Source organism: Lysinibacillus sp. A4, assembly GCF_024919535.1.
Taxonomy (GTDB): Bacteria; Bacillota; Bacilli; order Bacillales_A; family Planococcaceae; genus Lysinibacillus; species Lysinibacillus capsici.
This window is the reverse complement of the sequence record NZ_JANWTB010000011.1, coordinates 115,343-167,082: the sequence shown is the minus strand read 5'-3', so window position 1 is coordinate 167,082 and position 51,740 is coordinate 115,343. Positions and strand designations below refer to the sequence as shown.

Here is a 51,740-nt window from a genome sequence, read left to right as displayed (position 1 = left end):
TTGCCGATGCAAAAGAAAAGCATGGTATGCGATGGACAACCTTAAGAGGTCTGAAAAAATTGTCCATGCAGGCGATGCTTACTTTTGCTGCCATGAATTTAAAGAAACTGGCTACTTGGACGTGGCAAGTAGCTTAAGAGAGCAACTATGCTCGAAGCGTATGTTGGATTTGGTAATGTATGACCAAATATCAAGACGACATAGGAAGAAAAATGATAAAAGCCCTTGAGAGTGAACTTCTCGAGGGCTTTTGTCTACAGTCTGAGAGGAATAGTGATAACTATTCCTCCAACGTTCATCTACTTATTTTTTCTTTCTTACACCGACTAAATAGCCGACAAAAGCAATACCTACTAGGACAATCCAGAATGTTAACTCCCATGCCGTGGAATGTGGAAATTCTTTAGGCAATATTCCCACCTTCTCATGTGCCAATGTTAAGACAACTAACTTCACACCTACCCAGCCAACGATTAGAAATGCCGCTGTTTCAAGTGAAGGGTAATCATTTAATATTTTTACAAACCATTGGGCCGCAAACCGCATCATAATGACACCAATAAATCCGCCAAGGAGCATCACAATGAACTGACCGCCATTGATGCCACCAATATCAAATTCACCTAAGTGTGGCAAAGTGACGGCAATTGCAACGGCTGCTAGCATCGAATCAATAGCAAATGCTATATCGGCCGCCTCTACCTTTAGTACTGTTAACCAGAAACCAGAACCCTTTTTTCCACCATTTTCGGTTGCTGCTTCTTCTTCATCTTTATGTTTTCGTAAATCATATATATTTTTCGCAGACATAAATAATAGATAAGCTGCACCGACCGCTTGTATTTGCCAATAATTTACTAAAACTGTAATAACAAATAATGCGGAGAATCGGAATATCAATGCTCCAAATAGTCCATAAAATAATGCCTTTTTTTGCTGCTCTTGTGGTAAATGCTTCACCATAACAGCCATTACTACCGCGTTATCAGCTGCTAGTAATCCCTCTAATACAACAAGGACAATTAACACCCAGCCATATTGTAATAAAATCGCTTCCATTCTAGTGCCTCCTCTAAGCTCTCTATACCCTCAATGACCCTGTCATTCAAGTATAAAAGAAAAAAACCCCTGCCCTAATTCAGGCAAAGGTCTCGCTAAGTAAATTCGTACCCTTTCTATTTATGGTACTTCAATCTACACGTCATACGTATAGAGCCATTCACTATCACACCCGATGGTTGTACCATGTCTTGACGAATGTGAAACCAGGGAAAGTTAATTACCTGTTAGCTACTCCCCTTTGACAAATTGTCGAAGGTATCTTCTTTCAAATATTATAGCACTATCATTTACAACTGACAAAAATATCTATATGTTTTTTTCGTTACTTAATCTGAATTTGATAGCTCTTCTCTTCCTTATGTGCTAAATAAAACTCAATCATTTTTGGCATCGTCTGTAAAAAATCAGGGCATGTAATACCACCTTTTTGTAAGATATGATGTGCTTCAGTCGTATCAAATGAGGCATTCCATGTTAAATAATCTAATGTTTCTTGTTCGACACCTAATTTTTTTCGAATAAATGGAATCTGCAATGAAAGCTTAGCCAATGTAAATGGTAAACGTCCTTTTGGATAAGAATTTGTAACTAGTTTCACCATTGTACGGTATACCTCCTGTACAGGGTGAGGATTAGGATCAGTTAAATGAAGTGTCTTCCCTTCTGCACTCTGTTCACTAACCAAAAAAGTAGAAGCATTTATAATATAATCAACCGGCACTACATTAATAGTTGATGTAGTTTGACCAATATACGGAATAAAAGGTAAACCCTTTAAACGTTCAACTAAGTTTAAGAAGAAATAAGGACCATCAAATTTAATGGTTTCACCAGTTTGGGAATGACCACGAACAATTCCAGGTCTAATTATTGTCAACGGTATTTCCGATTTTAAATCTTCTACTCTGTGCTCAGCCTCATATTTTGTTTCCTCATAGTGGTTTTTAAATGCTCTTGGTCGAATTAATTCATTTTCACGCAGTACGCCCTCACGTGTACCAGCCACATAGGCAGTGCTGAAATACATATAGCGCTGTAAATTTGGTAAGGTGCGAACAAAATCATTTACCATTGTTGTACCATGAACATTTACCTTCCAGGCAATATCACGTGGTACAGCTAAATCATAGATTGCAGCTAAATGCCAAAACACTTCAATTTGCGGTACAATTTCTTTAAGGATTTGATTTTCTAATCCAAGGTTTGGTAGTGTAATATCGCCTTCCACAATGCGAATCGAACAGTCAGGAAAATCCTCTAATATTTTATTTTTTTCTTTATATGCCTTTATGGTTTCACCTGCCAATACGATTGCAATGACTTGTTGTGCTTGTTTCTTTTGAAGTAATGCTCGTATTAGTTGACTTGAAATGAAACCAGGAAAACCTGTAAAAAAATGAACCTTCATCTCCCATTCCCCCTTGAACCTAGTGCAACTTTCTTGTTTCTTTATCCATTAAACTGTAAATGATCGGTACAATATACAGCGTCAGTAAAGTAGAGGTCACAAGCCCTCCGATAACAGCAATCCCCATTGGCTGATTCATCTCGGTACCTTCTCCAATACCCAGTGCAAGTGGTAATAGCCCTAAAATAGTTGTTAAGGCTGTCATTAAAATTGGACGAAGTCGATCTTGGGTAGCAAGTAAAATTGCCTCATAAGCTGGCATGCCCATTGCCTTTTGCTGATTAATATAATCTACCAACACAATACCATTATTTACGACTATTCCTACTAGCACTAAGATACCGATAACTGAGGTTACACCAATTAAAGTATTTGTTAGGAACATAGCTATCGCTACACCAATGATCATTAATGGGACAGTAAACATGATAACAAACGGAAATTTAAATGACTCAAATTGAGCTGCCATCACAATATATACAAGCACGATTGCTAGCATCACAGCTAGTAACATATCATCAATTGCACTATCATAGAGCTCTCTGTCCCCGCTGAATACAACTTGAGTAGTAGTTGGTAAACTAACTTGTTCTAATGCTTGATCTACTTTTGCAGAGATTCCTCCCAACGATTCCTTTGTTTCATAATCTACAAAAAAGGCCACTGCTGCTGCTTGATCAGAACGACGAATGGATACTGGCCCCTCTTGTATAGAAACAGTAGCCACTTCCTCTAATTTTACAAATAATCCTGCTGGCGAACGCAGCTGCATGGCTTTTAAAGCATCTATACTCGTATTAAATGACTGCCCAAAACCTGTATAAACGGGTAATACTGCGCCGTCATCAGTAATCAATTGGGACGTTAATTGACCTTTTGTCATTTGATTTACAGTTTGAGCGATTTGTGCTGGAGCAAAACCATAGTCTTTTGCTTTTTCACGATTAACCTCAATTTGAATCTCTTGAACAGTATTATCTAAATCCGTAGAGACATTTGTCACTTGCTGAATCGCTAGTAGTTCCTGCTGCACTTTCTTAACAGTTTGCTGTAGCCTCTGTTCATCGGAATCTGTTAAACGGAATGTTAAAGTGTGTGGTGACGATCCTGTAGCTGTCGATACATTAAATGTAATTTCAGCTTGCTCTTCAAGCTCTCCCTGTATATCTTGTTCTAGCTCTTCTACAAATTTGAAAATGGAACGTTGCCTTTCTGCTAATGGGACAAGCTTTACATATATCTCAGCTTGGTTGGCGCTAGTTTGTCCACGTGCTTGGGATTGTTGTGTACCGCCAATTAAACTAACATACACATCTACATCCTTTTCCTGCTTTAAACGTTCCTCAATTTGCTTAACAATCTTTTCTGTTTCTGATACAGCGACACCTTTTTCAAGATTGACACTTATAGAGGTGAACCCCTCATCTGTAGGCGGTAAAAATTCAGTACCTATTCTAGTCAGTCCAAACAAAGAAAGACTAAAGCAAACCACTGTAAAAAGTATTATTAGTATTCGATGCTTTAGTACCCATACAATAGACGCCTTGTAGTGCCTATAAAATCGGGATTTACTGCGTTGTACATAAAAATTACTGTTTTTCATTTTTAAAAGTCGACTTGCTAGCATCGGAACGACTGTAAGCGCAACTACTAAAGATGCAATTAAGCTGAATGAGATTGTTAAGGCAAACTCTGTAAATATTTGACCAATCAATCCTTCGATGAACATAACAGGAATGAATACTGCTATTGTGGTTAAAGTGGAAGCTGTAATGGCAAGGGCTACTTCCTTTGTTCCTTCCTTTGCTGCAGTTATCGGGTCTTTTTCTAGTCCTAGATGTCTTTCTATATTCTCAATAACGACTATGGCATTATCCACAAGCATACCAATTCCAAGTGCCAGAGCACCTAATGTCATAATATTGAGGGAAAAATCCGCAAAAAACATCAAAACAAATGTGACAATAACGGAGTAAGGAATCGCAATACCAATGATGATCGGACTCTTTACACTACGTAAAAAAACAAATAGGATGAACATCGCAAATAATCCACCTAAAAGTAAGGAAGAGCCAATATTACTAATCGCTAAATCCACATAATTACCTTGATCAATTAAAATATCTGCTGTGATACCTTTATACTGATCTTTCTTTAGTAATGTCTCTAAGGCCTTCTGGAAATCCTGAGAAACCTCTGCCGTATTTGCACCAGATTCCTGTAATACAGACATAAGAACTGCTGGAAGCTCATTTGCTCGTGTTGTGGTAATAGATTGTTGTTCTGTCCTCTTAACGGTTGCAAGATCACCAATGGTTAATGATTTGCCCGTTAAAGGGTCCACCGAAACAATTAAATTGGCAATGCTCTCCGGAGAAGATAATGTGCTAACTATACGTGTTGTTAGCATTTTGCCAGCATCTGTTGAAACAGGCTCACCAGGAAGAGACACATTATTCGCTTGAACTATTTGCATCACGTCTGTCTGAGTCAAGCCTTTTTCAACTAGCTTTGCTTCATCCAATTCTATTTGGATTTCATCAATCAATTTGCCAGAAACATTCACACTGGCAACACCCTCTGTCCGTAGCAGTTCCTTCTCTAAGTGCTCTGCTAATACACGTACATCTACTTGATTATTTTCCGCACGTAAAGACAGCTGAATAATAGGAAATTGAGACGGATCAAATTTTAGGAAACTAGGCTTGCCAGCATCATTAGGCAATGGGGTCATATCAATTCGCTGTAAAATATCAAGTTGGACAAAATCCATATTTGTGGACCAGTTGAACTCAAGCACAATTAAATTGGAGCCTTCCTGGGAGGTTGACTGGATTTTTTTGATACCAGGTAAGGTGGCAAGTGTAGCCTCTAATGGCTTCGTTATCTTTTCATTTACCTCTGTCGGGCTTGCCCCAGGATAAGAGGTGACAACCACTCCAATAGGAGGATTTAACTCTGGAATTAACGTAATCGGTATTTTTAATAAAGATACACCGCCTAGTATAATGACTAAAAGCATAGTAACAATCGTAAAGACAGGTCTTTTAATGGAAAAATGACTAATATTCATATAAACAAACTCCTTTTCTACCTCTTCCTTTCTATGATAGCCGAAAAGGAGATTATTTTATAAATAAGCTCCCGTTATTTGAGATACTACCTCTAAGGAAACTTATATTCCCTAATAATGTATATATTCTACAAACAGTGTCATTTTTCCTTGCAAAAAAACACGAATCGCAAAATTGTCGATTCGTGTTTTATAATTATAAAAGGCTATAAAGTTTAATGCTTTCGTTTTTATCTGCGAACCAACGCATAGCGAACTCATTTTCAAATAGGAAAACAAGATTGTCAAAACGGTCTTTTACAAGCATTGATCGACCTGATGACATTGATTCTTTGACTTCCTCTTCATTTTCAATCCAGCGTGCAATTTTCGAACCAATTGGCTCCATTTTTACTTCCACATTGTATTCATTTTTCATACGATGTTCAAATACTTCAAATTGTAATTGACCAACTGCTCCAAGTATAACTTCCTCTGTATGCAGCGTTTTATAGTATTGAATAGCACCCTCTTGCACTAATTGTAAAATCCCTTTATGGAATTGCTTTGATTTCATAACGTTCTTCGCCGTGACACGGACGAATAATTCTGGTGTAAACTGTGGTAATTTTTCAAATTGGAATGTTTTCTTGCCACCTACAACAGTGTCTCCAATTTGGTATGTTCCTGTATCGTACAAACCAATAATATCACCAGCAACTGCTTCATCTACTGTCTCACGATCGTCTGCAAGGAACTGTGTAGATTGTGTGACTTTAAATGACTTCCCTGTACGAGATAACGTCATATTCATTCCACGTTCAAATTTACCAGAAACAATACGTACAAAGGCAATACGATCACGGTGTGCTGGATTCATATTGGCCTGAATCTTGAAAATAAAACCTGAAAACTCATCATGCTCCACAGGATCAATAAACTGCTCATCTTCAGTAATTCTTGGCTGTGGCGTCGGTGCGAATTGTAAATAGGTTTCCAGGAAAGTTTGAACACCAAAGTTCGTTAATGCTGAACCAAAGAATACAGGTGTTAATTCCCCACGACGAATTTTTTCCTCAGAATATGCATTTCCCGCTTCATCTAAAAGTAAAATATCGTCCATTGCCTGTGAATAATAAGAAGTCACCTTCATTGGATGCTCTACAGCAAGCTCCCCATTGTCGTCTATTGGTAAGAAACGCTCCGCTTCATCTGTACGGAATTGTTCAATGCGTTTATTGTAACGATCATAAATACCAAGGAATTCTTTACCCATCCCGATTGGCCAGTTCATAGGATATGCATTGATACCTAATACCTCTTCAAGCTCTTCGATCAATTCAAGCGGCTCTTTCCCTTGACGGTCTAACTTATTAATAAATGTAAAAATAGGTATACCACGCATTTTACAAACCTTAAATAGCTTTAAAGTCTGTGCCTCGATCCCTTTCGCAGCATCCACTACCATGACGGCACTATCTACAGCCATCAATGTACGATATGTGTCTTCCGAGAAATCTTGGTGACCAGGGGTATCCAAAATATTCACACGAGAGCCGTTATAATCGAATTGCATGACAGATGAAGTAACCGAAATCCCACGTTGTTTTTCGATCTCCATCCAGTCTGATGTTGCAAATTTACCTGTTTTTTTCCCTTTTACTGTACCTGCATCTCGAATGGCACCACCAAAAAGTAAAAGCTTTTCTGTAATCGTCGTTTTCCCAGCATCAGGGTGACTGATAATGGCAAAAGTACGACGCGATAGTATATCTTGTTCTAAATTTGAATTCATCTCGTCATTCTCCTTTTTTCATACTTAATAATAATAAAAGAAGACTTGCCTTTCGTACAACCTTTTTACATGAAATCTCAAAAAAGAAAACCCTTTAGTTACAACTAAAAGGGTTTCCTAAGAATTTAGCTTTCATCATACGAATTTTAATCGGCCTGCTTCTATCGCAATTTCTGCATCACTATGTGGAAATTTGGTATTTTCGATAATTTGATAATCCTCATGGCCTTTACCAGCAAAAATAATCATGTCACCCGGTTCAGCAATTTCAATCGCATGGCGCACTGCCTCTGCACGATCTCCAATACAAGCATAATTATCATGAAGCATACCTTTAGCAAGATCGCCTGTAATACTATCGTAGTCTTCATAGCGTGGATCATCTGTCGTTAAAATGACATATTCCGCAGCAGACGCTTTTTCAGCCATGGCAGGACGCTTCGATTTATCACGATTGCCACCTGTTCCAACTAAGAAAATCAACTTGCCCTTTTTATAAGGTTGCGCTGCTTCAATTGCCTTTTCAATTGCATCTGGAGTATGGGCATAATCAATAAAAATTTGCACAGGTAGATCTGAACATACTTTCTCCATACGACCCTTGACTGGCGGTAGTTGCTCAATTTGTTCAATAATGGACTCCATTGAATAGCCCCTACCATAAAACGCAATCATGGCTGCCAATACATTATAAATATTAAATTCCCCAAGCAGATTCATTTTTACACGATAAATTCCTTCAGGCATTTCCACATCAAATGATGTCATATAGTCGTGATATTCACAGTTAATGGCGCGGAAATCAGCATTTTCATTTTTTAAACCATATGTCCACACTGGAAATGGTGTCATTGCAGCATATCGCTCTGCCCAAGCATCGTCAGCATTCAATACAACAAATTTATTTTTTTCTAAATCTTGTCCAAGTTGGGAAAATAATAAACCTTTTGCATGCCCATATTCCTCCATCGTACCATGGAAATCAAGATGATCGTGCGTTAGATTCGTAAAAATAGCGATATCATAATCAACACCTGCTAAACGTCCAAGTGCTAACCCGTGTGATGAAACTTCCATTGTCATTAATCGACAGCCTTCCATTTTTGCACGGAAAATCATTTGTTGTGTCGATAACGCATCACTCGTTGTATTAGCTGATTCATATAAAATTCCATTTAAATTAAAGCCAATTGTGCCGGTTAAAGCTGATTTCTCGCCCATACCATGCATGATATTTTGAATAATTCCTGTTACGGATGTTTTACCATTCGTTCCTGTTACACCAATCATTGTTATGTCCTTAGAAGGATAATCAAAGAACTTCGCAGCTAGTAAACCTACTGCACGATCTGTATCTTTCACAATGACTTGTGCAATCGTCTCTCCTAGCGGTAATTCTCGCTCCGTCACAACAATTGTTGCGCCACCATCTACAGCCTTTTGTGCATAATCATGCCCATCTACTGTATAACCTTTGATACAAACAAACATGCTATTTGGTTGCACACTTCTTGAATCTACTACGATATCGCTAACCTGATCAGGCAGCACGCCAATTATTTTTTTCAAAGGTAATGCGCTTAACAATTCCTCTGCATACATTTCATAGTCCTCCAATCAATCTCTACACTCATGTCATCATTTTAATAATCGACAAAAAACGACAATATGAAATCCCCCACGTTCTATTGAACTTATTTTACTACTTATTTCATAATAAATAAAATGCCTCTCTTGTATTTTTTCAACGAAAACGCTTTCATTTGAAGAAAAAATCATGTTTTCTTTAAATTTTTAATTATAATCACCAATCGGCATTTTTCGACATAACGAGAAAGGGTTATTTAGAGAACAATTGTCTATGCATCTTAAGCTTATAGTTACAATGGAGGTATCTTCTGATACCTCCATTGCTAAGCTATTTCATAATTGAGCGCACAATTTTCACTTTCTGTTTATATGGCGGGAATAGCACATTTGTCTCCAGCTTGGAAGATTTTTTCAAGATAGATTTCGGATGAGTAAAGTTTTCAAAGCTCGCTTTGCCATGGTATGCTTTCACACCTGATGGACCTACACCACCAAATGGTAAATGTAAATTCCCAACATGTGTGATAGTGTCGTTAATACATCCCCCACCAAATGGTAATTCTTCTAAAAAGTATTGCATGGCTTTTTCATGTTCTGAGAAGAAGTATGCCGCTAAAGGCTTCGGTAATTGCCGGATTTGATGAATAGCAAGTGGCAAATCATTATACATCATAACAGGTAAGATAGGACCAAATAGTTCTTCCTGCATGGATGGACTTGTCCATTTTACATATTCAACGATTGTAGGTTCAATATATAAATCATCCCGATCTATTCGTCCACCATATGTAATGGCATCACGTTCTTCCACAATTATTTGCTGTAAACGATCAAATTGTTTTAAATTGACGATACGTCCATAATCAGGGCTTTTTAAAGGATTTTTGCCATAAAATGAACGGATTGTTTCTTTTAATATTTTCATAAAACGATCATAAACATCTTTGTGTACAAGCAGATAATCAGGGGCCACACATGTCTGTCCAGTATTAGTAAATTTACCCCATACAATCCGCTTTGCCGCTACCTCTAGATTTGCTGTTTGATCGACAATTGCTGGACTTTTGCCACCAAGCTCTAAAGCAACTGGTGTCAAACGTTCTGCAGCAGCTTTTGCTACTACTTTACCAACGGCTACACTACCTGTAAAAAAGATATAATCGAAAGAAGCATGAATAAGAGCCGTAACCTCTTCCTTTTCACCTTCCACAACACGTACATATGAAGACGGGAATGTTTCCTCAATGATTTTTTTCACAATGGCTGCTGTGTGTACAGAGGTTTCTGATGGTTTGACGATTGCTGTGTTTCCTCCAACTATAGCACCAATTAGTGGCTCCATTACAAGTTGGAATGGATAATTAAATGGCCCGATAATTAATGTTACGCCATAGGGCTCACGAACAATAAAGCTCTTGCCCATTTGATATTGTATCGGTGTTTTGACTGCTTCTGGTTCCATCCATTCTTCTACATGTTTTACCATATATGAAATACTATCTAATACAATGCCAATTTCTGTTGCATACGCTTCAAATTCACTTTTACGAAGGTCTACGTAAAGCGCATTCAATATTTCCTTCTCATATTTTAAAATTGATGTTTTTAATTTCTTTAATTGCTCTTTTCTAAATTTCACACTTTTTGTAGCACGGGAAAAATAAAATTGACGTTGCTCTGTAATCATATTTTCCACATCTTGTGACGTAAAATTCATCAATAAAGCACCCCTTTTTTAAAATGGCATACATAGTTTTTTCATTTTGAAACAAACTATCTTTGTCTATACGATACAACATCGAGAGGCAAAAATCCTCTTTCTACATCGAGGGGGTGAAATAGCAATATTTGAAATGAAATGTTTTAGTTTTTTCATCTCGGGAAATATACAACTACATATTAAAACCGAAACGGGGGCGTAGATGAATGACAACAACAACAGGAACATGGTGGGAGTCCATTTTTTCTGGACCATTATCGCATGGAATTTGTGAAGAAAAAATATTGCTATTGCAAGATGAGGCTTTCTTATATCTCTCTACAATACCTGTGGAGAATGAAGAAATTCCAGAAGGAAATTAAAAAATAACGCATTATAGGATGCCCCTATAATGCGTTTTCATTTATTCTAATTAACAATGCATACTTGTTGCAACTGATCTAATTGTGCTTTAAGTCTACTGATGGCCTCTTCTTCAATCGCAAAGCCGCCCTCTTCCAAACGTATAATTTGTTTATCTACAATGTAAACAGAATTGGTAATGGAAGTGGCTCCTAGTACAGCTAATACTGGCTTTAATGCATATTCCAATGCTAACAAATGACTGATCGAACCGCCTACAGCAATGGGGAGTATAGCCTTTTCGAGCAAGGCTTTTTGCGGCAGTAGATCCAAGTAAGTCTTCAAAATCCCTGTATAGGATGCTTTATAAATTGGTGTAAGGATAACTATAAAATCTGCTTCCTTAACATGCTCATTTTCAGACTGTATTTGCTTACTAGAAAAATTCGCTGTTACTAAATCTGTAGCTGGGAGCTCATGTATATAATTTGAGTGAGCCTCTACTCCTTGTGCAATGAAATGATTCTCCACCTTTTCATGAATGGCGGTAACTCTAGAATTTTTCGAATTACTTCCATTAATAATGACTGCTTTTGTCATCTTGCCCACTCCTTTTATCAATATTATAAAAAAGGCCCCTACTCTACAAATTGATGAAACATCATTTTGTAAAATAGAAGCCTCTAGATGTCTAGTTAACTTAAAATTCCTAGTATTCTTATAAAATTAATTTATCATGAATTTCTAGAATGTCAACAGCTTTTTATTGGTGTATTGCTTTCCCAAACACAGCTTTAGCTACATCTCCAATATGCTCTGATACAGTAGGATGTGGAAAAATCATATGCGCAAGTGATCGAGCTGTACCACCAGCATTTTTTGTTGCTAATAGGGCATTAAGCATTTCTGTTGCACCATCAGCTACTACGCAAGCCCCTAAAATTTCCCCATTATCCTTCGATGAAATTAGCTTCACAAAGCCTTCCGTATTCCCCTCCATTAATGCCTTTGGGTTTGTTTGTAGTGGCATTTTGGTTACAATGTACGGTGCCTTGACTTGCTCTTCTAGTAAACCAAATGTAGCAATTTCAGGGTTTGTATAAACACAACGTGGAATGCTTGTTTGATCAATTGGTATTGGTTGATTTCCTACAATATAATCGACAACGTAAATTCCTTCAGCACTGGCAGAATGTGCAAGTTGATAACCACCCACTAAGTCACCTATCGCATAAATATTCGGCAGGCTTGTTTCAAAATGCTCATTAACAGCGATTAATCGACCATCAAAAGCTAATCCTAGTTGCTCAGCAATTTCTATATTGGGACGACGTCCAGTAGCAAATAAAAGGTTTTCATATGTATAAGATCCTTTAGATGTATGAATGATATTACCTTCAAATTTTTCAAATTGAAAATCTGTCACAAGTTCAATACCAAGTTTCTTCATCTTTTCTCGAATCAGCGGTCTTGCATCCGCCTCTTCCGTTTGTAAAATATCCTCGCTATGATTAAGCACTGTTACCTTTGTACCAAGTGGTGCTAAACTAAACGCCATTTCAATGGCAATTACGCCCCCGCCAATGATTGTTAGCTGGGCTGGAAGCTTGTCTATCTCAAAAAATGTGTCCGTCGTATAGTAGGTGGATGTCTCTAACCCTTCGAATCGTGGAACAAAGGGTTTACTACCTGTCGCTAAAATTATATCTGATGCCATTATCGTCTCATTCCCGATAGTTATCGTTAAGTCCTTTACGATTGAAGCTTCACCACGATATAAAGTTATATGATTATCGATAATATATTGCTCAATGTTTGTTAGTAGTTCATGAATAATTGTATCTTTCCGTTGCATTAGTCGAGGAAAATTAATTTCCACTTTAGGCACTTCTATTCCCCAGCTATTCCCTCTTTTTATTTCCTGCACAAGTTTACTATGCTCCAATAAAATCTTTGATGGAATGCAGCCAACATTATAGCAGGCTCCTCCCAATTTATCTCGTTCGATGAGTGCTACTTTTTTGCCATTCTTGGCTGCATGTATGGCAGCCACATAGCCACCTGGTCCCGCCCCAATAATAGCAATATCAAAATTTTCCATAATTTTCACCTCATGTACCACCATATCATTTGCAAATTTTGAATGCAATGACAGACATAGTAAAAGCCTTTCATTACAACGAAAGGCCTTTTGACTTATTTGTTAACGTTTATGAGCATACGTTTCTCTTTCGCAGGTATGAGGCTTACTCTCCGTGGGTATTCGCTTCTCTTTCGTGAGTATTCGACGCTCATTGATTTAATAAATATTTCGCTGCCAAAATCGTTGTTGAGCAATGGCAGCTACAAACTTTTTCGGAAAATCTTTATTACCTGTAGCTAAAATGATTCCCGGCCCTACATTGGCATTCGACATATTAAAGAAGGTTGTGCCAGATGCAGCAAATCCTATAGGCTTAAAGTGACGATATGCTTCATTTATATAATTGACGATATAAGTATTGAATTTCGCCTGATTACTTGCCTTTACGCCAACAACATATAACGAGTCAAATAATACAGCATCGGTTGTAATAAATGTGTCAGTAGCCGTTAATTGCACACCATTATTCCCTATTACCACACCTAGTCGATCAGAGATTATGCTATAGCGCACACCTTGTCTTGTTAAATATTTCAATACTTCCCCGACTTCATTTGCATCAAAGCCATCACCAATTAAAACGCCTACTTTCAGCGTATAAGGCAATTTAACGGTATTGGCTTGGCTCAGTGCAGGTGAAGAGGCCGTTACCTTAGACTGCTCACCACTAGGTCGATTAACACCAACGTTGTCTGCTACTGTGGTAGCCATTACTTTATCCACATGAACAAACATATCCACTACTTGCTGTCGAACAGATTTACTTTTCACTTTTCCTACTTCGAAGCTAAAGGCATCGATAATGTGTTGTTTTTCAGGTGGAGACATGCTGTTCCAAAATAGCCTTGCTTGTGAAAAGTGATCGTCAAAGGATTTACTCCGCGCTCTCGTAATTCTTCCCTCAACCTTTTCCTCGTAATGAACATATCCGCCTTCTCTTGCAGTAGAGGTGGCTGGTGTATTATTTGCTAATGAATTTTTATGATAGCTTACCCTGCCTAAATTAATGGTCTGTCGACTAAAGCCATTACGTTGATTGTTATGCACGGGGCAAATCGGGCGATTAATAGGAATTTCAGCAAAATTCGGTCCACCTAATCGAATCAATTGTGTATCTAAATAGGAGAACAATCGACCTTGTAGTAGAGGATCATTGGTAAAATCTATGCCAGGCACAACATTACCTGGATGAAAGGCAACTTGCTCTGTTTCAGCAAAGACATTATCCACATTGCGATTTAAGGTCATCTTTCCAATTTTCTTCACAGGTACTAGTTCCTCCGGCCAAAGCTTAGTCGCATCTAAAATATCAAAATCAAATTTAAATTCATCCTCAGGCTCTAGTATCTGTATGCCTAACTCAAACTCTGGATAATCTCCAATTTCGATGGCTTCCCATAAATCTCTTCGTTGAAAATCTGGATCCTTCCCTGCAATTATTTGGGCTTCATCCCAAACAAGAGAATGCACTCCTAGCACAGGCTTCCAATGAAATTTCACAAATCTTGATCTTCCCTTATCATTGACGAAACGGAATGTATGCACACCGAAACCTTCCATCATACGAAAGCTTCGAGGAATGGCACGGTCAGACATTACCCACATTACCATATGTGCAATTTCCTGATTACTGGCTACAAAATCCCAAAAAGTATCGTGTGCGGAGGCTGCTTGTGGCATTTCATTATGAGGCTCAGGCTTTACGGCATGAATTAAATCGGGAAACTTAATGGCATCCTGAATAAAAAATACAGGGATGTTATTACCAACTAAATCATAATTCCCCTCATCCGTATAAAATTTTGTGGCAAACCCACGTACATCACGAGCTGTGTCCATTGAACCTAAGCTCCCTACCACTGTCGAAAATCTGACAAAAACAGGTGTCTTCTTTTTCGGATCCTGCAAAAATTTTGCCTTCGTATATTCCGACATGGATTCATATAATTCAAACTCGCCATGTGCTGCAAAACCTCTGGCATGTACAACACGCTCTGGAATACGCTCATGATCAAAATGGGTAATTTTTTCTCTAAGATGAAAATCCTCCATAATTGTCGGACCACGAACACCTGCCTTTAACGAATCCTCATCATTGGACACCCTTAGTCCCTGATTAGTTGTCATTTTCGTACCCTCATTCTCGACACGAAACTGCTCTAATTGATGATCCTTTGGGTTTCCTTCTACATTTTTGGATTGATTCGACTTTGAGTTATCCACGCAATCCCCTTTCATACATGTACTAATTTCGCTCCATATACACTATATGTTTTGGAAAAAGAAACATGCCTTCCTTTCGACGAAGCATTATGGAAAGATAAAAACAGGCTTCTATTTGTTAATAGAAAACCTGCTCAATCTTAAAATATGTATCGTATCATTTCATGTATGTTACAGTATGGGTTGTCACGGCTCTCTGTCTCTCGGAGTGCCATCATATCTGTGCAATTTTTAATTGCTACCTCATGTCGTAATGCAATAGGGGCTATGATGGATTCATCAGCCTTATGCCGGAAATAACGACTCACACCAAGGTGCTGTTCCATTTTGTCATTGAGGACAGCACGGGGATATTTTTCTGTACTATCAACTTCCTCAAAATGCAAGAGTAACCACAATTCAAATGCTTCATTTGTATACGCAATATGAATACTTTTTTCCTCACAAAATTGATTTACTTCCTCTAGTTGCTTTTCAGTTAGATCATCCTTATCAAATACAATCCAAACTTCATCAAAGTATTGGTAGCTGGAATCTCGATAAGCATGTTGGGCAAGCTTGATCGCTGAACGTTTAACGTTTTTTATTTTGACGCTAACCATCTTAGAGCGCTTTAAAATACGCATTTGTTCAAAATAGATGCGTTCTGTTTCACCTTCACAATAAATTAAAATAGTTTTACGCAGTGTTCGGCTCCCTTGTTGACGTACTCTCACTGCTCAGATACCTCCGCTTCTTCTAAGTATTGTTCAGATAAATACTCATTAATGACAGGCGTTGCACCAAATTCCCCTTTCATATAGCGTTTCGCATAAGAAAGATCTCCACGTTTCTTTTGTAAATCTGCAAAATCAAATAAGGAATATAGTTCCGATTCATTTTTAAAGCTTTTATTAACAAACCAAATTTGATCGGCGCGTAGTGGCTGATCAAGTAATTCTATTTCATGACTTGTCACGACAAATTGATTACTGCTATTGCGTTTGCTATTCATAATGGCCATTAAAAACTCACAAATCGATACATGGAAGGCTGTGTCGAATTCGTCTATAAAAATGGTTTTTCCTTTATTATAAGCATCCACCATCACACAGGCTAAATGTAGCATTCGCACGGTGCCCTTAGAATCCATTGTCCAATTAATTGTTTTTGTCCCTATCGGTGCACCTGCTTCATCAAATGATAAATAATGTAGATCAATATCTACTTCTTGAATCACCTCAGGCGAATCAAATTCATAGCCAATTGTATTTTTCTCTCTGCGTTCCACACGTCTAGCCGTGACATCTTGAATGGAGAGGTCTGCAATTTTTAGCAGTTTGATCACTTCCTTTTTAAAGGGCTCCTCTTCAAGTTTACGAATAAGGGGATGACTTGATAACCGATTTGCTTCATCTAGGAAAAGAATTTTATGTAAAAACCAATCGAATATCTTTAAAGCGTCTGGATCATTAAAAACATGTAATACGGATAGAAAGGCTGTATTATTACGTGTATATTTTGTCAATTCCTGTGAAGCTGTTTGAAATGTCTCATAAGAATATTCTGTACCATCCCATTGTCTGACAAATAGCTCTTCCTTCAGTGACTTGTTCGTTTTCACAAGACGTTCATAGAGAACTTGAGAAGCATTATACTGTATTTCATAATCATATAAAGCTCCGTCCAAAAAAAGCGATATCATAAACTCTGTTGGTTTGTCTTGCTGACTTCCTAACTTAAACGGTTGATAGGGTAGACGTAACTGCTTTACATTATTTAAGTTTTCAAAATTAAAAAGCAAGGAACGTAATACTTTAATAGCCGTAAACAGATTAGATTTTCCGCTTCCATTTGGACCAAAAATAAATGCGCTTTTTACAAGACGAAGTGTATCAAACTGAATTGTATGGGTATCCTTCCATTTTCGTAGGCGACTTCCAGCTACCATTGAAAACAACGTATCATCTTTATAACTTAAACAATTCTTTACTCTAAAATCTACAAGCATATGTAAGCCTCCGTCCACAACCATTTCTTTAATGAATTATTATACTATAGACATAGAAAAAGACATATTACGCAATGTAATATAAATTGAATGCAAAACATCACTTTAAATGCCCAAGATTCAGTCATATCAAGGGTTTTCATCTTATATATGCTAAAACAATTATGCACAATAAAGCATAATGAAGTATGTTTTTGGGGCTAAGTGGGGCTGGATTGGGGCTAAAAAATACGGCGAGCGTGTGTACAGGGATGTGTGAGTGAGATTGGGGCTAATATGCTTCAATCTTTTTTGTTGGTCAATTATAAGAATAAATTACTCACATAAAAATTAGCACTACTAGGAACAGTGCATTTCTAAATAAAAGCCTTCCACAAATGATGTGGAAGGTAATGAGTTTGGCTATTCGATTCCTAACAATTGTTTCGCTTGCTGAGCTGCTAAGTTTTTCAATAAATCAAAGGAAAGTTTAGCAATTTCCAATCCTTTTTCTTGAGCAACATTTTTTGTTTTATTCCATATAGTATCGTCTTCTATATTACTTAAATAATCTTGCCCAGCCCATGTTAACTGAACATTTATAATACTACATGAACCATCTAAATAATCATGAGCTTCGAAATCTAATAAGTGATTCTGTCTCATAATTTCTAAATGATATTTTAATAATTTATCTCTTTCAGCTTGCTCTACTTGACCTTGATTATCTGGAATAATTATCAAATTATATTCTGATACATTATCTGCTGTATCAATTAACAATTTACGTACTAATTCCATATCTCTTCTCATAGGATACCTACTTCCTTTCCAAAGTTATAAACTTAATTTCGACAAAAGGAAAGGATTCCCTCTTACTTATTAGACAAAAAATTAACGCTAGCTTATGCTGTGTTTATTTTAATTCCAATATTTATAATCCACAATAAAAAAACACCTGCCGTAGCAAGTGCTTTTTTTCTCACTCCCCAAAGAGGTGTCTGTTTCTAATTTCATGTTTTCAGACACACCGAGCTTCTATTTCATTGGTAGTTGTCTTGCTAGGTTGCTCTGCTGGCTCGTTAATCTGTAGATCCCTGAGCGCTTTAATATTTTTTTCTAATTCTTCGATTTTCTTTTTTATCTCGTATAAATAATCTTCTCCAATACGTGCAATTACTCCGTAACGATCATAATCCCAAGCAACGTAATAAATTTCTTCTTTTTTCTTTATTGGTTCCCATTTAGCGAAATAGCCGTCATTTAACTCGTTTTGCATAAGTTGTGCCTTTTCTAATGCAATCGAAATATCCAGTACCATGTCTGTTATAAGGTTGTAATTAGTTAAGTGTTGTGAATGCTGCTGCATGTTCTCATTCCCCTTTTTCATCTATTATTATTTTGTTGCTACTGCATTCAAAAGTAATTGTTTGTTACGATCAGACATTACACGCCATTCTTTAACCGTTACTTTCATTTGCACTCACTTCCTTTCTTATTAAAATATTTCTGTTGGTCCATTATGTTCTGATAACCAATTGTAGAAAGGTACTGGTCGTACATTTACAGGCTTTTTCTTCATATAAGATGTATTTATTGCGGAATGCTTACCTACACGCTGTATAGCTTTGCTGTAAGCTCCTACGAATACTGCACGTAATGTCTTTGTAACTGTCAGCACACCGTCTCTAATATCGTTAGCCATTTTAAAAATGATATCTTTGGCCAATATAAATTCCTGAATGTTGCATACATTGGATGCAAGTACCACTTTATGCAAATCGTCTTTCAAATTCTCTGGAAGAGGTAATGAATGCATAAAGTCATAAAGCATTTGCTGATATTCATTCATAAACTCTTTACATGCTTCATTTTCAGCATGAGCTCGGTTATAGACTTCTTGTAATGGAGCTACCTTACATTCTTCTAAAGGCTTGTTATAACTTTCACAAGCATCTAATTTATACGGCAAAATAATATATATGTTTGCTCCACGACCTCCCTTTACCTTTGTAGTTTTCTGTCTCTTAATGATTCCTAGCGATTCTAATTTTGAAATAGCACGATAAACTGTCTTTGTGCTGATCTCCAATGCTGCAGCAATTGTGGCAGCTTTCAAATGACAAGCCCCTGGATACTCCAACGCATGGCTAGCAAGTTTGAAAACGATGGCACGTTCTGATTCTGTTAAATCATAGTAATGAGCCGCAATATGTTCCTCAACTGCTGTGTCCATGTCTGCTACTGATTCAAATGTTTTATAAGTTGCTAAGTATTCAAATGCCATCGTTTTCACCTCACTTTCCTGTATCAACTGACTAGTTCATTTACTGATTAATATTTGATGATAAACATTTCCTCACTAACATTTTAACTCCACAAGGTTAATATATCACTCTGAAAAGTTAATGTAAAGTTATATTTTAACCTTTCAAGGTTACTTTTTAATACTTTGGGAAACAATTTAACTTCAAAAGTGCTATAATCAAACTAAAAAAGAGGTCTTCTAATGGTTATAAAATCAAATTTAAGAATTTTAATGGCTGAACATCGTATTGATGGAATATCAGCATTAATGGAGAAGTCGGGACTTAGTAGAAATGCTATTAATCGGTTGTATAAAGGAACTGATGAGGAAATGAAATCGACGAATTTAAAAACCTTAATAACACTATGCGAAGTCTTTGAATGTAAACTATCTGATTTATTAGAGTTCACTCCAGAGACAAAAAAGTAAAATTAACACAGCAAAAAAACAGCTACTCATTAAGAGAGCTGTTTTTCTTTTCTCCATAATAAAAAGCAACCACATTTCTGCAGCTGCTTGATTATATATTAATTATTAAGAGCATGTTTTAAAAGATTAAAGGAATAAATGATTAAGATTCAAAATATATAGGTTTATGCTTAGCCTTCCAACGGATTTCAGCATTTCAACGGTGGGACATCGCGGTGGGACATTTCATTATCTAGTAAATTATATAATAGAAAGGTTTATACCCATCTACCACTTGTTCCACAATTAGGTAAATATGATATATTAATAGATAGAATATACTTTATTTTGGAGGTAATAATAATGGTATTGAACAATAATTTTAGAAAAATAAACGAACCCGAAACTTATATGGAGATTGAAGGTTTTGATATCCGTATAGCAGTAACAAAAATAAAAAGTTATATAGAAACATTTAGTCATGCTAATATATCACTTACATATACGAATAAAAGTGAACATTCTAACGATGATTTGGAAACCAATTTTTTAAGAAAAACTCACTGTCGTCACGCGATATTAGATTTAAATAATAGTTTTGATTTATTAGTACAAATCCCTTGGTTCACATTTAGAATATGGGAATTTTTCAATGCTGGTGGTAGCCTGCGAACAAATAAACTCAATAACAACATTACAAGAAATACCGAAGATTGGGTTTCCGAAGCTGAAAAAAGCTGTAATGTCAAAAAAGTAATGAAGTATTTTGAAAATAGTAACGATCCCAACATTAAAGCACTAAAATTAAAATTCAAGGCATTTACAGACGATTATATTTTCAACGAAACAAAACCATTTACTATTAGAACGTTAGTAAATCAAATGAAACACAATCATAGTTTAAATTTTAAGGAATTCTACGTCCCAAATAATTTAAATCTCAACGTCAATGGAGAAGTTGTTAATCTTAAAGATATAAATTTAAAGTTACAAATTAATCAAAAATTTCATGAAATAAACTCACCTAGCAAAGAACTAGGAGAAATGAAAATCAGCTATGATAATGATTTAAAAATAGATATACATTATAAAAATGGGGAAGAATTTTTTGCCGAAGACTATCTAAGACTCAATAAGATGGTTAGTATTGATGATATCTATTCCGAAGCAATTCAATATGGTAACGCCCTTAGTCTATTGTATGAGGATCTTTTAAAAGCACTAGAACCCGAATTTGTTAATAATCCTGTGTTCTCTAATCAAAAAATCACTACAACTTCTAGTATAAATTTAGACAATCACTTCAAAAATATAGAGTAAATTTCACTACAGAAAAAGACTTGGTACGTGAACCAAGTCTTTTCTATACACTTAATTCTTAAAATCCTCATAAATTTGCAAAAGATAGGTGGAGATTGTCATAGTTGAGTTAACTATAAGCTCCGCTTCTCTTTTACCTACCTTTACTCGCTTACTACCTACTCCATGGGCATCACTATTGGTATTTCTCATTTCTACTATTGCTTGAATAATTTTTTCTACCCCAGATAGTAATGAATTGATACGTTTATCATATTCGTTATTTTGATTGAGATTAAGTAGTTTTTTTACTTCAGCATGAAGTTTATTTATATTTCCTTTTGCGGTTATTTCCAACTTACTATCTTCTAAGATAAAGATAAGTACTTCTTCTAATAATGTCCTACTTTTAGTAATAACACTATCAAAATTTCCATTTAATAAATCTTCTTTTGAACGCTCTTTTAATGAAATAACATAAGGTAAATCAATAATCGCAGGAATTTCTTCTTGGACTATATGTATCGAATCTTTAGTTACTAATTTAAATTGGCCATTGATTTTTCTCATTTCATGCCCACTAAAAATTAAGATATTATTTATATTTTTTATAGTTGCATCTATTATTGAACGATGTTTATCTTTGATTTCTTCTGCACTTCCACCAGTTATATGTCCTTCGAAACGTTGTAATGAAAATAAATAGATCAATAAATCAGAAACGCGGTTTTCTAATATCAAATACTCCATTAAATCGTCCATATAAACCCATCTACTTTTCCCACCACCGTTCCAACTATATGTTTCATTGAGTCCAAATCGGGTACTAATATCACATAAATTTGGACCACTCAAATAAGGTAAAGTAACTTGTTCATCATTCAAATTCATTTCTTTATCACCAATTAAAATATCAATAATGCTACGCTGCCTTAATAAGTCCAAAGATGCCATTAGGCTTTTCTCTCCCCCACAGTATTATAAATAACAAGTAATCTAATATTAACAAGGGCAATAAACAATAATCGAACCTTAGTATTTTTCGCCCCAATAGGTTTTTATTTTCTTTTCAAAAAATGTTATCGCACACTCATGTATCTCGCTTTTAGGATCTACTTTTAATAGATTTGAAATATCATTCGTTGTAATTTTTCTTTCAGGCTTCGCCTTTATTGCACTTGGTAAACGGAAACCCATTTCATTTAATTGTTTTGCTACAGTTGCAAGTTCAGCACTTTCAACATATAGCTTCAACGCCCATTCTTCCCAAGTATTAGGTTTAAAATTTTCGTAGACTATCTTCATACGTTCTAACCATTCCAAACGTTCTTTAAATTTTGCCACACTATTTGTCAACAGTTCTATTTAATGTTCTTCTTTCTTAATCATGTTCTCCAAAGAGGATATTCTGTCATAAATAACATTATCATCATTAAAACTCATAAATATTATTCTCCTTTTCGTCATTTAGTAGTGTTTTCTAATATTTTTCTCCATTATATAATAATCACATTCCACATGGAAACAAGTGTCATTAATAGAAATTTAGTCCCATGTATTATAAAATAAATCTAGGAGGTGTAATGCTGTGATTGAAAAATTTTATAATGATTTTTTCAATAAGTTTTTACTTAGACCATTAATAACGGTAGGTGTATTTTTAGGAATATATGTAGCTATTCAAATTATTTCATAAATGACTCACTCAAAACGAGTGGGCATATACATAATAAAAAACACCTACCAAAGTAAGTGTTTTACATAATTAAATTAAAGACACCTTTCTCGGAGGGTATCTTAATATGATTGGATACGTTTTTCAAGTTCTTTATAAAAAATATCAGATTTAAAACTTAAAAAGGCTGCAACTGCTCTTAAACTTTCAATTGCTAATAAATCAAGAAATCTACTATCTTTAAAATCATTTGGATGCAACATTTCATTTCTGTTTTGTCTTGTTTCATGTAGAAATTGTCTCATCTGGTCACTTATTAGTTCTTTTTCCCATGCAAGATCAATATTTTTTTCAAAATATTGCTTTGGGCTTTCATCATTTTCCCTTAACAATTTCACTAATTCACTTTCTAGTATAACTTGTGCTAATGCTATTACAGCTACATCATATTTAAGCACAAAGCAAGATTCTAATTGTGAAAATACAGTTCCATCGATTGTTTCAGTAACGCGATCTATAAATATATACGTCTGTCCTTCAAATATTTCATCAAATATTTTTACTCTTTCAATATCCTTCTCTATCGATAATTCCACATTTTTTACCCCTTTCATTCTAATAAGTTAATTATCACATCCTTAATTAATTTCAATTACTATACTATATTTTATAAAAAAATGAAATCTTTTACTGTTCTAGTCAGTTATTAAGCGGTGATAAGTGCTACCAATTAACTGTTCCTATTATAGATGAGAATTTTCTTCCGAACACGGAGCTTAAACGCTCAACCATCTTACTTATACGCACCAATAATACATCTCTTGATGTACTATCAACTGTTAATAACCTTCTGAATTGATAAATAACAAAACACCTACCCAAAGGTAAGTGTCTATTTAAACAAACTATTAAGCTGTTTCAAAACTCTCTTTTCATTCTTCCTCAGTTGTTGCACCGATGTCGGCTTAATTTTTGGCACTGGCCCTTCAATATCATTAGAGATTTTTTTTGAACGTTGCTCTGCAGCTTCTGTATCTGCATCATAGTATACCTCAATGAATTTAAGATGCTTTTTCACAACCTCACGTAATAGTTCATAATCAACCTTTTTTCGCTCTATAAAGTACTGCTGTAGCACTTCCACATCTTGTGTGGGTAAACTATCCATAATAGAGCAAAAACGCTCATATCCCCTCTCTAAGCGGTCTATTTGACGTTTCCTGTTCTCTTTCTCCGCAATAATCATTAAAGCGAGTCGTTCGGTTCCTTTAGTTATACTTACATTTTCATCATAAGAGGTAACACCGTATGAAAACTCATACAATTCCTGAAAGTATTGTTCCGCTGATCGTTTTAAATACTTGGCCAACTCATTTGACGTTGCATCCTTCCACAAGCAATACATGGTGTTACGGATCCTGGCTTCCATAACTGGAACATCGTTATCCGATACACTACTTATTTCATACCTTGTACCAGCTGTAATGGCTGCTATTTGCTCTCCAAACTCTTCGTTAATCATTGCTAGATTCACAGACCATCACCTCACTTTTCATAAAACCGTAATATTTTTAGAATTTCCGAATGCTTGTTATAAATATAATTTGCGCTATATTCTAATTCACTTGCTATTGATTCCAATGTCTTTCCTTCTACATATTTACGGTATAAAATTTTTTGTTCCAATGAATCAAACCTAGAAATCAGCTGTTCGAACTGTGCTTTACGCTCTACACAAAATTGTAATTGACTTTCTGTATCTTGCTTTCCTTGTTCATTCAGTTCTGGATCCGTCAGTTTAAACTGTAAATACTCTAGCTTTTCCAACAAACTAGCATAATCTTTCAACCAAAATGCCATATTTGAAACCACCTTATTATTTAACGACTTCCTACAACAATGCCTTATCAATTTTGGAAATTAACTCTAATCGACTATTGTTGCACCCAACTTGCACAATGGATGTTTTATAAGCCGGATTTTCTACTATACTGATTTCTACTAATTCTGCACGTTGTATTAACCTAAGCTTTTTACTCCCTCTTTTTGTCTCTTTATATTCTGCATTTTTAAATCCTACTGAGACATGATTTACTTGCCCATCTCTTACCAAATTGTAAAGTAAGCGATTTTCATTGTTATTTTCTAATTCAATACGAAATGACAAACCTCTTTCATCTTCGAATAATGTAAGTTGTCCAGCTTCTGCACTTGCAAAATCAAAAGAGGTGATGTGGGAATATCGAACAGTTTGATTACGATTTTTTATAGAGTCTACAAAGGAACCTGGTAGGAACTGTTCGTAAAATCTTCCTTGGTCATCATGGATACACGCTCGTTCATTCCAACAAAGCGCGTATCCACTAATAACTAAAGGTTTCGTCATGGCCGTTTCATAACCTCATTTGTGATTTGACCGTAAAAATCAATAATTCGTTCAATGTGGCCTTCCCTAATACGTGGATCAAATTCCAGTGTTACAGGAATGGTAAATCTTTTACTTGGTTGGTTCGGATAAGATGGTTTTTGTGAAGCTGCTACCTTCTGGTACTCTTTATCAATAGTGTTTTTAATTTCATTACTAAAATGACTGGCTGATCTCTTTATCTCGCCATATAGTTTCAAAAGGTCGAAATATTGCTTTTGAGCATTTAATACTTTCTCAGCCATTTCATCGAGCTTATTTTTTGAAGTGTTTAATACTAACTCCATTTCAGTTGAGATTTTCGATACATCATACAGTTCAATCGATTCAACTGCTTGCAAATTCTTAATTTCAGTTTCTTCATTGGAAATTTTACGTTGTAATTCTTCAATTTTCTTCGCACATTCTTCTGTAGAAAGTTTGTTAAAGAATCTTTTAGGATTAAGTAAACTATAGCTATTATTTAATAGAATTCCTTCCAATTGTATGATTTCTTCCTGAGACTCTTTAATTGCTTTCTTCTTTTTTTCTATTAAGGCTGGCTTATCATCCACTAACATTAATAACTCAGCAAATGAAGGAACCATTTTTAAAAGGTCTTTACTTTTAAATTGCGATAACAATTCAGCTTTACTTAATTTTGGTCTTTTTGGACCGACGGCTGTAAACATACCATTTTTAAGTAGTGACAGTGCTGTTGTAAAGGCATGTGTTTTCTCCATATATTCCTTTTGTGCCTGTTGGCGCATATTCTCATTCTTATGTTGCAATAATTTACTAGAGGCATAGTATTCTTCTTCAATCTTTAAAAATGCTTCTCGATCTCTTTTAGGTAATTTATCGACTAATGCTTTATATTCAATCATCCTTATTTCATCTCCTTGAAATTGGAGCGTGTACACAATCATACACGCTCATTGTTGGGTTATTTCTTCAACACTTTATTAATCTTAATAATTAATGCATGTCGCTTTTCATAAAGATCTTTTCCGCGTTTATACGTTTCAATAGCAGCTGCACGCGACTCTGTAAATGTTGAAGCATGTTCAATTCGTTTCATAACTTTCACCTCCTTTCAGATAGCACCCTTTGCCAATTTAAAATGTGATACATGGAGAGAAAGGCAAAAGTGGTTTTAGAACATCCCCGTTTTTTCATGCAATAGTTTGTCACACTTGTTTTGTCACACTACTACAATGTGACAAACACTTTAAAGATTAATTTGATGCGGTTTACAACGTTTAATTATCGTACTTTTTGTCACACTACTACTCGAAGTACTACATTTACTGAAATCATAAGAAACGTTGATATAACTACGTTTTTTTATACTTTATATATTTGTCACACTAAAAAATTTTCAAAAAAACTTTTTGAGGCGCACGTTTATATGCTCATACGGTCTACAGCAAAATGGCCAAAATTATAATTTGGTAGGGGGACTATATTCGAATGTAACCAATGTGATTTGCTAAACAATTAATAATATAATTCCGTTTACGTAGCACACGTTGGACAGACATATATAATGCATCTGCAACGTCTATCCATTCATGACAAGCTGTTGACTTATCCCAGTAACGCATATTAATAATTGTTCTTAGCTCTTCATCAAACGTTTCATACAATTGCTCAATAGCTTCCACAAGTGTTTGAAGGTTTTTGAAATATAAAGATTTCATTTCATCTTTTGATGCTTTTGATAATTCTTTCTTGAAGTCTTGATAGCAGATCCAGTAAGACTCTAACTTCTGAATATCAATTCGATTAGGTGCTATTGTATTCATTGAAACAACCTTTCTATAAACAAAAGAAGCCCAATAACATACACATCACTGTGCTGCTACTGGACTTCATGAGTCTCTATGATTATTTAACTTTGAATCGATTGATAGTCTTGCAGCCTGATCGTGTGCATTGTACTTCTAACTCACAATCATTCGTACTAACTTCATACTCTTTATTTGCTTTGAGTAATAGCTTCCTACACTTAGTGCATCGTATCTCTTTCATCACTTTGCCTCTTTCTTATCAACTTCCACTGATATCTTAATACCATACTCATTTGCTAATCTGATATTATCTAAATCATCCCAATCGATATTAATACTATAGTTATGTGGAATGACTTCATTACTTCCAACAAGGCCTTTTAATTTACACATGGTTATACGTGTACCGTTGTATTCTTCCTTACCGTGTTTATGCAATCCACCACATATACAACATTGTGGAATAAAAATCCCTATATCAGATTTCCTTTCAAATTCGTAGAAATAACCTTTATTTGTTGGCACATAAGCTAAAATTTCTTTATCACTCATTCCTTGAAACATTTCTTCTCTTTTACGTTTTGCATCCTGAATCATTGCCTTAGTTATTCGTTTATTTTCATTTAACTCCACTTAATTCACCTCATTAAACACCTATATTATTTAAAATGCGTTACCTTCTGCTACCTTCTGTTACCCTCTTAAACCCTTATATATCAGTGTTTCTTCTGATTTTTGCTCAAAAAAGGTAGCGCATTTACCCCCTATTTTTCTTTTATAAAATAAAAAAATATTCTTATATAAATATATAAAATATAAAGAAGTTGAATTTATCTGTTACCATCTGTTACTTATCTCTAAACCCTTGATATGACTGAACTTGTGAGGTAGCAGTTATCTGTTACTGGTAACGCATTTAATCTATTTTTTTAATGGAAACCATGGAAAACGGTAAATTTTCAGTCGTTTTCGTGATGGAAATTCCATCACGTTTTAAAAAAAGGTGTTGATATATCAACGTGTTTCCCTAGGGAAAATATCAAACGCATGAAAAAGGTATTTTATTCGTTAAAAGGTAGCGCATTTTATAAATTAATCACTAACAAAGATGCGTTTATTTTTACCGTCTATTTTTTGCTGCCTAGTAGCATAACCGAAAAGTTGTTTAATCTGCTTACTAAAACTAATGTTGCTCACTGGATTAAATCCATTTTCACTGCAATAAACCTTGTACTGTAAATAGACATCACCAACAACAGATCGCTCCAGCTCCACATCTTCATTTGTAACAAAGCTAATAATTGGGTTATTTTCTTCTTGATACTTTTGTAGCTCTTTTTCTACAACTTTTGATTTTGTAAATCCTTTATTTTCAAGCAACCGCTTTAATGCGTTGAGTGTTAAATTCAACATATATTGCATCGATTCATCTGAAATTAATTTCTGCCTTATTAACGGATCGTAGTCTTCATCTGAAATATCAAATTTTGCATTAAAAGGGACAATGAATAACCTTCTAACTAATCCATTGGAATAATCATTAATTCGCGGCATTTCATTAGCTGAGAAAATTAACTTAGCGTAATTTTTAAAATCAAATGGATCTTTTCCCTTACGCTCCACGTTTAACCGTTCACCTGTTGCAAGCTTTTTAAAAATAGATGATTCTTTGATATACCCTTTTGAAATATCATCACCGATATTAACTAACTTTCCAAATAACTCAGCTGTTTTAAAGCGTTGGTCCAGCTCTTTTAAATCTAATGACGAAAGATTATTCTCACCGACAAGTGCAGCTAAAATTTCTAAATATGATGATTTACCATTGGAGCCGTTACCTGTCAAAATAAATGAATAAGAATAACGACAATCCCTTAATATTGAATAACCCAATATTTCCTCTAAGATGGACCGTATTTTTTTATCATGGACCGCAATTTTATTTAGAGTACGATCAGTCACCTCATAATAAGCACCTGGTACATAAGCAATTGGAATTTTGTTACGTGTAATAATTTCAGGTGAAAAGTCTTGTAGCTGCCATGTCTCTAAATTAAACACACCATTTTTCATGACAATGTATTGGGTTGAAGCAAACTGTTTTTCCTTTGCATTGAGCTGTATATATGCCAATGTTTCTTGTCGTCTAGCCCTGGTCAATGAAGAAATATGTTTAACCATCATTCGCTCAATGTCTTCCTCACGATCCGAATACACACCGTCGTGGTAAATATGCAGTACGTTCGCTATTTTACAAATGTGATGTTCATTTATTAAGAAGTCACCGAATTTATCATGATGAAATACACCTTTGATGAAAAACGATTCTTTCATAAATGCTTCATCACGTAAAATAATATTCAGTTCATTCTTATCAACTGGTTCCTCTAAAATATAGTTGTTGATAATTGAAATGGTCTCTTTAATATCTTTCTTGGCCATGCCCTGCGACTGCATTTTTAAAATGTAAGTAAACAACTTATCGTTACGTCCGTCACCATCTGACAGCTTGGCTAAGTTAGGATTTTTCTTGTTGTAAGGATACAACCAAACTGGCAAAGGGTCATGTTCTTCACACTTACGGAGCCATTTACGTACTTGGCCATTTATTTTTAGTGGATCTGCAGTATTTTTAATTCCCAACTTATAGTCACAATGAATGCCGATATTGGAATACCATTTAATTTTATTCGCTGTTAAATCGTAGCCTTTAAAGTAAAAGTGCATGCCATTGTTCGTTTGTAATACTGAACATTTAATGTCCTTATTTTCTACTATGTCGAGTACTATTTCAGCTTCATCCATATCATCAACATCGACCATAATAAATTCATCGGCCAAAATACCAACATAGGAATCTTCTAATCTAGCTGTATTGTAAGAAAGTAGCTTGCTACCATCTTTGAATGCAGTAGCAGCATGCTTACCATTTCCCCGTAAATATCCTTTATACATCTACTCACCTACTTTCAGTACACACGCCGCCAAACTGTGTAATTTCACCACTCACTTGTAATTTCATTTATAATTTCAAAAGCTTGTCGATATGGCCACCATCGCTTGCGATTCTTTTTGATTTCAATCGCTCTCATTCGCACATCACAAGTGATTACATCCTCCAACCATCGCTTTGACATACAAGTTAACTCTGCCATTTTGTCTATATCAACTAGCCAAAGAACCTCTCTCATCTCTTCATTCAATTTTTGCTCGATATATTGTCGAATAGCTACTTTATCAAGATTTACTTCAATATGTGCTGGTAACATTTTTTCACCTTCCTTACATTCTTTTTATTATTTAACTTACATCTAATCACCAATTATCTTAAAAATCGAATCAAAGTCAGCTTGCATTGCTCTACAGATTTTTATTGCAGTCTCTGGCCTTGGTGACTGCTTACCATTAGAAATTCTGATTAATGCTGCTTCCGAAATGCCACTCGATTTAGCGAAATTACGTTTAGAGAATCCAAGTTTAATTATTTTTTCATTAAACTCGCTTTTAGATTTCAAAATAATCAATACATCTACCCCTTTCTATAATTAATAAACAAAACAAATTAACCAACATATTGGTTAAAATAACTTATATACTGATAATAATGTCGTTTTGATTCATTGTCAATCCATTTTGATTAGTATATTGGTTATTTTGATTACAATGTGGTATTATTACGTCAAATATAAAAGAGAGATAAGGTGAATTTTATGGGGTTTGTGCATTGTAATTTGCGAGTGCTAATGGCAGAAAGGGGTCTAAACATTCAAAATGTAAAAGATAAAACTACTTTATCTAGAACTACTATTTCAAACCTTTATAATAACAATGGTTCAGGAGTTCAGTATGATACATTAGTTCAATTGTGTACTTTATTAAAATGCACTCCTGGGGATATATTAACTTTCGTTGATATTTCTTTGAATTTTGAAGATATTACAACTAACACTGATGTTAATACAATGATTAGTTCTCATGTTTTAGATTCAAGTGACGATTCTGGCTACGATTTTCTTTCTCAAATTACAACTTCGTTAATTATTGAATGCAAGCTATTTCATGAGGGTAATGATTTGCATTTTAAATTTAAAGTAGACATTACAGCTAACCTAGATGAAGAACAACATATTGATTTCGATAAAGTAACATCGAAGGAATTTACGTCATCTTTAGATAGTTTAAATGCACCTTTATACGTTAAGGATTACATTAATGAAAAATTAGATTTATTTTTATTTGAATGGATCAGTGATTATGTAAATGCCTTTGAGTTTGAAAAGTAATTATTTCACTCACCTATTCCTGTACACACGCCGCCAAGCATGAAAGGAATGGACAAGGTGAAGTTATTTAAATCAACAAAAGAACCTGAATTATATCACTATTTCAATGCTAGTAAAGAAAAATTGTGGATGTACCGTCATAAGTATTATGATGCTGCTAATAAACGTAGAGAAAAAAAGAAAAGTGGCTTTAAAACAGAAAAAGCAGCGTTGAAAGCCCTTCTGGAAGTAAAGGCTGCAACGCTGCGTGGTGAAACAAAACATATAGAAAATGATAACCTAACTGTTGGCCAATGGCTAGATATATGGTATGAAACGAACCATAAAAAGTGGAAGGTCAATACCCGTCTTCAAAGAGAAGCAGCCATTCGCCTTCATTTAACACCTATTTTAGGCCATTATAAACTTCAAAAGCTTGATAAAATAACGTATGAACGCGAATTTATTAATAAACTAGATGGACAATTTAACCAAAGCTCCATTCGATTATGGCATACAATTTTCAAAATAGCTATGAATGCAGCTGTGGAGAATGAACTAATTTCTCGAAATCGCATTACTAAAGTAACTTTTCCAAACGTAGAAGAAGAGACAAAAGAATTGAATTATCTCTCTCCTGATCAACTAGTTACATTCCTAGATAACGCAAAACAAAATGAAAGCATCACCAATTACAGTTTTTTGTTGACTATCGCCTATACTGGTATTCGTAAAGGTGAAGCTATGGGTTTGCAATGGAGAAATATCGACTTTGTTAATAATACAATTAAAATTGAACGTACCCGCGATGATCGAGGAGCTCGTCCACCTAAAACGAAAAATAGCTATAGAACAATTTTAGTTGATGCTGTAGTTATGAAACAATTAAAAACATATCAAAAATGGTGTAAACAAAAATTGTTATCGTATGGGAAAAAGTTAAGTGAAAATGATGATACTTATGTATTTATTTCGGAATATACGGCTGAACCTGTTCTAGCTGGACAATCAAAAAGAATTGTCGACAGAATTACTAAAAGAACATCGCTTCCTAAAATAACTGTACATGGTTTGCGTCATACACACTGTACCATTTTGTTGAATCGAGGAGTAAATGTTAAGGTAATAGCTGAAAGATTGGGTAACACTGCTGATATGGTTTATAAGGTGTATGGCCATGTATTAAAAGAAATGGAAACTGAATCTGTATTGTTATTTAGTCAAAGTTTACAAACAATTGGGGCCAAAGGTGGGGCTAATCAATAGAAAAACAGGCTAGAAACATTGATACAAAAGGGTTTCTAGCCTATATAACATATTACGCAATGTAATATGTCTTATTACTTTATTGTCCCTTTATCCACTTTTTTGTTGAATTTCTGCTAATGATTCATTTTGTAGCGCATGCAATGTACGTTCAATGCCTTCTGCAAAAGAAATTTTAGGCTTCCAACCAATTGCATTGGCTAACTTATTATTATTTAAAAACGAATGCTCAATATCCCCTTCTCGTGCTGGAGCATATTGAATTTCAAGTGGATGGTTTAAGTGTTGGAGCAGTAAGATGACCTGGTGAATAGACCAAGCCTCATTAGTGGATACATTATACGTGCCTTGTAAACGTGCAGATACACCTGCGTATATAGCATCAGCAATATCGTCTACATAAATAAAATCTCGCGTTTGTTCACCATCACCATAAATTGTAAATGATTTACCTGCCATACTACTTTTTAACATACTTGGAATCACAGCTGCTTCACCTTGCATTTGCTGTCTTGGCCCGAAAACATTGGCAAATCTATAAATAAGAACGGGCAAACGATAATCTTTTTGCCATTTCTCACAGTAGGTTTCGCCAATGCTCTTGTTTAATCCGTACATAGATATTGGTTCACAGACATCTGATTCCTCTAATGGAGGATAGTGACTATCCCCGTAAACAGCTGCTGAGGAGGCAAAGACAAAGTGCTGTACCTTATACTTCGATGATAAAAAAAGCATTTGGCTAAGTCCAACTATATTTGTCAAAATATCCTTTACTGGCTCCTGGATAGATTGCTGCACGCTCGTTTGCGCTGCACAATGGACGACCACATCAAAGTTTATTTCCTTAAAGAGATGCTCGCAAACCTCATCCTCAACATTTAAAAGATAGGATTTATGCTCAAAGTCAACATTCCGTAGATGCCCTGTACTTAAATTATCAATAATATAAACCGTTGCACCTTCTTCAAAAAAACGCCTACCTACTGCACTGCCAATAAAACCATAGCCGCCTGTCACTAATACATTCATCCTATCGCCCCCAAAAACAATATGATGATTTATATGCAGTAATTACTAAAAATATGCAAGAAACTTATTTACTGGTAATTTTTCTCAAATTCTTTTTGCTAGATTGCTTCATTCCATAAGGATCTATTTTGAGCTACATAAAAAGCATGTTTGAAGGTTACTTCAAACATGCCCTAGCTATCTATTTTTAAGCTGGATTAATTTCTAATTCAACCGTTACTTTAATATCTTTCCCAACAAGGACTCCACCAGTTTCTAATGCTGCATTCCAAGTTAGACCAAAGTCTTCACGATTAATTGTTGTTTCAGCTTCAAAGCCGTATACTTCTTGACCCCATGGATTTGTGCCTTTCCCATTAAATTCTGTATCAAATGTTACTGATTTTGTAACGTCTTTAATTGTTAAATCACCAGTTACTGCATATTCATCGCCTGCTTTTTTAGCAATGTTTGTAGATTTAAACGTAATCGTTGGATATTTTTCGGCATCAAAGAAATCTGCTGCTTTTAAATGATTATCGCGATCTTCACTACGTGTATTTATGCTCGCTGGATCAATTGTAAAACTAATAGTAGCAGTTGTTAAATCTGCAAGATCTGCTGCTTCGATATCTGCTGAGTAATTGTCAAATACACCCTTAACTTTTGATACCATCATGTGTTTTACTTGAAAGTTAATTGCTGAGTGTCCTAAATCAATGTTCCATTTTGCCATTATAAATTCCTCCAATTGGTTGATTTTATCTCGATTTCGAGATATATTTTAAAATATGAAGCAACTACATCTTTTATGTTACCCAAAATTGGATAGGATAAACATTTGTAGTTACTTATTTGTTTACATCTTAGCTTATGAAAAGTTTTTAATTACTTTCTGTAACCTACTATATATTAATAATTTAGTTACGTCAAGTAATTAAAAATAAATTTTTAAAACATAAAAAAAGATGTCCGAGTCATCGGTACATCCCTCTCTATGTAATAAAAAGAATATCACCAATATTTGGTAATATTTAAGCGTAGCAATAAATTATTTTGCAAAAACCTCAAAAATACCAATCATGATAAGTAGCCACCCTGATATTGCTGTAGAATGCTTGCCAATAAACGTTTTTGCTAGTAAAGAGCCACATCTACTTCCCACTCCAACTGTGATAAAGGAAAATACGCCGATGGAAATGACTGTCCAAAGGGCTGAGATGCCATTTGCGCCTATTGCAATACCTCCTGCTAAACAGTTCGCTGACAAGACAAAGCCAAGTGCCATTGCTTCTCTTGTTGAGATCACTAGATTTTTATCTTCATCAAATAATTCGGGATTTCCTGCTATCCGCTGATTAGAAAAATTATTGGACATCAAAGTCCATAGACCAATCACACACAGTAGTAAACTCCCTAGTAAATTGGCAGTATGCGGTGAAATATACTCAACAACTGTGCTACCAGCTGTTACTGCGACATATGTGACAATCATCGACATAATAGCAATCACAGCATTTGATAAAATTGGAATTTTAACTTGTTTAACTCCATAGGCTAGACCAATCCCCAAGTTATCTAAATTCGCAGCAATTCCTATTAAGATAATTGTAATCCAATGCATACTATGCCTCCTCAAATTTCCGACTCCATTTTCACCTATCGTATGTCAATAATAAAAAAATTAATGGGCACAACGAAGTTTAGTTGATTATGTTCCATCTTTTTAACACGGTATGACTAAACCATCAATTTGACAAAAGTGACAACTTGTTTATAGAATTAAGTTGTTACTTGTTAATATTTATACGTTTATGTAAGAAATAATAGAAAGGAGATGTACTATGAAACTCATCAAGTTATTGAAAATAGGCATAGCATTTATATGCCTTATTGTGTTAACTGCATGTGGTTCGGAAAATGAGGACACAAAGAATACGGATAAAGGTGAAATCAATTTAGCATATGTTGAATGGGATACTGAGGTTGCATCTACACATGTAGTAGGACAAGTACTAGAAGATTTAGGATATAAGGTAACACTGACACCTTTAGACAATGGGATTATGTGGGAAGCACTTGCAAACGGAGAGGTCGATGGTATGGTATCTGCTTGGTTGCCACAAACACATGCCCCACAAGTAGAAAAATACAACAATAAGATAGAGAACTTAGGAGAAAACCTAACTGGTGCTAAGATTGGTTTGGTTGTACCAAGTTATATGGATGTCGATTCTATTGAAGATTTAACAACCCAAGCTAATCAAACCATTACAGGCATTGAACCAGGAGCTAATATGATGGCTACGACAGAAAATGCCTATAAGGAATATAAGAATCTGGAAGGTTGGAATGTATTGACCTCGTCTGCTGGTGCAATGACCGCAGCCCTCAGTCAAGCTATCTCTAATAATGAAGAAATCATCATCACGGGCTGGTCACCACACTGGATCTTTAATGCCTATGATTTAAAATACTTAGATGACCCCAAAGGTTTGTATGGAACAGAAGAATATATTGGCACTTTTACGCGGAATGGTTTCAAAGAGGATGCCCCTGAAGCCTATAGTGTCCTTGACCGTTTCAACTGGAGTGCTGAAGATATAGAAAGTGTAATGTTTGATATAATGGAAGGCATGAGTGCCACAGATGCTGCGAAAAAATGGATTGCTAACAATCAAGATAAAGTAGCCGAATGGACGAAAGATGTACAAGCATAAAAAGAGAACCCATTTACTACTCATTAGTAAATAGATTCAGATTGTAGACGGCTCATTCTATAATAGAATGAGCCGTCTACATTTTTTAACGTTCCCAAAAATGAGGGGGGTTTCAGGAGCGTAATCATGAACTAGCAAACTTCTGGAGAAAAGTAGCTAAAGTTCATCCTCTCTACACTGTATTGTAGAACAAGGAATATTCTTTATATGATAATGATAATCATTATCATATTGATTGTCAACATTCATAAAAATGATTTTTTCATTTATCAGTAGCTATCTTCCGTTTTTTGGAAAATAAAACATTCCTGGTTGGCTGCTTGCTTTCCTTTGTGAGATCGCCTTCTCCGCAACCGTGTACTGAACCTCTACAGTAGATTTTTACGACCAATATCATGCATTACATACAGAGAGACGACCTTGACCTCTCACCATGCCAAAAGCTTTTGAATAGGAAATTTAAAATAGGAAGCTGCTACCTATAAGATACTGGCAGCAGCTTCCTAGCTAAAATTAAAAGCATATAGTAAAGAATTTATAAATTATTGAACTATTTCAGGGTGAAAACCATCTTTTTGGAAGTAATCCTTATGTGACCAAATATTTAATTTTGCATTCTGAGCTTTTTGTTGAATAGCTCCAAATGCATCTTCAAATGTATTGTTTGGCTTATGAATATAACGTACAACTGCAAGCCCTTCGTTTAATAAAGATTCCTGTAATAAGACATCATCTACAAACACGTAGGCTAGAAGGCGATCATAATTGTCTGTTTCTGGTCCAACATCATAGACAGCTTCAATTTTATTAGCCCTTTCCAATAAATTGATCGTATACTCTTTTGCTTCTTCCGCATATGGCTGAGCGCCACCTTTGTTGTAATTCATTTCAGGAGTATCCACCATTAATAGACGAATTTTTCGTTTCTCACCATTAATTGTCGCCTGAATCGTATCCCCATCATATGCTTTAATATAGTCTATCTCAAAGCGTTTATTACCTGTTTTTTCTTCCACTTGTTCAATGGTAATAGTACCTTGCTGATCTGTAACTGATTTAGTATCTTGATCTTCCGCAGGTGATCTGCCAAATATCATGTACAATGCTACAGCCAAAATAATCGTACCACTTGTTATTAATGTTTTTATGTCTTGCATTTTCATGTAGTAGGCCCCTCACAACTAATCATCATTTCTTATACTTACGATTCGTATAAGTTGTGCACCTCATCATCAAGAAGATGACAAGTTACACGATGTTTCTATTGTAAAATATCAAGCTACTACATTCAAGCTATCATCTATTCACAGCTACCCAATGATTAGGAGTAACCTCTACTAGTTGACTATTTTCTACCTCATAACGTATTTTCACATCTTCTGCATGTTCAGCTTCATTATATTTCTGCTTCTCTATTGCAGGATCTGGAATAGGAATAGAACGTAATAATGCACGTGTATATGGATGTTGTGGGTTAGCGTATAGCTCTTCACTTTCTGCCAGTTCTACAATCTTTCCACCATACATGACGGCTACACGATCGCTGATATGCTTTACCATGGATAAATCATGGGCAATAAATAAATACGTCAATCCAAGCTTTTGTTGTAATTCTTTTAATAAATCAACAATCTGCCTTTGAATGGAAACATCCAGTGCCGATAAGGGTTCATCACAAACAATAAAGTTTGGCTCAACCGCCAATGCTCTCGCAATACCAATTCGTTGACGCTGACCTCCTGAAAATTCATGAGGATAACGCATGGCATGCTCTTTTTTCAAACCAACAAGTTCAAGCAATTCCTCTACCCGTTGTCGCCTCTCCTCATGTGTCTTCACCAGACCATGAATATCTAGAGCCTCGCCAATAATGTCTAAGATTTTTTTGCGAGGATTTAACGATGAATAGGGGTCTTGGAAAATAATTTGCATATGGCGACGCATTGCCTTTAGCTGTTTTTTCGATAGCCTTGTTACAGGTATCCCTTGATAGAGAACCTCTCCATTTGTAGGTTGATGAAGTTGAAGAATCGTCCTACCTGTAGTCGATTTACCTGAACCAGATTCACCAACCAAGCCCAATGTTTCACCAGGATATATATAGAACGATAAATCATTCACTGCTTTCAACGTTTGACCACGACCTAATGGAAATTCTTTGGATAGATGGGTCACTTCTATTAACGGCTTATGTCGATCGATACCTGGTTGAATAGTAGCAATCTCTTTTGGCTGCTTTTTCTCATGCAGTTTTGGTAAGGCATTCAATAATTTCTGGGTATACGGATGTTGGGCATTTGCAAAAATTTCTTCTGTTGTGCCCTGTTCAACTATTTCTCCTTCTTTCATCACTATGATGCGATCACACATACCTGCAACAACGCCTAAATCGTGTGTAATTAAAATAATAGACGTTCCCATTTTCTTTTGCATATCGCGCATCAATTTTAGGATTTGAGCTTGAATAGTAACGTCCAGTGCTGTTGTTGGCTCATCTGCAATAAGCAGTGAGGGATTACAAGCAAGCGCCATAGCAATCATTACGCGTTGACGCATACCACCTGAAAATTCATGAGGGTATTGTCGATACCGTTCTTCTGCATCTCTAATACCAACCAGTTTTAATAATTCTATTGTTTGTTGATAGGCTTCGGTTTTTGACATTGACTGATGCTTGATTAAACTTTCAGCCACTTGATCACCTATTCGAATAGTAGGGTTTGTGGATGTCATCGGATCTTGGAAAATCATACTAATATCTTGTCCACGTATCCCTTCCATTTGTTTTTCATTAAATTCAGTGAGTTCTTGCCCCTTAAACACAATTGAGCCAGATTTCAAAAATGAAGGTGGCGATGGTAATAAACGCATAATGGAGCGAGCCGTTACACTTTTCCCGCTTCCAGACTCTCCCACAATTCCTAGTGTTTCACCTTTATTTAAATGGAAGCTAACGTCCTTAACTGCTTCAAATTCTGTCTCCCCTGTGATAAAGGATACGCGAAGATTATTGATTTCTAAAAGCTTTTCACTCATTCGACCCATCCTTTTTAAAATTTGTGATTGACTTACTTTCAAGTATAATCCATACTTTACAATACTGATAGGAATTATACAATATAATGCTGAATATTTTATTTACGTTTGGAGGAAATGCATGGTTACTTCAAAAAATCATTTAAAACTCGAGAAATTTATTTTCTTTTCTACGGTTTATCAAAAACTAATGCATCAAAAGCCTTATCATCTACTTCTTTTTCTTTTTAGTATTTTAGTTCACCCTTTTACATACTTTATCTATCGGAAAAGGAAACTTTCAAACACTTATGATCAGGCTTTTGCATTGCGTAGTCAGTACTATATAGAGCATGGATTGGTTGCCCAGTGGCAAAAGGAATTTGAGCAACAAGAAATAGCAAAAGCTACATTTTTTAAAGAGGCTGTATTGGAATCACAAATTCAGCTCACAGCCAAACACTTAGCTCAAAGAAAGCTTCAGCAGCAAGTGGATCAGGATTTACAAAAAGAGGACATACAACAACTATCCTATGCCCAATTTTTTAATCAGCAACTAACTAACAAACGTTTTGTGGCTCTTACCTTTCTACCAGCTGTTTTATTTTATGTAGTACTTATCTTATTTGCGAATCCATTTCTGCAATTTATCATTGAACGTATTTTACAAAGCTTCATTGTGATTGTTGGTGTGGCTACATTAGTGTTTACCATTTTATATTTATCACCTTTTGATCCAGCAAGAAACATACTCGGAGTTGAAGCAACACCTGTGCAAATAGAAAACTTTAATCGCATTCATGGTTTGGATCAACCTTATTTATCACAGCTATGGAACGCATTATCCGGTCTATTTACATTTGATTTAGGTACATCCTTTGCAGGTAAAGAAGATATCACACATAGCATTGCTACAAAATTTCCTGTCACTCTTGAAATTGCCGTATTGTCGTTGCTAATGGCTATTGCTATTGCCATTCCAGTCGGGATTATTTCAGCTGTTCGTCCAAACTCATATTTGGATTACACATTTATGTTCATTGCTTTAATTGGCTTATCCATCCCAAGCTTTTGGCAAGGTTTAATTTTTATTTTGACATTTGCTCTAAAGCTACAATGGTTTCCAGCTACCTATAATCCTCATAATTGGCTATCGCTCATCATGCCAATTGTCGTCTTAGGAACATCCATTACGGCATCTATTGCTAGGATGACAAGGTCAAGTATGCTTGAGGTGATTCATGAGGATTACATTATTACAGCAAAAGCTAAGGGCTTAAATGAATTCAAAGTGATTTCAAAACATGCCATTCGTAATGCTATGATTCCGATTATTACGGTGATTGGACTTCTTTTTGGAGGTATGTTGGGAGGCGCATCTGTAACAGAAAAGGTATTCAACATTAGTGGGATTGGTAGCTATATCGTCGATAAACAATTTATCCCTGATATTCCGGCCATTCTTGGCGGCGTTGTTTATATCGCCATCACCATTTCGATTGTCAATTTATTCATTGATATCATGTATGCCTTTTTTGATCCACGCATTCGCTCGAAAATGAAGAAGTCTTAAAGGAGGATCACCTGTGAAAAACATCTTACATGTCAAACTACTCTTGAAGATTACACAGGAATATGTCAATTCTCATTTTACTTTTGTCTTTTCCTTACTGTTTTCTTTACTATTTCTAGCCTATAGCTATAATTTTTCCAGCAATAGCTGGCGACCAGTGGTTCTGCTTCTTTTTGTTATTTATGCCATTATTACGGCATATGTTGCCTTCGTCAATTTACGAATTAAAAGGGATTTAGCAACGCATGGTGCCATTCAAAATAATACTCGAATGTTTGGCTATCCCCTTTTAATAACGATACTGTCAGGCAATATTTTTTCGACATCCTTTGCATTTATGCTTGTGTCAAAAAGAAAGACTGCAGAATATACTTTTGCTGCCTATGCCTTTATAACACAGCTATTTATCTTAGGTATTGCAGCATTGAATTTATTTAAGCCATATGTAACAGATACGTTTTTACTAGCAATGAGCGTTTTCCTAGTACTCTCGCTTCTTTATATCGTGATGGCCATTTTATGTACAAAGTATATTACAGCAACTGAGGCACCTAAATGGATGCTTATTCCAGGTATTGTCCTCCTATTGGCGACTTTCACTGGTAATCTATTTGCGACTTTACTAGGATATAGCCTCATCCAAAAGGCTCGAAAAGCAAATCCATCTTCTATTGAGAAATGGCAAAAAATATGGGAGAAGATTTTACGCAATACAATGGCTGTTTTCGGCTTATTCTTCATTATTTTCATGTTCTCGTTATCCGTGACAAGCTCTTGGACTTTCGACTATGATTTCGCTACTGAAAATAATTATGGAGCATTGCTACAAACACCGACATTAGAATATCCACTAGGCACAGATAATTATGGTCGAGATTTATTTTCTCGTATTGTGTTTGGGGCACAAATATCATTAATCGTCGGATTTTTCTCCACGATTATCCCCGCAGTTATTGGGGGCGCATTAGGAGCATTTTCAGGCTATTATGGTAAATCCACTGATAATATCATCATGCGAAGTCTCGATATTTTATATGCCATTCCTGGGATATTGTTAGCCATTGCTATTATTGCTGCATTTGGTGCTAATACGGTAAATCTAATTATTGCACTTAGTGTTGGAGCCATTCCAACCTATGCCCGTACAATGCGGGCAAATGTTATGCAGCTTGCTAATTATGAGTTTGTAGAATCGGCTAGAGCTTTAGGTGCATCTGATGCAGCTATTATTTTCAAGCACATTGTCCCCAATTCTTTAGCACCAATGATTGTGAAAGCAACATTAACGATTGGCGGAGCTGTTATTTCAACAAGTAGCTTGAGTTTTTTAGGGCTTGGTATTGAGCCACATATTCCCGAATGGGGCAATATTTTAAAAGTTGGTAGTACGTACCTGGAAACACATTCATATGTCGCTATTTTCCCAGGTCTTTGTATTATGCTTCTTGTCCTCTCCTTTAATTTCTTAGGAGATGGTTTACGAGATGCTTTAGATCCAAAAACAAATTAATCGGAGGTAACTATGAAGAAATTACTTGTATTTTTATTCGTTGCAGTACTAGCTTTGGCTGGCTGTGTACAAACAAAAACTGACGTAGAAGGCGGTAAAGATCCAAAAGATAGTGACAAGAGCAATGACAAAATTGCCATTGAAGTATTAGGAATGGCAGCTTCTGAAGAAGACATGAACATTGTACGTGACCAATTAGTAAAAAATGGTTTTGATGTAAAGCTAAATATTCAACCAGATTACGGTTCTTTCTCTGCTCAAAAAGAAGCAGGTAACTATGACCTTGCTCTTTCAAGCTGGACGACAGTTACAGGGAACCCTGATTATGCTGTTCGTGGTTTATTTAAAACTGGCGGTGACTACAGTGTGGTGGCAGATTCAAAACTAGATGCGCTGATTGATGAAGCGAGCACATTGACTGGTGAAGAAGCAGCAGCTAAATATAAAGATTTAGAACAATTATTAGTATTCGATCAAGCTTATATTGCACCTTTATATATTTCCAATAAGTACCAAGGTATCTACTCTGAACTTGTAAACCCTAAAACAGTACTTTTACCAAAATCTCGTGCACAGGTCTGGGAAAAAATGGAATTTAATGATACATCTAAAAATGCAACAGAACCTTTAATTTTACACCAAACAATCAATTCTCTTACTTCACTAGACCCGATCAAAGGGAATGATGGTTCAATCAACACATTAAACACAAATATGTATGTTCGTCTTGTTAACTTAACAGACACTGATGAAGTTGTGTCAGATGGTTCATTATCTTATAACCATGTAATGGCTGAAGGTAATCAAGAATATTACTTCCTTTTACGCGATGATATTAATTTTGCAGCAGTGAAAGATGGTGCAGCTGTTGATACAGGTGAATTAGTGTCAGCTGAAGATGTAGTCTTCTCATTAAACCGTGCGAAAGACGCTAATTCAGTACCAGATCATCGTACTTACAGCATTCATGAAAACATTGAAACAGTCGAAATCGTTTCTGATTTAACTGAATTACAAAATAAAAAAGTAGCAGGCTCTGAGCAATCCGTTTTAGAAGCATTATCACAAAATCTACCTGCTTCTGTAGCGCAATTAGCAAAAGATAAAGGTGCTGTTAATAATGCAGCAGGTGCATACCAAGTTGTTAAAATTACAACACCTACACCTTTCCCACAAGTATTAAACTATTTAGCCCACCAATCTGGTGGTATCGTATCTGAAAAACAAGTAACAAGTATTAATACGTATGATGTGGCTAACTACAACCCTGACAAGGACATTGCCTATGGTGATCAAGCTACTGTAACGGAAGGTTCAGCTACATTCAATAACCAATTATATGCAAGTGGTCCTTACATTTTAGTGAATAAAAATGATTATGAAGCACAGTTTGTGAAAAATCCTGCTTATCGAGCTGGCAGCGAATATGAGCCAAAAATTGCTAAAATCAATGTCCGTTTTATCTCTGATGTCGATAGCGCCCTATCTGCATTACGTAATGGTGAAATTCATGTTCTACAAACAGTACCAGAAACAAAACTGGATATTGTTAAATCAGATACTAAACTAACATTAAATACGGCAGATAGTAATGCTGTGTCGTACCTACAAATGAATACATCTGGCCGTGCGGTGTCTGATTCAGCAGATTTACGTAAAGCAATTCTATACTCTATTAACCAAGATGAATTCATTAGCTATTATCAAGGCAATAAAAAACCAGCTGTATCCACAGTTTCTCCATTAATTGATACAGGTTTAAAACTTGAAGCAGACAGCGAAAAAGTAAAAGAATTTGTAAAAGCATATAATGATCATAAGTAATACAAAAAAGAGCCTTCTCAAAAAATTTGAGAAGGCTCTTTTTTAATGGAAGAAACTCATTTTATATTTCATTATGTGATTTTGGCTTTGGCCCTAGCTCTTCAGGTTCGATATCAGCAAATGTTTCGCCTTCCTCTTCTAAATCACGCATACGATGTGCAATACGTGAAGCCGCTGAAGCTGCTATACTAGCAACCAAATCATCTAAGAACGTGTTGACATGATGTCCAGGTTCTGTATCTAGTTTTTTGATAATCCCTATTTTTTGCTTGTCTAAGTGACCAAAAGTGGTAACGGCAATGCTGCCATATGTAAATACAGATCCTAGTGCAATTGTTTCGTCTACACCAAATAAACCTTCATCTGATTCGATAATTTGTTGTAGTGGTGAAGATAATAACTTCTTCTCTGCTAATTCATCTAATTCAATTCCTACTAATAAAGCATGTTGCACTTCTCGCTTACGTAATACACGTTCAACAGAATGAACACAATGCTCTAGTGTTAAACCTTCATTATAGGTTTTTTGCATTTCGTAAACAATTTCAGCGATATCCTCTATCGCTACACCTCTACGATTTAACGCGGCTTGAGCTGCCTTTGCTACTTCGTCAGAGTGCACACGAATACTTTTATTATGCATAATTAACCCTCATTTCGATTTTTATTGCTAGTATAATGCTAGCCCAACCTATTATACCTTTACTTACGTAATATGGTACAATTTTGTTACAAACACAAGAAGGAGTGTCATCATTGGATAAGGGAACAGTACAGGATTTAACATTTTACAGTGAGTCATTACAGGAAGAATTACAGCTCTATATTTATGTTCCTGCAAATTATTCTCCACTATATAAATACAATATTTTAATCGCATCAGACGGTAAAGATTATTTCCAGCTTGGTGGTATTACCAAGCTAGCTGATGAACTGATTGATGACTATGAAATCGAAAATTTAATTATTGCATTTGTTCCTTACAAAGACATAAAAGATCGACGTCATAAATATATCCCGAGCGGTGAGCAACATGAAGCCTATCTTCGCTTTTTAGCACATGAGCTAGTGCCGTATTTAGATCAGGAGTATGCCACTTACCAAATGGGTATGAGTCGTGGAGTGATTGGTGACTCTATGGCTGCTACTGCTTCCTTAATGGCTGCTTTAAAATATCCAAGTATCTTTGGCAAAGTCATACTACAATCCCCTTATGTAGATGAGGATGTATTAAAGGCTGTGGAAAATTTTAAAGATCCAGGATCTATTTCTATCTACCATATCGTCGGCAAAGGCGAAGATCAGGTTGTGACAATGGATAAAACCATCAAAGATTTTTTAACACCTAATCGTCAATTGCATGATCTCATGATAAATAAAGGGTTTACTACATTTTATGACGAGTTTGATGGCAATCATACATGGAAATATTGGAAACCAGACCTTCGTCGTGCATTAATTGAAAATTTCAATTAATATTAGGCGATTCAAATTACGAAAACTGAAATTTCTGTTATACTTAATGAGAAAAATTGTTTATTTTCGGGAGGTAATGGACTATGAAGTACGGTATTGTGGCATTTCCATCAAAAAAATTGCAAGATTTAGCGAATACTTATCGCAAACGATACGATCCTCATTATGCAAAGATTACACCGCATATGACATTAAAAGACAGCTTCGATGCGTCTGAAGAAGAGATTCAAACCATCGTCAAGCAATTAGATGAATTTGCTGCTAAATATGCACCTTTAAACATTCATGCATCTCGCATTAGTTCGTTTTTCCCTACAACAAATGCGATTTACTTCCGCATTGAACCAACAGAACAATTAGCAGCATTTCAACATGAACTTCAAGAAAAAATCCCTTATGGGGAAATGAAGCATGTATTTGTTCCACACATTACAATCGCTCAAAAAATGTCAGATTCAGAGCATGATGATATTTTTGGTCAATTACGCATGACAGGCGTTGATGAAAAAGATACAATTGATCGCATTCATCTTTTATATCAATTAGAAGATGGTTCATGGACAACTTACGAAACATTCCGTTTGTCTGGAGCTGAGTGATTGTTGTATAACGTTAAAATTGTTGAAACAAAGCAAGAACACGATGATGCCTTTGCTATTCGCAAAAAAGTATTTGTTGAAGAGCAAGGTGTTCCGCTTCATCTAGAATGTGATGCTGAGGATGCAACTGCAACACATTTCATTATGTATGATAACGATGAGCCTGTAGGTGCAGCACGTTTACGCAGTATTGACAACAATACAGCTAAAATTGAGCGTGTTTGTATTTTACAATCTCAACGCGGCAAAAAATTAGGCGCGTTAATCATGAAGGAAATGGAGAATCATGCCATTTCCATCAATAAAAAAACCTTAAAACTTCATGCACAAAGCTATGCAATTCCCTTTTACGAAAAGCTAGGCTTTACAGTTACCTCACCTGAGTTTATGGATGCAGGTATTCCCCACCGTGCTATGGAGAAAAATATTTAATGAAAGGGTGTTACGATATTTATAATGTCGCAACACCCCTTTTTTATGAGACGAATTCGCTTGCCACCATTTATCTACTCTATCGTAACAAGCTGCATTGCCAAGTAGATATGCCATGCGCTACTTCATCATTCTAGTGATTTTATCGAAATCTAGTGATGCTCCATCTTGAATAATAGATTGTACTAATTTATCTTCTAACTCTTGCGTAATCGATCTGTTAGATATTTTAGCAACACGTCGTACAATTTTTCTTACTTGTTTTTCACTGGTAAAATCCGCATGTTGAATGGCATTGGCTAATGCGAAGATTTCATCCATCGATACACCTGTTTTTTGCTCAATCGAATTAAAAAACGAGCGATGCATGTTTTCCCTCCTATCATTAAAACTCAAAATGACCTTGCGTCTTGCACGAAACATTTCGCAAATGGTGGAGGCCTTAACTTTATTTAGAATTTCCTAAATAAAAGCTAAAGCCTTTATTATGTTCATCAAATTAGATGTAAGTAGCGCCAACAATAATTAATAGAATGAATAGTACAACAATTAGAACAAATGTAGAACCATAACCATAGTTGTTGTTGCCTCCAGAGTATCCTCCGCAGTAGCTATTGTTCCACCCACCAACGTTATTTCCGTACGGTTGTGAGCCCCAGCCTTGGTATCCCATAAAAGCACCCCTCCCTTCTACAACCTATAATATGTTTCGGTCGTAAAAATGGGAGGGGTATTCGTCTAGTCAATATTCCCTTTTGGTCTAAATATTAAGGCACCAATAAAGCCGAACACAATAGCAGCACTGATTCCTGAGCTTGTTACTTCGAACATGCCTGTTAATACGCCAACAAGTCCATGTTTTTCTGCCTCTGCCAAAGCACCATGTGTTAATGAATTCCCGAAGGATGTAATGGGCACTGTCGCCCCTGCTCCAGCAAAATTAATTAATGGCTCGTATAAGCCCATACCATCCAAAATCGCACCTACAACCACTAACGTACTTAGTGTATGGCCCGGTGTTAAATTACCAACATCCATTAATAATTGGCCTATGACACAAATAATGCCTCCAACAATAAATGCAAATACAAAAGTCATAACCATGTTTTTTGCCTCATTTCATCGTAATTTCTATCGCATGTGCTGTACATGGAATCGTCTCGCCTTGCTGATAGGATAGCGGAGATAATAACGCCCCCGTTGCTACTAGTAAAACTCGCTTATAGCTCCCTGCACGCATTTGTTGAATAACATAACTAAAAAAAACAGCTGCCGAACAGCCTGCTCCACTTGCACCAGATTGGAATGCTTCATCCTGTCCATAAAATTCAGCACCTGCATCACGTAATAATGAGAGCTCTTCATTTTTTACGCCATTTTCCACAAGCATACCTTTCAATAGCTTTAAGCCAAGCTGTCCCAAATCGCCTGTTAAAATTAAATCGTAATGATAAATTTTTTGATTTCTCTGTTGTAAATGAGATTGAATCGTCTGGAAAGCAGCAGGTGCCATTGCAGCACCCATATGGAAAGGATCATCCATACCATAGTCAACAGACTTGCCAATTGTTGCCGCTTCTATAGAAGGATATTCCTCGCGATGCTTCCCAATTAACGCATAACCAGCAGCAGTTACAGTCCACTGGGCTGTTTGCGGTTTTTGAGCGCCATAATTGATGGGGTAACGAAATTGGCGTTCAATTGCATTATGTTGACTAGAGGCACCTGCTAATGAAAAATTAGCAGCACCTAACTCAGTTAACAGACATGCAATAATGACTGAAGATACGGAAGTGGCACATGCAGAGAATAGTCCAATAAAAGGGATTTCTAAATCCCTAGCGGCAAAATTAGTTGGTGTCATTTGATTGACTAAATCTCCGCCCATTAAATAATTGATATCACCTTTTTGCACGCCCATTTTTTTCATAGCGTATTCACAAGCTTCTTCAATCATTTTGCGATGACCCTGTTCATTTGTTTTCATTTGCCAACGTTCATCATCATAAACGGAGTCAAAATACTGACTAAAAACACTCCGATTTTCTAAAGGACCCGCTACCACTCCACCAGCTAAAAGAGAGGGTTTCGATTGAAATACAATTACCATGAAACCACTCCTATCGTTACGAGGATATATTTAATGAGCGCTACAAAAAATGCTGACACTACGCCAAATAAAACAACTGATCCTGCTAATTTAAATAAATTTCCGCCAACTCCCAAGACTAGCCCTTCAGAACGATGCTCGATAGCTGCCGAAATAACAGCATTCCCAAAGCCTGTTACTGGAACTGCCGATCCAGCCCCAGCAAATTGACCAATTCTTTTATAAAGGCCAAGACCTGTTAATATCATGGCGAAAAATACCATCGTTGCAACAGTTGGATTTCCTGCTGTTGCCTCTGTAAAATTGAAGAAAATAATATAAAAAAGAGACACAGCTTGACCAATTGCACAAATAAAACCGCCAACGAAAAAGGCTTTTGCTACATTCTTTAAATAAGGGGGCTTTGGTGTAACATTTTGCTCTAACTGTTGATATTGCTCTTTTTCCATTTATGTCTCCTCCTTTGCAAGCTCTTTTAGTTCTGTAATTTTATCGCTTAATTTATTATCTTCCATCTGATCCTTTTTTATTTTATTGGCTTCATAAAAAATTTTGTAATCAGCGGAGACAAACACATCTTTGTTTGGATATTTCTCTTCAAATTTCTTTTGCAATTTTTTCTCTAACTTAGTTTTTTTCCACTTTTCCCATGGTTTAATTTGTACTGCAATAAGCATACTATCGTCATATTGGATAACCGTTGAGCGATCAACATAGTCTTCTTCTTTTATAAGGGTTTCGACTTCACTTTCATTTTGTGGAGACCCATAGACGATAAATTTTTCCTTTTCAGCACAACCATTTAACAGCGATAAAACAACTAAGAGAGGTAACGTCATTCCTAGTAGCCTCAAGTTTTACCCTCCTTTTCTTTACAGTTTCTCCACACATAAAAAAACTATTCATTCAAAGAAATACACAAAAGCCCGAGTCCAGTTTTCAAAAGTACATATTGTAGAAGTAGTAACAAGGAAAGGGGGTGACAATATGGGTTGTGGTAAGCCAACAAATCCTATTGGACCAATCCATTCAGCAGGCTGCGTTTGTGACGTAGTTCGCGCTATTTTAGATATTCAAAATCAAGCGGTGCGAGATGAGTGTTCTCCATGTACAGCAAACTGTTTCTTAGAGCCACTAGGCGGGATTGTTAGTCCTGCTCGCTCACAAGCAGATACACGTGTTTTCATGTTAATTACAAAAGATGGTACTCCTTTCAAAGCATTCTTTAACTCTCCAACAGCAGATCCTTGTATTTGTACATCCGTATTCTTCCGCGTAGAAGATATGTTTGATGAATGCTGTGCTACTTTACGTGTTTTAGAGCCTTTATGTACATTTGACTCTAGTGAAAGTACAGTAGACTTACTAAGCAAAGATGGTTGTTGTATCAACATGAAGAAAATCTGTAAAGTAGATGACTGGAGCTCAACAGATAGCTGTATTACTGTGGATTTATCTTGCTTCTGCGCTGTACAATGTATCGCTGATGTTGACTTAGGGATTTGTGACTAATTCTTTCACCTTTGACACACACACATAAAAAAAGTGTACAGCATCCTCTGCTGTACACTTTTTTTATAAAGTTGGCAATTTTCTTCCGCGCCAAAGTATTTGCTGTATATCTTCAAAATGAATGATTTCCTGTATTTTTAATTCTAATGATGTGAGCATTAAAGAATCATTCTGTACATCTGAAGCTGTCCCTGTTAATTTTCTACCATCCTTTAAACAAACTAATAATGGCTGATAGGCTCTCTGACGAAATGGTTTTTCTAAAAACTGGAGCTGTTTCAGTAAATAAGGATCTATTTGTACTTCATCCACTGTCTCATTTTTTTCTTCAACTATTTGCTCATCGAACATAGTGTCCTTTACATAGACAGATGTACTTTCATCCAAATCAAGTTCATGTAACACCTTAGAAATATTTAAAAAATATGATGGTGATTTTATAAACAAGCGTGGTTCTTGATCCACTTTACTCACTTCCCTTTTTTCCATACAATATGCGAAAGTAAGCAAATTGGTTCTTAGCCTATTTGGCTTAAGAAAACTGTCGCTAAGCCCAAATAAATTAAAATACTTGTAATATCATTTAATGTAGTAATAAAGGGTCCTGATGCAACAGCAGGGTCAATTTTTAGTCGATGCATTAACAATGGAATAAATGAACCAGCTAATGTTGCCACTAAAATAGAACCACAAAGCGCTGCCCCTACTAACATACCTAGGACAAGTTCATGTTTCCAAAAATAAACGATCCCAATAACAATTAATCCACAAACAATGCCTGACATTAAGCCAGTACCTGCTTCACGTAATAGTAACTTCAATTTACTATGTTCTTCTACATCACCTGTTGCAATCCCTCGAATGGCCACGGCCAATGCCTGTGTTCCACTATTACCTGAAGTTCCTGAAATTAATGGAATAAAGACCGCTAGTAAGGCAACCTTATCTAAAGTATCCTCAAATTGCCCCATTAGGTTAGCTGTTAACATACCTAGAAACAGTAGAACTACTAGCCATGGCAAACGTTTTTTAGCTGCTTGGAATGGTGTTACATCAAATTTATCCATATCCGAAATACCAGCTAATTTAGAGTAATCCTCAGAAGCCTCTTCATCAATAACATCAATAATATCGTCAACCGTGATAATACCAAGTAATTCTCCTTTATCATCAATAACAGGTGTCGCTAAAAAATTATAATCCTTCATAATTTGCGCGACTTCTTCTTGGTCATCGCCT

General features: G+C 35.7%; 55 protein-coding genes (1 of these 55 cut by a window edge). 14 read left to right on the top strand and 41 right to left on the bottom strand.

Translation table 11 applies throughout. The annotated features are described in order from the left end of the window. A partial coding sequence (locus tag NY607_RS19920; RefSeq protein WP_259420056.1) for a transposase occupies positions 1-137 on the top strand: 137 nt, incomplete at its 5' end. Positions 138-303: 166 nt separating this feature from the next. On the opposite strand, the gene NY607_RS19915 is transcribed toward NY607_RS19920, so the two are convergent. The 6 genes from NY607_RS19915 to NY607_RS19890 form a co-directional block, all read right to left on the bottom strand. Beyond that, on the bottom strand, positions 304-1,059 hold the full coding sequence (locus tag NY607_RS19915) for a TerC family protein (RefSeq protein WP_054549805.1): 756 nt from the start codon (positions 1,057-1,059) through the stop codon (positions 304-306). A gap of 325 nt (positions 1,060-1,384) precedes the next feature. After that, complete coding sequence (locus tag NY607_RS19910) at positions 1,385-2,470, bottom strand: SDR family oxidoreductase (protein ID WP_259420250.1); 1,086 nt, start codon at positions 2,468-2,470, stop codon at positions 1,385-1,387. Between the two features lie 19 nt (positions 2,471-2,489). Next, positions 2,490-5,543 carry an efflux RND transporter permease subunit gene (locus tag NY607_RS19905; protein WP_259420249.1) on the bottom strand — a complete coding sequence of 1,018 codons (3,054 nt, stop codon included), beginning with the start codon at positions 5,541-5,543 and terminating at the stop codon, positions 2,490-2,492. Between the two features lie 196 nt (positions 5,544-5,739). Next, the gene (locus NY607_RS19900; protein WP_237899403.1) at positions 5,740-7,317 is read right to left on the bottom strand and encodes a peptide chain release factor 3; all 1,578 of its coding nucleotides are present in this window, start codon (positions 7,315-7,317) and stop codon (positions 5,740-5,742) included. A gap of 135 nt (positions 7,318-7,452) precedes the next feature. Next, complete coding sequence (locus NY607_RS19895) at positions 7,453-8,919, bottom strand: UDP-N-acetylmuramoyl-L-alanyl-D-glutamate--2,6-diaminopimelate ligase (RefSeq protein ID WP_131522045.1); 1,467 nt, start codon at positions 8,917-8,919, stop codon at positions 7,453-7,455. 316 nt (positions 8,920-9,235) lie between these two features. After that, positions 9,236-10,624, bottom strand: coding sequence for an aldehyde dehydrogenase (locus tag NY607_RS19890; RefSeq protein WP_259420248.1), 1,389 nt, complete (start codon positions 10,622-10,624; stop codon positions 9,236-9,238). Between the two features lie 209 nt (positions 10,625-10,833). Between NY607_RS19890 and NY607_RS19885 the strand changes: the two genes are divergently transcribed. Continuing rightward, the gene (locus NY607_RS19885; RefSeq protein WP_193767414.1) at positions 10,834-10,989 is read left to right on the top strand and encodes a hypothetical protein; all 156 of its coding nucleotides are present in this window, start codon (positions 10,834-10,836) and stop codon (positions 10,987-10,989) included. Between the two features lie 46 nt (positions 10,990-11,035). Here the strand turns inward: NY607_RS19885 and ssuE are convergent, their stop codons facing one another. The 8 genes from ssuE to NY607_RS19845 form a co-directional block, all read right to left on the bottom strand. After that, positions 11,036-11,569 carry an NADPH-dependent FMN reductase gene (gene ssuE, locus NY607_RS19880; protein WP_259420247.1) on the bottom strand — a complete coding sequence of 178 codons (534 nt, stop codon included), beginning with the start codon at positions 11,567-11,569 and terminating at the stop codon, positions 11,036-11,038. A 163-nt stretch (positions 11,570-11,732) separates the two neighbouring features. Beyond that, positions 11,733-13,070, bottom strand: a complete 1,338-nt coding sequence (gene lpdA, locus NY607_RS19875) for a dihydrolipoyl dehydrogenase (RefSeq protein WP_259420246.1) — start codon at positions 13,068-13,070, stop codon at positions 11,733-11,735. 198 nt (positions 13,071-13,268) lie between these two features. After that, positions 13,269-15,350 (bottom strand): catalase, encoded by a 2,082-nt coding sequence (locus NY607_RS19870; RefSeq protein WP_259420245.1) that lies wholly within the window; start codon positions 15,348-15,350, stop codon positions 13,269-13,271. Positions 15,351-15,475: 125 nt separating this feature from the next. After that, positions 15,476-16,051, bottom strand: a complete 576-nt coding sequence (locus NY607_RS19865) for an RloB family protein (protein ID WP_131522050.1) — start codon at positions 16,049-16,051, stop codon at positions 15,476-15,478. Further along, a complete protein-coding gene (locus tag NY607_RS19860) occupies positions 16,048-17,325 on the bottom strand; it encodes an AAA family ATPase (RefSeq protein ID WP_259420244.1) in 1,278 nt (425 codons plus the stop codon). The genes NY607_RS19865 and NY607_RS19860 overlap by 4 nt, the downstream gene beginning before the upstream one ends. Before the next feature lie 402 nt (positions 17,326-17,727). Next, positions 17,728-18,105 carry a DUF2513 domain-containing protein gene (locus NY607_RS19855; protein WP_259420243.1) on the bottom strand — a complete coding sequence of 126 codons (378 nt, stop codon included), beginning with the start codon at positions 18,103-18,105 and terminating at the stop codon, positions 17,728-17,730. A gap of 220 nt (positions 18,106-18,325) precedes the next feature. Beyond that, positions 18,326-18,673 (bottom strand): hypothetical protein, encoded by a 348-nt coding sequence (locus tag NY607_RS19850; RefSeq protein WP_259420242.1) that lies wholly within the window; start codon positions 18,671-18,673, stop codon positions 18,326-18,328. Positions 18,674-18,802: 129 nt separating this feature from the next. Continuing rightward, a complete protein-coding gene (locus NY607_RS19845) occupies positions 18,803-19,591 on the bottom strand; it encodes a helix-turn-helix domain-containing protein (RefSeq protein ID WP_259420241.1) in 789 nt (262 codons plus the stop codon). A 222-nt stretch (positions 19,592-19,813) separates the two neighbouring features. Here NY607_RS19845 and NY607_RS19840 point away from each other — a divergent pair, with 222 nt between their 5' ends. Together NY607_RS19840 and NY607_RS19835 are read left to right on the top strand one after the other, a co-directional pair. Further along, complete coding sequence (locus tag NY607_RS19840) at positions 19,814-20,041, top strand: helix-turn-helix domain-containing protein (protein WP_202341343.1); 228 nt, start codon at positions 19,814-19,816, stop codon at positions 20,039-20,041. A 342-nt stretch (positions 20,042-20,383) separates the two neighbouring features. Beyond that, positions 20,384-21,340, top strand: a complete 957-nt coding sequence (locus NY607_RS19835; RefSeq protein ID WP_259420240.1) for a hypothetical protein — start codon at positions 20,384-20,386, stop codon at positions 21,338-21,340. 51 nt (positions 21,341-21,391) lie between these two features. Here NY607_RS19835 and NY607_RS19830 read toward each other — a convergent pair whose 3' ends face one another. From NY607_RS19830 to NY607_RS19770, 13 genes are all read right to left on the bottom strand, one after another. Beyond that, entirely contained in the window at positions 21,392-22,273 is an 882-nt protein-coding gene (locus tag NY607_RS19830) for an abortive infection family protein (RefSeq protein ID WP_259420239.1), read from the bottom strand. Between the two features lie 78 nt (positions 22,274-22,351). Next, positions 22,352-22,663, bottom strand: a complete 312-nt coding sequence (locus NY607_RS19825; protein ID WP_259420238.1) for a hypothetical protein — start codon at positions 22,661-22,663, stop codon at positions 22,352-22,354. Positions 22,664-23,116: 453 nt separating this feature from the next. After that, complete coding sequence (locus NY607_RS19820) at positions 23,117-23,590, bottom strand: hypothetical protein (RefSeq protein ID WP_259420237.1); 474 nt, start codon at positions 23,588-23,590, stop codon at positions 23,117-23,119. Positions 23,591-23,886: 296 nt separating this feature from the next. Next, positions 23,887-24,528: a hypothetical protein gene (locus tag NY607_RS19815; protein ID WP_259420236.1), complete on the bottom strand. Its 642-nt coding sequence runs from the start codon at positions 24,526-24,528 to the stop codon at positions 23,887-23,889. A gap of 11 nt (positions 24,529-24,539) precedes the next feature. After that, on the bottom strand, positions 24,540-24,854 hold the full coding sequence (locus tag NY607_RS19810) for a sigma-70 RNA polymerase sigma factor region 4 domain-containing protein (RefSeq protein WP_259420235.1): 315 nt from the start codon (positions 24,852-24,854) through the stop codon (positions 24,540-24,542). A 31-nt stretch (positions 24,855-24,885) separates the two neighbouring features. Beyond that, complete coding sequence (locus NY607_RS19805) at positions 24,886-25,380, bottom strand: HK97 family phage prohead protease (RefSeq protein WP_259420234.1); 495 nt, start codon at positions 25,378-25,380, stop codon at positions 24,886-24,888. After that, entirely contained in the window at positions 25,377-26,285 is a 909-nt protein-coding gene (locus NY607_RS19800) for a hypothetical protein (protein WP_259420233.1), read from the bottom strand. Before NY607_RS19800 ends, NY607_RS19805 begins: the two co-directional genes overlap by 4 nt. A 59-nt stretch (positions 26,286-26,344) precedes the next feature. Beyond that, complete coding sequence (locus NY607_RS19795; protein WP_259420232.1) at positions 26,345-26,479, bottom strand: hypothetical protein; 135 nt, start codon at positions 26,477-26,479, stop codon at positions 26,345-26,347. Positions 26,480-26,861: 382 nt separating this feature from the next. Then, positions 26,862-27,206 carry a hypothetical protein gene (locus NY607_RS19790; protein WP_259420231.1) on the bottom strand — a complete coding sequence of 115 codons (345 nt, stop codon included), beginning with the start codon at positions 27,204-27,206 and terminating at the stop codon, positions 26,862-26,864. 225 nt (positions 27,207-27,431) lie between these two features. Then, on the bottom strand, positions 27,432-27,824 hold the full coding sequence (locus tag NY607_RS19785; RefSeq protein ID WP_259420230.1) for a hypothetical protein: 393 nt from the start codon (positions 27,822-27,824) through the stop codon (positions 27,432-27,434). Between the two features lie 459 nt (positions 27,825-28,283). Continuing rightward, entirely contained in the window at positions 28,284-30,146 is a 1,863-nt protein-coding gene (locus NY607_RS19780; protein WP_259420229.1) for a DNA primase family protein, read from the bottom strand. A gap of 44 nt (positions 30,147-30,190) precedes the next feature. Beyond that, entirely contained in the window at positions 30,191-30,460 is a 270-nt protein-coding gene (locus NY607_RS19775) for a hypothetical protein (protein ID WP_259420228.1), read from the bottom strand. Between the two features lie 42 nt (positions 30,461-30,502). Continuing rightward, on the bottom strand, positions 30,503-30,715 hold the full coding sequence (locus NY607_RS19770) for a helix-turn-helix transcriptional regulator (protein ID WP_096363454.1): 213 nt from the start codon (positions 30,713-30,715) through the stop codon (positions 30,503-30,505). 186 nt (positions 30,716-30,901) lie between these two features. Here NY607_RS19770 and NY607_RS19765 point away from each other — a divergent pair, with 186 nt between their 5' ends. Together NY607_RS19765 and NY607_RS19760 are read left to right on the top strand one after the other, a co-directional pair. Then, positions 30,902-31,474 (top strand): helix-turn-helix domain-containing protein, encoded by a 573-nt coding sequence (locus NY607_RS19765; protein ID WP_259420227.1) that lies wholly within the window; start codon positions 30,902-30,904, stop codon positions 31,472-31,474. Positions 31,475-31,531: 57 nt separating this feature from the next. Continuing rightward, positions 31,532-32,719 carry a tyrosine-type recombinase/integrase gene (locus NY607_RS19760; protein WP_483869380.1) on the top strand — a complete coding sequence of 396 codons (1,188 nt, stop codon included), beginning with the start codon at positions 31,532-31,534 and terminating at the stop codon, positions 32,717-32,719. A 90-nt stretch (positions 32,720-32,809) separates the two neighbouring features. On the opposite strand, the gene NY607_RS19755 is transcribed toward NY607_RS19760, so the two are convergent. From NY607_RS19755 to NY607_RS19745, 3 genes are all read right to left on the bottom strand, one after another. Further along, a complete protein-coding gene (locus NY607_RS19755) occupies positions 32,810-33,751 on the bottom strand; it encodes an NAD-dependent epimerase/dehydratase family protein (protein WP_259420225.1) in 942 nt (313 codons plus the stop codon). A gap of 187 nt (positions 33,752-33,938) precedes the next feature. Further along, entirely contained in the window at positions 33,939-34,466 is a 528-nt protein-coding gene (locus NY607_RS19750) for a YceI family protein (RefSeq protein ID WP_131522053.1), read from the bottom strand. 315 nt (positions 34,467-34,781) lie between these two features. After that, positions 34,782-35,354, bottom strand: coding sequence for a manganese efflux pump (locus tag NY607_RS19745; RefSeq protein ID WP_131522054.1), 573 nt, complete (start codon positions 35,352-35,354; stop codon positions 34,782-34,784). Between the two features lie 220 nt (positions 35,355-35,574). Between NY607_RS19745 and NY607_RS19740 the strand changes: the two genes are divergently transcribed. Continuing rightward, on the top strand, positions 35,575-36,450 hold the full coding sequence (locus tag NY607_RS19740) for a glycine betaine ABC transporter substrate-binding protein (RefSeq protein WP_131522055.1): 876 nt from the start codon (positions 35,575-35,577) through the stop codon (positions 36,448-36,450). Positions 36,451-36,992: 542 nt separating this feature from the next. Here the strand turns inward: NY607_RS19740 and NY607_RS19735 are convergent. Both NY607_RS19735 and NY607_RS19730 read right to left on the bottom strand, forming a co-directional pair. Then, positions 36,993-37,613 (bottom strand): thermonuclease family protein, encoded by a 621-nt coding sequence (locus tag NY607_RS19735; protein WP_131522056.1) that lies wholly within the window; start codon positions 37,611-37,613, stop codon positions 36,993-36,995. Between the two features lie 133 nt (positions 37,614-37,746). Beyond that, entirely contained in the window at positions 37,747-39,486 is a 1,740-nt protein-coding gene (locus tag NY607_RS19730; RefSeq protein ID WP_131522057.1) for an ABC transporter ATP-binding protein, read from the bottom strand. A 121-nt stretch (positions 39,487-39,607) separates the two neighbouring features. Here NY607_RS19730 and NY607_RS19725 point away from each other — a divergent pair, with 121 nt between their 5' ends. Genes NY607_RS19725 through NY607_RS19715 form a run of 3 tightly spaced genes read left to right on the top strand, consistent with a single transcriptional unit; the run spans position 39,608 to position 44,372 of the window. Continuing rightward, positions 39,608-41,038 carry an ABC transporter permease gene (locus NY607_RS19725; protein ID WP_259420224.1) on the top strand — a complete coding sequence of 477 codons (1,431 nt, stop codon included), beginning with the start codon at positions 39,608-39,610 and terminating at the stop codon, positions 41,036-41,038. A gap of 13 nt (positions 41,039-41,051) precedes the next feature. After that, the gene (locus NY607_RS19720) at positions 41,052-42,548 is read left to right on the top strand and encodes an ABC transporter permease (RefSeq protein ID WP_259420223.1); all 1,497 of its coding nucleotides are present in this window, start codon (positions 41,052-41,054) and stop codon (positions 42,546-42,548) included. Between the two features lie 12 nt (positions 42,549-42,560). Continuing rightward, positions 42,561-44,372, top strand: coding sequence for an ABC transporter substrate-binding protein (locus NY607_RS19715; protein WP_259420222.1), 1,812 nt, complete (start codon positions 42,561-42,563; stop codon positions 44,370-44,372). 61 nt (positions 44,373-44,433) lie between these two features. On the opposite strand, the gene NY607_RS19710 is transcribed toward NY607_RS19715, so the two are convergent. Beyond that, on the bottom strand, positions 44,434-45,015 hold the full coding sequence (locus tag NY607_RS19710; RefSeq protein WP_259420221.1) for a phosphatidylglycerophosphatase A family protein: 582 nt from the start codon (positions 45,013-45,015) through the stop codon (positions 44,434-44,436). Between the two features lie 113 nt (positions 45,016-45,128). Here NY607_RS19710 and NY607_RS19705 point away from each other — a divergent pair, with 113 nt between their 5' ends. The 3 genes from NY607_RS19705 to NY607_RS19695 all read left to right on the top strand — a co-directional run bounded on the left by NY607_RS19705 (position 45,129) and on the right by NY607_RS19695 (position 46,879). Beyond that, complete coding sequence (locus tag NY607_RS19705; protein WP_131522062.1) at positions 45,129-45,848, top strand: alpha/beta hydrolase; 720 nt, start codon at positions 45,129-45,131, stop codon at positions 45,846-45,848. A gap of 83 nt (positions 45,849-45,931) precedes the next feature. Next, positions 45,932-46,447, top strand: coding sequence for a YjcG family protein (locus NY607_RS19700; RefSeq protein WP_131522063.1), 516 nt, complete (start codon positions 45,932-45,934; stop codon positions 46,445-46,447). Between the two features lie 3 nt (positions 46,448-46,450). After that, positions 46,451-46,879: a GNAT family N-acetyltransferase gene (locus NY607_RS19695; RefSeq protein WP_259420251.1), complete on the top strand. Its 429-nt coding sequence runs from the start codon at positions 46,451-46,453 to the stop codon at positions 46,877-46,879. 120 nt (positions 46,880-46,999) lie between these two features. Here the strand turns inward: NY607_RS19695 and NY607_RS19690 are convergent, their stop codons facing one another. The 6 genes from NY607_RS19690 to NY607_RS19665 all read right to left on the bottom strand — a co-directional run bounded on the left by NY607_RS19690 (position 47,000) and on the right by NY607_RS19665 (position 49,843). Then, positions 47,000-47,248, bottom strand: coding sequence for a stage VI sporulation protein F (locus NY607_RS19690; protein ID WP_004230969.1), 249 nt, complete (start codon positions 47,246-47,248; stop codon positions 47,000-47,002). A 130-nt stretch (positions 47,249-47,378) separates the two neighbouring features. After that, on the bottom strand, positions 47,379-47,552 hold the full coding sequence (locus tag NY607_RS19685; protein ID WP_004230967.1) for a YjcZ family sporulation protein: 174 nt from the start codon (positions 47,550-47,552) through the stop codon (positions 47,379-47,381). A gap of 65 nt (positions 47,553-47,617) precedes the next feature. After that, positions 47,618-47,977 (bottom strand): stage V sporulation protein AE, encoded by a 360-nt coding sequence (spoVAE, locus tag NY607_RS19680; RefSeq protein ID WP_369700615.1) that lies wholly within the window; start codon positions 47,975-47,977, stop codon positions 47,618-47,620. Between the two features lie 16 nt (positions 47,978-47,993). Further along, positions 47,994-48,989, bottom strand: a complete 996-nt coding sequence (locus NY607_RS19675; protein WP_131522064.1) for a stage V sporulation protein AD — start codon at positions 48,987-48,989, stop codon at positions 47,994-47,996. Then, positions 48,983-49,438 (bottom strand): stage V sporulation protein AC, encoded by a 456-nt coding sequence (spoVAC, locus tag NY607_RS19670; RefSeq protein ID WP_004230957.1) that lies wholly within the window; start codon positions 49,436-49,438, stop codon positions 48,983-48,985. The genes NY607_RS19675 and spoVAC overlap by 7 nt, the downstream gene beginning before the upstream one ends. Then, positions 49,439-49,843, bottom strand: a complete 405-nt coding sequence (locus NY607_RS19665; RefSeq protein ID WP_227744986.1) for a YhcN/YlaJ family sporulation lipoprotein — start codon at positions 49,841-49,843, stop codon at positions 49,439-49,441. A gap of 133 nt (positions 49,844-49,976) precedes the next feature. On the opposite strand from NY607_RS19665, the gene NY607_RS19660 reads away from it, so the two are divergent. Further along, positions 49,977-50,501 (top strand): CotY/CotZ family spore coat protein, encoded by a 525-nt coding sequence (locus tag NY607_RS19660; protein WP_004230953.1) that lies wholly within the window; start codon positions 49,977-49,979, stop codon positions 50,499-50,501. A gap of 63 nt (positions 50,502-50,564) precedes the next feature. On the opposite strand, the gene NY607_RS19655 is transcribed toward NY607_RS19660, so the two are convergent. Further along, positions 50,565-50,966 carry a hypothetical protein gene (locus tag NY607_RS19655; protein ID WP_231595610.1) on the bottom strand — a complete coding sequence of 134 codons (402 nt, stop codon included), beginning with the start codon at positions 50,964-50,966 and terminating at the stop codon, positions 50,565-50,567. Between the two features lie 53 nt (positions 50,967-51,019). Further along, positions 51,020-51,740, bottom strand: partial view of a magnesium transporter gene (gene mgtE / locus NY607_RS19650; protein ID WP_048392024.1) — the 3' portion only. Its footprint extends 656 nt past the window's final position; only the last 721 of its 1,377 coding nucleotides appear in the window; its start codon lies off the right edge, out of view; the stop codon is at positions 51,020-51,022.

What these genes read in the sequence shown, in the direction of transcription:
- NY607_RS19735 (WP_131522056.1), bottom strand. Translation starts at nt 37,613, where the DNA reads ATGAAAATGCAAGACATAAAAACATTAATAACAAGTGGTACGATTATT.
- NY607_RS19810 (WP_259420235.1), bottom strand. Translation starts at nt 24,854, where the DNA reads ATGGCATTTTGGTTGAAAGATTATGCTAGTTTGTTGGAAAAGCTAGAG.
- lpdA (WP_259420246.1), bottom strand. Translation starts at nt 13,070, where the DNA reads ATGGAAAATTTTGATATTGCTATTATTGGGGCGGGACCAGGTGGCTAT.
- NY607_RS19750 (WP_131522053.1), bottom strand. Translation starts at nt 34,466, where the DNA reads ATGGCAAAATGGAACATTGATTTAGGACACTCAGCAATTAACTTTCAA.
- spoVAC (WP_004230957.1), bottom strand. Translation starts at nt 49,438, where the DNA reads ATGGAAAAAGAGCAATATCAACAGTTAGAGCAAAATGTTACACCAAAG.
- NY607_RS19845 (WP_259420241.1), bottom strand. Translation starts at nt 19,591, where the DNA reads ATGGCATTTGAATACTTAGCAACTTATAAAACATTTGAATCAGTAGCA.
- NY607_RS19745 (WP_131522054.1), bottom strand. Translation starts at nt 35,354, where the DNA reads ATGCATTGGATTACAATTATCTTAATAGGAATTGCTGCGAATTTAGAT.
- NY607_RS19905 (WP_259420249.1), bottom strand. Translation starts at nt 5,543, where the DNA reads ATGAATATTAGTCATTTTTCCATTAAAAGACCTGTCTTTACGATTGTT.
- NY607_RS19660 (WP_004230953.1), top strand. Translation starts at nt 49,977, where the DNA reads ATGGGTTGTGGTAAGCCAACAAATCCTATTGGACCAATCCATTCAGCA.
- NY607_RS19715 (WP_259420222.1), top strand. Translation starts at nt 42,561, where the DNA reads ATGAAGAAATTACTTGTATTTTTATTCGTTGCAGTACTAGCTTTGGCT.
- NY607_RS19910 (WP_259420250.1), bottom strand. Translation starts at nt 2,470, where the DNA reads ATGAAGGTTCATTTTTTTACAGGTTTTCCTGGTTTCATTTCAAGTCAA.
- NY607_RS19860 (WP_259420244.1), bottom strand. Translation starts at nt 17,325, where the DNA reads ATGCTTGTAGATTTTAGAGTAAAGAATTGTTTAAGTTATAAAGATGAT.
- NY607_RS19835 (WP_259420240.1), top strand. Translation starts at nt 20,384, where the DNA reads ATGGTATTGAACAATAATTTTAGAAAAATAAACGAACCCGAAACTTAT.
- NY607_RS19725 (WP_259420224.1), top strand. Translation starts at nt 39,608, where the DNA reads ATGGTTACTTCAAAAAATCATTTAAAACTCGAGAAATTTATTTTCTTT.
- NY607_RS19890 (WP_259420248.1), bottom strand. Translation starts at nt 10,624, where the DNA reads ATGAATTTTACGTCACAAGATGTGGAAAATATGATTACAGAGCAACGT.
- NY607_RS19900 (WP_237899403.1), bottom strand. Translation starts at nt 7,317, where the DNA reads ATGAATTCAAATTTAGAACAAGATATACTATCGCGTCGTACTTTTGCC.
- NY607_RS19805 (WP_259420234.1), bottom strand. Translation starts at nt 25,380, where the DNA reads ATGACGAAACCTTTAGTTATTAGTGGATACGCGCTTTGTTGGAATGAA.
- NY607_RS19800 (WP_259420233.1), bottom strand. Translation starts at nt 26,285, where the DNA reads ATGATTGAATATAAAGCATTAGTCGATAAATTACCTAAAAGAGATCGA.
- NY607_RS19915 (WP_054549805.1), bottom strand. Translation starts at nt 1,059, where the DNA reads ATGGAAGCGATTTTATTACAATATGGCTGGGTGTTAATTGTCCTTGTT.
- NY607_RS19675 (WP_131522064.1), bottom strand. Translation starts at nt 48,989, where the DNA reads ATGGTAATTGTATTTCAATCGAAACCCTCTCTTTTAGCTGGTGGAGTG.
- NY607_RS19765 (WP_259420227.1), top strand. Translation starts at nt 30,902, where the DNA reads ATGGGGTTTGTGCATTGTAATTTGCGAGTGCTAATGGCAGAAAGGGGT.
- spoVAE (WP_369700615.1), bottom strand. Translation starts at nt 47,977, where the DNA reads ATGACTTTTGTATTTGCATTTATTGTTGGAGGCATTATTTGTGTCATA.
- NY607_RS19885 (WP_193767414.1), top strand. Translation starts at nt 10,834, where the DNA reads ATGACAACAACAACAGGAACATGGTGGGAGTCCATTTTTTCTGGACCA.
- NY607_RS19790 (WP_259420231.1), bottom strand. Translation starts at nt 27,206, where the DNA reads ATGAATACAATAGCACCTAATCGAATTGATATTCAGAAGTTAGAGTCT.
- NY607_RS19700 (WP_131522063.1), top strand. Translation starts at nt 45,932, where the DNA reads ATGAAGTACGGTATTGTGGCATTTCCATCAAAAAAATTGCAAGATTTA.
- NY607_RS19755 (WP_259420225.1), bottom strand. Translation starts at nt 33,751, where the DNA reads ATGAATGTATTAGTGACAGGCGGCTATGGTTTTATTGGCAGTGCAGTA.
- ssuE (WP_259420247.1), bottom strand. Translation starts at nt 11,569, where the DNA reads ATGACAAAAGCAGTCATTATTAATGGAAGTAATTCGAAAAATTCTAGA.
- NY607_RS19740 (WP_131522055.1), top strand. Translation starts at nt 35,575, where the DNA reads ATGAAACTCATCAAGTTATTGAAAATAGGCATAGCATTTATATGCCTT.
- NY607_RS19690 (WP_004230969.1), bottom strand. Translation starts at nt 47,248, where the DNA reads ATGCATCGCTCGTTTTTTAATTCGATTGAGCAAAAAACAGGTGTATCG.
- NY607_RS19895 (WP_131522045.1), bottom strand. Translation starts at nt 8,919, where the DNA reads ATGTATGCAGAGGAATTGTTAAGCGCATTACCTTTGAAAAAAATAATT.
- NY607_RS19710 (WP_259420221.1), bottom strand. Translation starts at nt 45,015, where the DNA reads ATGCATAATAAAAGTATTCGTGTGCACTCTGACGAAGTAGCAAAGGCA.
- NY607_RS19780 (WP_259420229.1), bottom strand. Translation starts at nt 30,146, where the DNA reads ATGTATAAAGGATATTTACGGGGAAATGGTAAGCATGCTGCTACTGCA.
- NY607_RS19870 (WP_259420245.1), bottom strand. Translation starts at nt 15,350, where the DNA reads ATGAAAGGGGATTGCGTGGATAACTCAAAGTCGAATCAATCCAAAAAT.
- NY607_RS19775 (WP_259420228.1), bottom strand. Translation starts at nt 30,460, where the DNA reads ATGTTACCAGCACATATTGAAGTAAATCTTGATAAAGTAGCTATTCGA.
- NY607_RS19730 (WP_131522057.1), bottom strand. Translation starts at nt 39,486, where the DNA reads ATGAGTGAAAAGCTTTTAGAAATCAATAATCTTCGCGTATCCTTTATC.
- NY607_RS19855 (WP_259420243.1), bottom strand. Translation starts at nt 18,105, where the DNA reads ATGGAATTAGTACGTAAATTGTTAATTGATACAGCAGATAATGTATCA.
- NY607_RS19795 (WP_259420232.1), bottom strand. Translation starts at nt 26,479, where the DNA reads ATGAAACGAATTGAACATGCTTCAACATTTACAGAGTCGCGTGCAGCT.
- NY607_RS19685 (WP_004230967.1), bottom strand. Translation starts at nt 47,552, where the DNA reads ATGGGATACCAAGGCTGGGGCTCACAACCGTACGGAAATAACGTTGGT.
- NY607_RS19840 (WP_202341343.1), top strand. Translation starts at nt 19,814, where the DNA reads ATGGTTATAAAATCAAATTTAAGAATTTTAATGGCTGAACATCGTATT.
- NY607_RS19830 (WP_259420239.1), bottom strand. Translation starts at nt 22,273, where the DNA reads ATGGCATCTTTGGACTTATTAAGGCAGCGTAGCATTATTGATATTTTA.
- NY607_RS19850 (WP_259420242.1), bottom strand. Translation starts at nt 18,673, where the DNA reads ATGCAGCAGCATTCACAACACTTAACTAATTACAACCTTATAACAGAC.